Raw genomic sequence first — 56,103 nt, 5'->3', positions numbered from 1 at the left:
TGATGCTCTCGGCGAGGCCGATGGTCACGCCGGTCCAGTTGAAGACGAGCTTCAGCGGCGTCGAGATCAGGCCGAGCGATTGCAGCGTGGTGTTGACCAGTCCGCGATCGCCGAGAATGGCGAGCCAGCCGAAGACGCGCACCACGCCGGAGACCAGCATCGGCATGATCGCGACCACCGCGAGCAGTCCGCGGAAACGGGACTCGGTGCGGAACAGGAACAGCGAGACGGGATAGGCCATGCACAGGGCGATCAACGTCGAAACCGTCGAGAGCCAGAGCGAATTCAGCGTCAGCTCGAAGGTGAAGCTGTCATGGAAAGTCGCGCGCCAGGTCTCCAGCGACAAGGCTTCGACCATCGCACCGGTCGGCCCGACCTCGTTGAAGGCATTGCGGAACAGCCCGAGCGACGGCCAGATATAGATGACGAGCAGGAACAGCGTCGCCGGGATGAGCAGCAATGGCAGGCGGCGCGAGGCGGTCATGCGGCCTCGCGCGCGAAGACGCGGCTCTCGGCCCGCGGCCAGACGACCGCGACGTCGCTCCCCTCGGCCGGCGCGGCGGAGCCGGAGGGCATCTCGACCGTAAGCTGGCCGCCCGCGCCCTCGACCAGCACCTCCACATGGTCGCCGACGAAGACGCTGCGCAGCACACGGCCCGTCAAACGCGCCGTATCGCCGCCGGCCGGCTCGGACATCGGCACGATCCGCATGCGCTGCGGCCGCACGAACAGATCGGCATCGTCAGCCGCATCAACCGGCACTGCTTGCCCCCAGACGGTGGCGCCGCCCTGCGCGCCGCGGGCGAGCGGCAGCACATTGGCGCGCCCGACGAACTCGGCCACGAACCGCGTCGCCGGCCGGTCGTAGATATCCTCGGCACTGCCGATCTGGGCGATGCGGCCGCGATGCATCACCGCGATCCGGTCGCACATCGTCAGCGCCTCGACCTGGTCATGCGTGACGAAAAGCGTGGTGATGCCGAGCGAGCGCTGGATCGAGCGGATCTCGTGGCGCATCGCATCACGCAGCTTGGCGTCGAGATTGGACAGGGATTCGTCGAGCAGGAGTACCGAGGGCTGGATCACCAGCGCGCGGGCGAGCGCGACGCGCTGCTGCTGGCCGCCGGACAATTCCCGGGGCCGCCGCTGCTCCAGGCCGCCGAGCCGGACCAGCGTAAGCCCCTCCTGAACGCGCTTGTCGATCTCGGCGCGGGAAACGCCCCGCTCCTCCAGACCGAAGGCGATGTTGCGGCCGACCGAAAGATGCGGGAACAGCGCATAGGACTGGAAGACGTAGCCCATGTTGCGCTTATGGGCCGGCAACCGGGTGATCTCGCGGCCGTCGAGCGTCATCGTGCCGCGATTCGGCTCGATCAGCCCCGCGAGCATGCGAAGTGTCGTGGTCTTGCCGCAGCCGGAGGGGCCGAGCAGGGCGACGGATTCGCCCTGCTCCACCGACAGCGAGACGTCGTCGACCGCGGTCGCATTGCCGTAACGCTTCTGCAGCCCGGCGAGTTCGAGATAGCTCATCGCTTGTCGCTCAGCGTGCCGCCGCGATGACCTCGCGCCGCCAGCGGTTGTTCCACTGGTCGCGCACCTTCAGGATCTCGGTCCAATTGACACCGATCATGCGCGCACGGTTCTCGGGCGAGGCCGCCGTGCGTGACAGCGCCTTGTCGTCGATCTGCGCCTTGCCGTTGGTCGGGGCGTAGAACATCCGCTCGGTAAAGGCCTTCTGTGCCCCCTGCGACAGCGCATGGGCGACGAAGGCCGCGGCGGCGGCGCGGTTCTTCGAGCCGGCGGTGAGGTTGATCGTGTTGATCTGGAAGACCGAGCCCTCCGGCGGCAGCAGCGCATTGATCTTGCCGCCGGTCTGGTCGGAATAGAGCTGGGCGCGCGCGTTCCAGCCGGTCGCGACCTTCGCCACCCCGTTCAGGATTAGAGAGTAGCCGTCGGGGTTCGGCTCGAAAGTGGTCACGCCGGGCGCGAGCTCCTTCAGCTTCTTCATCGCGGCGTCGATCGACTTGCGATAGTCGCCGCCTTCCATCTTCTCGGTCATGGCGGTCAGCGCCAGGCCCTGGATATTGGGCGGCGCGGAGAGCGCGATATGGCCCTTGAGATCCGGCCGCCAGAGATCGGCGAGCTTGGCCAGTTGGGGCTTGAGCGTGGCATCCTGCACGAGGACGAGATGATCGAAGGTCACGGCCGGGCCGAACTCGCCGCCGGCAGCGCGCGCCTCGGGCAGAAGCTCGTTCAGCACCGGGAAGTCGGAGGGGCTGAGCTTTTCGAACAGGCCTTCGAGATTGCCGATGCTGGACGTGGTGACGTCCATGATCACCACGTCGGTCTGCGGATCGGCCTTCTGCGCCCGGACGCTGCCGACCATCTGGGCCGAGGAGCCCCCCGGCACGTAGTTCACCTTCACGCCGGGATGAGCCTGGAGAAACGGCTCGACCACCGCCTTGGTATAGTTGTCCTGGAAGATGCCGGAATAGGCCATCAGGGTGATCTGCCCCGAGAGCGACTGTGCCCGCAGGACGGCCGGCATCGCGATGGTCGCGAGGCCGGACTGGATGACGAGGCGGCGGGTAAGCATGGGAACCTCCTGCTGTGGCGCCGCCTCGGGCGGCTCGGTTGAAGAAAGATCGGCTCAGGCCGGGACCTTGGACGCGAAATGAGCGATGAAGCGGGCGCAGACATCGGTCAGCTTCTCCGCCAGCTTCACGCCCGTCTCGGCCGAGCAGAGCGTCGGATCGCCCTTGCCGACACCGGCATGGTAGACCTCGTCATATTCGTTGGGCATCCCGACCTCGGCGCCGTCGAAGCTCGCGGTGCCGAGGCCCGTGAAGGGCAGGTCGAGCAACGGATCGCGCTTCATCGGCTTGCCGGCCGGGATGAAGTCCTTGCGGATCAGCTCGGGGAAGAGATGCAGGCCGAGGCTGGTCAGCGGATCGGCGCCATGACCGGAGACCTTCGCCGAGGTTTCGGCGCCGACGATGCCCGGCAGCATGCCATAGGCGATGCGCCAGAGATAAAGGCTCGGCAGCACGATGCGCTCGCGCTGGTAGAGCTCGCGCGCCACCTCCGAGATCGGCCCGACATTGCCGCCATGGCCGTTGATCACGATGATCCGGGTCAGGCCGTTGCGATGCAGCGAGTCGACCATCTCGGCGATCACCGCGGTCAGCGTGCTCTGCGAGATCGCGATGCCGCCGACCATCGGGCCGAACCAGTCGGCGCCGCCATAGGGCAGGACCGGCGCGACCAGCGTGCGCGTGCCGGCCTTGCTCGCCTGCAGCGCGGCGAGCTCGGCGATCTTCTCGGCCAGCAGGTAATCGCCCATCGGCGCATGGGGACCCTGGTCCTCATGGCTGCCCATCGGCAGCAGGATGACGGGGTTGGACTTCAGCAGCTCGCGCGCCTCGCCCCCCGTGATGGTGCCCATATGGACGAGCGGGTCGGTCTTGGTGGCCATGGCGTGGTCCTTCCTTGGATAGGCTTGTTGGTCAACGCTCGCTGGTGCGCGGGTCGAGAACGTCGCGCAACGCGTCGCAGAGCAGGTTCATGGCGAGGATGGTGAGCGTCAGCACGGCGCAGGGCCAGAGCAGCAGCAGGGGGGCCTGCTCCATGGTCGAGCGCGCGCCGCGGATCATCAGCCCCCAGGACGGGGCCGGCGGCACGACGCCCAGTCCCAGGAAGGACAGGCCGCTCTCGATCACCACGGCGGCGGCGACGGCGAGCGAGAACTGCACCAGCAGCGGGCCCGCGATATTGGGCAGGACGGTGCGGAAGAGCAGATGCGACGGCGTCGCGCCGAGCGCCCGCGTCGCCTCGACATAGTCGCGCCCCTTCACCGCCAGCACCTCGGCATAGGTCACGCGCGCGAAACCGGGCAGGTAAAGCACCGAAAGCACGAGGATCAGCGTTCCGGCGCCGGGGCCGAGCAGCGTCACCACCAGCAGCGCCAGCAGCACCGGCGGGAAGCACATGATGATCTCGACGCTGCGCACCGTGAGAAAGGCGCCCCAGCTCCTGGCCCAGCCGCCGATCAGGCCGAGCGTGATGCCGACGAGCCCTGCGAAGCTTGCCGAGACGAAGGCGACCGAAAGGCTGGTGCGGGCGCCCCAGACCAGACGCGAGAGCACGTCGCGGCCGAATTCGTCGCGCCCGAGCCAGGAGCCCGACATCGGCCCGGCGAGCCGCCGCGCCACGTCCTGCCGGATCGGATCGGGCAGCGGCAGCAGCGGCGCCGCGATCGCAAGGAGCAGGATCGCAGCCACGATGCCGCCGGGCAGGAAGAGCCGATGGACGCCGCGCCGCTTCATCCGTGCTGCACCCTTGGATCGATCGCCGCGTGCAGCAGCTCGACGAGCAGATTGATGAGCAGGAACAGCACCGAGATCGTCAGGATGATGCCGACCACCATCGGATAATCGCGCCCCTCGACGGCGCGCAGCAGCGGCGTCGACATCCCCGGCCAGTTGAAGACGTATTCGACGAGGACCGTACCGCCGAGCAGCGTGCCCATCTGCAGGCCGAGCACGGTGACGACCGGGTTCAGCGCATTGCGCAGAACGTGGACGATCAGCACCCGCTTGGGCGCCAGCCCCTTGGCGCGCGCCGTGCGGACATAGTCATGGGCGAGCGCGTCCAGCGTCGCCGCCCGCGTCATGCGGAACAGCACGGCGGCGAGGCCCTTGGCGATCGCGACGGCCGGCAGGGCCAGGAGCTTGAGATGCTGGCCCGGATCCTGGCTGAAGGGCACGAAGCCGCCGGCCGGCATCAGGCGCAGCGTCTGCGCCAGCAGCAGGATCAGGAGTGTCCCGACGACGAAGACCGGCACCGCGAGAAGCAGCGCGGTAATCCAGGAGGCGGCACGGTCGAAGGCGCCGCCGCGATGGACCGCCGCATAGACGCCGGCGGGCACGCCGATCACAACCGCGATCACAGTCCCCGCCAGGATCAACTCCAGCGTGCGCGGCAGCCTGAGCGCGATTTCCTTCACGACCGGATAATCGTCGACCAGCGAGGCGCCGAGATCGCCGCGTGCCAGTCCCGCCAGGAACTGGCCGTACTGGACCAGGATCGGCCGGTCGAGCCCGAGCTTCTCGCGCAGTTCCTGCACCGTCGCCGGGTCGGGCATCGCACCGGAGGTGGACAGCAGGAGCTCGGCCGGATCTCCCGGCACCATGTGCAGCGCCAGGAACACGATCGTCGCGACGACCCAGGCCATCACCAGGGTCAGGAACAGCCGCCGTCCGAGCCAGGCCGCGCTCATCCGAAATACGTCTCCTCGAGCATGTTGCCGGAGGAGGTCGAGAGTGCGCCGGGCAGGTTGGTGAAACCCTGTATGCCCTTGTCCATGCCGTAGCCCTGCTGGCGCCAGGCCAGGCCGACCAGCGGCACCTCCTCGAGCGCCGCACGCTGCATCTCCTTGTAGATCTCGACGCGCTTGGCCTGGTCGAACTCCGCCCGCCCCTTCGCCAGCGCCGCGATCGTGCGCGGCGCCTCGACCTTGAAGGAGCGGCCATGCGTCGGCGAAAGCGAGGTGTCGAGCACCACGGTCAGGCCGTCGGGGTCGTTATTGTCCGAGGACACGCCGTGGATCGCCATGTCGTACTGGCCACGCGATCCGCGGCTGACGCGGGTCGACCAGTCCGGCAGCTGCAATTCCGCCTGGATGCCGATCGCAGCGAGATATTGCTGGACGATCTCGGCTGTATCCTTGTGCATGCCGAACTGCGCGGTCGCGAGCAGCGTGGTCTGGAAACCGTCGGCGAAGCCGGCTTCCGCGAGCAGCGCCTTCGAACGGGCGGGATCGTAGTTCCAGCCATGCGCGAGCTCCTTGTCGTACCAGGGCGTGCCCTCGACGATCGGCACGCCTTCGAGCGGCTTGCCGCGCCCGAAGAAAGCGACCTTGACGATATCCTCGCGCTTGACCGCATGCGCCACGGCCCGGCGCACGCGCGGATCGTTGAAGGGCGGCTTGGTGCCGTTGAAGAGCACGTCCATGAACGGCCCCTCCTGCGTGTCGAGCTTGAGGCGCGGATCGGCCTGCACCGCCGCCATCGACTGCCACGGCACATATTCGATCATGTCGACATCGCCCGACATCAGCGCCGCGTTGCGCAGGTTCTCGTCGGCATAGACGACGAACTTGATGCCCTTGGCCTTGGGAATGCCCGGCTTGTAGAACTTATCGAAGGCGGCAAGCTCCAGCGAGGTGCCGCGCTCCTGCCCGACGAGGCGGAAGGGACCGGCGCCGATCGGCTCGCTCGGGCTCGACTTCCGCCAGATGACGAAGGTGTTGTAATTGGCGAACCAGGTCGGCAGCGTCGCCTGCGCCCCCTTGGTGACGAGGCGCACCGTCTGCTGGTCGGGGATTTCGATCCGCTCGATCTGCTGGAACTGCGTGCGCATATAGGCGGTCGATTTCTCGCCGGCGATCTGCTCGATCGACCATTTCACATCATCGGCCGTGACCGGCTCGCCATTGTGGAAGACACAGCCCTTCCGCAACTTGAAGACCCAGGCGCCCTCGGCATCGCGCGACCAGGATTCCGCCAGCTCGCCGCGCAGCTCGCCCTTGGAATCGTAGGAGACGAGGCTGCGGTTGATCAGCATCTTCACCGTGCCGGCCGAGGCCCCCGTGGAGACCCAGGGCTGCAGGTTCGGCGGAAAGGCCGAGAGGCCGTAGCGGATGATCCCGGCGGCGCGTTGCGCTCGCGCGGGACTGAGCAGGAAGGGCGAGGCCAGCAGCGGACCGGCAAGACCGGCACCAAGGACGGAACGGCGAGAGATGGTCATCGGCTGATCCTCTGCTGCTGGGTCCGGCTGTCCGCTGGCCCTAGGGCCTGTCGCGTCCCGATGGCGGGAAGGGCGGAGCCGGGCGGATGCGAGCAATAACCGCGCCAGCATGCCGACAAGACCGGTCATGCCCGGCCGAACGGCCCGGATTCCGGCTCTCTGTCGCAGTGGCGGCGTGCACGGTCATGCGGTTCCCCGGCACGGCTTCACTGTAGACGAACAGATGAGCCGCGCTCTTGATGCGTCATGTATACGTGGCGGATTTTTTGTTGTCTACTCTCGAAAGCCCTATGGAAGAGCGAAAGGGGCGCGATGTCGATGGCCATGATCGAACAGGACGAGATGGCTGCCTTGCGCGGGAAGCCGACCCGGGAACGGGTCTATCTCTATGTGCGCGAGCAGATCCTGCGCGGCCGCTTCCTCGGCGGCTGCTTCATCGAGGAGGAGGAGATCTCCTCGGCGCTGGGCGTTTCGCGCACGCCGGTCCGCGAGGCCTTTCATCGCCTTGAGGCCGAGCGCTTCATCGACCTGCTGCCGCGCCGCGGCGCGCTCGTCCGGCAGGTCACGGCGCAGGAACTGCTCGACCTCTACGAGGCCCGGCGCATGATCGAGGGCCATGCCATCCGCCGCATCTGCCGCGAGGAACTGCCGCTCCCTGCCGACATGCACGCGATTCTGGCTGAGCTGGAGCGACTGCCGCAGGGCGACTATTTCAACCGCGTCGAGCTCAACCGCGAGTTCCATTTCGTGATGATCGCCGCGGTCGGCAATGTCGTGCTGTCCGAGCTCTACCAGTCGCTCGGCGCTCGCCAGCAGCGCGTGGCGATGACCGCGATCAACACCGATCCGAGCCGCGTCACCCGCATCAGCAAGGAGCATCACGCCCTGATCGCCGCCCTCTCCGAATGGGACGAGGAGAAGGCGCTGGCGATTCTCGAGCAGCACCTGCGCCCGATCGTCGGCGTGACCTCGCGCCTGCCGGAGCAGGCAGGCGAACTCTGACACCTGGATCGAGGGAGAATACGGCCTTGGCGACATGGCGGCGCTCGCCTGGGCACACGGCATCGCATCAAGCGAGCATGCGGTGGCCCACGACGACGGCAAACGTGCGCGCGTAGCCCCTTGTGCTCCCGCGAAGCCGAACATGCTCGGATCGCCCACCATCGGTTCGCATGCCGACGCAGGTCACGAGCATAGCGGCTGGGGCGCCAAGACGCTGCAATCAAACAGTTTTTCGGGAGATCAACGACTTACGTCGGGCCTGGTGGAGCTGACCCTCAACCCGCTTGCCTTGCTATTTCAAGCGACCGGCATCAAGCCCAAACAGCCTCCGAAATTTGAACTCTGATCTTCGATCAGGGCGCGGGAAGCTATTTGCCTGGTGCCTGTCCGGAAACGGCAGGACATGGACCTCGGAGAGCGGGGAAATGGGAAGCAGATACCGCGCAAAGAACCGACACGACCCGTCTCCATCCGGCTTACGGAAGAGGAGCGGAGCCGTCTCGTCGCGGAAGCGGGGAAGCGGACGCTGGGCGAGCACATTCGCACGCGTCTTCTCAATGGCGAGAACCGCCCTCGCCGCTGGCAGGAACCGAAAGCGGATTCCCGTCAGCTTGCCCATGTCCTGGCGATGCTCGGTCAATCCGATCTCGGCCCCATGCTCCGCGAAATGCTTCATGCCGCGCGTGTCGGAGCGCTGCCGATAACTCCGGATACGGAAGCCGCTCTTCAATCTGACAGCAGCGCCATCCTCGATATTCGCCGGAAGCTCATGGTTGCACTCGGCCTGATCGAGAGAGGCGCTGATGATCATTAAGGCGTCGCAGCGTGCCGGCGGAAAAGCTCTGGCCGTGCATCTCATGCGCGATGACGAGAACGATCATGTGCATGTCCACGAAGTACGTGGCTTCATCGGCGAAGATGTCGAGAGTGCTTTTCGGGAAGCCTACGCCATCAGCAAGGGGACGCGCTGCCCTCAATTCCTTTTCTCGTGCAGCTTCAATCCACCGGAAGGCGAAACCGCGGCGGTTCGGGATTTCGAGCGTGCGATTGCTGCGACGGAAGAAAAACTTGGCCTGTCGGGTCAGCCTCGCGTCATCGTCTTTCATGAGAAGAACGGCCGTCGTCATGCCCATTGCGTGTGGTCGCGCATCAAGGCTAACGAGATGCGCGCGGTGAACATGCCGCACTTCAAGATGAAGCTGCGTGATCTGACGCGGGAACTGTTCATCGAGCACGGCTGGAAGATGCCGCGAGGCCTCGTGAACAGCGAGGAGCGCAACCCGCTGAATTTCTCACGCGAGGAATGGCAGCAGGCCAAGCGCATCAGCCGCGACCCAAAGACCATCAAGGCGATTTTTCAGGATTGCTGGGCAATTTCAGATTCAGGCAAAGCGTTCGTGCAGGCCTTGGAGGCGCGCGGGTACTACGTCGCGCGCGGTGATCGACGGGCCTTCGTAGCGGTCGACCATCTGGGCGAGGTTTACGCGATCGCGCGATGGGCGGACGTCAAAACCAAAGAAGTGAATGCGCGCATCGGCGATCCTGCGGCATTTTCCGGCGTTGGCGAGGTAAAGGCGACACTGGCCGAGAAGGTGGGTGCAAAGTTCAGGCGCTTTGCCTTCGAAGCGAAGGCCGAGTTCGACGAGGCGCGCCTCGGCCTTCTGGAGCAAAAGCGGAAGCTGGTCGGCTGGCAGCGCCATGAACGCAAGTTTCAAATGGAGCTGCTGGCTGCGCGGCAGGTACAGGAAGCCCGTGCGCGGTACGAGCGTTTCAGCAAAAGCCTGTTGAAGAGCATCTGGGATCGGATCACCGGTCGCCATGCTCAGATCCGTCGTCAGAATGAAGTGGAGGCAGCGGCCCGTGCCGAGCGGGATGCTGCTGAGCGGCAAGCCCTTATTGATCGCCACCTGGAAGAGCGTCGTACGCTTCATCGCCAGGTTCGCGCACACGAACAGCGGTTGGATGGCCAACTTGCGGAGTTTCAATGCACGCCGCAGCGACATGCGCAGAGAGCTCAACGCACAGATCCCTACGAGCAGGTATCGATGAAACAACGTCCACGCCGTGCCCGTCACTTGGCTCCCTGATAGTCAGCCATACGCGTTTCAAGATGATTTTCACTTGTAAAACAGGTAGATAAGCACCGAGATGCGGAGCCGTTTCAGCGCGAATGCTGCATTGCCCGAAGGGAGGGCAGGCTTCTGGCCTCAGCCTCAGCGTGTCCTTTCGATTCTTCTTGAACCATAGCGGGCAAAACTGCATCCTACTTTACAAAAAGGGGACCGGCCGAGACGTAGATGCAGACAGCCTCAAAATTCCAATCGAAGATCCTCAGTCGTCAGACGAAAGATCAAGATTACGATATATATCGCGCCGGCCTTGAATGGGATTTGACCGACCCCATCGTCATTGAAAGCGCCGATGACTTTAAGTCGACACAGCGCTGGAAAGAGCGCCTCGATCCATATCACCACCAAGTCAGCAATCTCATCACCTTCTGCCGACGATTGCCGGTAACGCTTCTGGCCGATGATGTTGGTCTTGGTAAAACGATCAGCGCCGGGCTTGTCATCAGTGAATTAATCGCACGGTCCCGCCTATCGAAAATCCTGATCGTTTGTCCCAAAGTGCTGTGTCCGCAGTGGAAAGAGGAGCTGGAGACGAAATTCGACGTCCCGTGTGTCGTCGCCACCGGCAGGGAACTGTTATCTGCTGATCCTGGCGATACCGGCGCGGTCATCACGACATATAATTCTGCGCGGCTTTATCTGGACCGGCTCCCCGAAGACCGTTTCCAGATGCTCATTCTGGACGAGGCCCACAAGCTCCGGAACCTGTTTGGCACGGAGAAGGCACCTCAGGTCGCTGTAACCTTTCAAAAAGCGCTTCAAGCTCGGCGCTTCCGCTTCGTGCTGATGCTGACGGCAACACCGATCCAGAACCGGCTTTGGGATCTCTACTCCTTGATCGACCTCCTGACGGTCGCGCGCGGTCACGAAAATCCGTTTGGAACGCCCGGCATGTTCGCCCGCCGGTTTATCGCCGACGACAAGGAGAAAGCGCGCCAGCTCAAAGAGTCTGCGCGCGATGAATTCCGCTCCATCGTCTACGGCTATATGTCACGCGTTCGGCGTGGTGATGCGCAGCTCTCATTTCCAGAGCGCTTTGTACAGATGCATCGCGTTCAACCGACGCCGATGGAAATCGATTTGATCAATGCGATCGCTAAGCCGATCCAAAAGATGAATCGCTTGGCGCAGATCAGCATTCTACAGGCACTGTCGAGCAGCCCGGACGCACTCCCTGCGCAGCTGATCAACATGGCGCGCAAGGGAACGGTGCCGCAGGAACTGTCACAGATCGTCAGTGGCATCGTGAAGCGTATGCCGCCGAGCGCAAAGCTGGCTGGGCTTGGCGTGCTGATCGATCAGCTGAAAAAGAACAATCCCGGCGATTGGCGGCTTGTCGTTTTCACCACTCGTCGTGAAACGCAAACGACCATCCAAAATTTCCTGGAGAGCAACGGTCTGACTGTCGGCCTGATCAATGGCGATTCGGGCTTGCGCAATCAGGAAACCATCGCGCGCTTCAAGCAGGAACCGCCAGCATGCCGGGTTATCGTGTCAACGGAAGCCGGTTCGGAAGGTGTGAACCTTCAGATCGCCAACGTGCTCGTCAATTACGACCTCCCGTGGAACCCGATGATCGTGGAGCAGCGTATCGGGCGCGTGCAGCGTCTTGGTTCGAAATTTGAGCATGTCAGCATTTTCAACATCACGCTCAAAGGCACGTTCGAGGAGTACATCGTCGGGCGCTTGATGGAGAAATTGCAGATGGCTTCACATGCCATCGGCGATATTGAATCACTGTTGCAGGGCTCGGATGTGGGCGACCGCGATGACGACGCAGCCTCGACATTTGAGGATCGCATCCTCGATCTCGTGCTGGCAGCGCTCGCTGGGAAGGATGTCGACGAGGATGTCCGCCTGAAGGAGCAGAGCATCGAGAACGCCAAGCAGGAGCTTGCGCGCGAAGAAGCCAATATCAATTCGATTCTGGGGGGCATGGATGGCGCCGGCTATGTTGGCCCGCGCGCTCCAACCTTGCCCCCGCTTGAGCGCACGATGAATCTTCGAGAATTCACGCTCTCGGCACTCCGCATGCTGGGCGCCACCGTATCGCAGCAACGCCCTGGTCTGTTTTTGGCGGAAGAGAAAGGCCGGCAGGAGTTCATCGTCTTCGAAGAGGGCATCTCGCAAGACAGGCGCGTTAGCCTTTATGCGCCGCAATCTCCGGCGCTTCAGCGCTTGATCAAGCGTATTTCAGAATCGGGGGTGCATGATGTTCGGGACGGCGACCTAGATCCTGGCCCGACCTCTGAGTCCATTGTGAGGAATTGGGCGGACGGTCTGGGGGCGCAGCTTGCTGGTGCCCGTGTCGCGAGAGTGACCCGATCGTTCAGCGGGGAAGCCCTTTTGCGGGTTCGCGCGACCACGGCACATGACAGCTACGAACGGTTGGTCTCATGCAACTGTATTGAGAGCGATCACACTGCCGATCCTGCCGATGCGAGCGGCCTGTCTGCACCGGAGCATTTGATCCAAGACGTCAAAACGCTTGGGATCGATACGGACAAGCTTCGCGCAGCCGGCGCCCAGGATGACGGTATTGCCGAATTCTCGCGCTTCTATCTCGAACGCGGCGCTGTCGAAGTGAAGGCGGCCGGTACGGACGAGCGCAAGCGCAAGAAGCTCGAAGATGATTTCACGCCGCGTTTGGACATGACACTCGTCGGTCTGAAAGGCGCAGTCAAACGGGATGTAGCGCTGCGTGGTCGTTATACATTTCCGTCAGGCGGATTGTATGAGTCTGAATTCGTTGTCCGTCCGAGCACGGGGCAAATCCTCAATGCGCCACAGACGGGAAAATGCGCGAAAACCGGCCAAACAGCGCCGATTGCTTGCCTGGCCGAATGCGATAGCTCGAAGATGCAGGTGCTGAAGCACCTGTTGGTGTCTTCCGAGGTAAGCGGGCGTAAGGCGCTGAGCGATCTTACGGGCATCTGCTCTCTGAGCGGGAAGCGCGCGCTGCTCGACGAATTGGAACAATCGCACATTTCCGGTCAGCAAGTTGCCAAGAAGCTGCTCAAGACATCCGCGTTCAGCGGAAAGCGCGCGGAGCCGGAGCATTTTGGCAGGTGTCTGTTCAGCCAGGCCGACCTGCTGAAGACTGAATTGTCGGTCAGCGAGATTTCCGGAAAAGCCTATCGCACCGATCAAGAGGCGCGTTCCGGTGTTTCAGGAAAGGTCGGCCATCGAAACGAGTTCACGACCTGCCACGAGACGCGGCAGCTTATTGCTCTTGTCGAAGCGGAAACGTGCGCGAGCACAGGCAAGAAGGTTCGGCCCGGTATCCTCGTGAGCTGTGACGCGACGGGCAAACGTGTCTTGCCTTCGGAACTCGGTACATGCGCCGCGTCAGGCAAGCGCGCCTTGAAGGATCAGCTCGCGATGAGCAGCATCTCGCAGGCGCGCGTGTTGCGGTCAGAGGCAGTTCAGTCCTCCTCCGGTCAATTCTGCCTGCCATCCGAGGTCGAAACATGCCTATGGAGCGGAAAGCGGGTTCATCCGCTCGACATTCGCGCCTGCGCCCTGACAGGTCTTCCGGTCCACACTGAATTTGTCACGAAGGAGGGACCGCCGCGTTTGAAGCCGCTTGTCGAGATGCTCGACGGCACGCGGCGTACCGCCGATGAAGAAGGGCTGTGGGCTCGCATCGGCGATCGTATGGCCATTGCGTTGAAAGGCGGAAAGCCACGCATCGAAGCCGCCCTGCTTTCGCCTTCAAAGAAGCATCTAGCGATCTGCTCGGAATCCAAAACGATGCTCGGGCTGCGTATACGCCAGATGGGGGCGATTTATGATCTCTCGGATCAGTCGATCGTCGGCAAAATCGCGGAAGGTAAACGCAATGGGACGGGATGGGCCGCCAGCGCCTAACGCTAATCTTCCGGTGGAAACAGCCCCGGCATCCACCGGTCCGCATATCTTGCCGGAAACGCAAGAAGCAACGGACTGCGCGTTGTTTCGGAACTGATCACGCCGGCTTCAAGCAGCGCAGACGTAGTGCGCCGTGCCGTTCGATCGCTCGCATTCAAAAGCTCCGCAACCTCGCCGCGCTCAAGCGAACCCTGATAGAGCAGCGCTTTCAGAACAACATCGGACTTCGGCGGCAGGAGGTCTGCGCGCATCTGCTCTTCGGTCCAGATCATGATGCGGTCGCGCTGGCGCTCGGGCTTCATCAGCCCTTCCATAAAGTCCACCTGATCGATGCAGCATTCAAGGAAGAAGTGCGTGAACTTCGCGAGCTCTTCCTCGCTGAGACTGCCGCGCCCGTCGAGATCGTTGCGGCGCTTCAGGTCGCAGGCGGCGAGATGGCTTTTGTAAGCGGACTCTTTGCGCGCCAGTCCCCGCGCAATTGACCAAAGCCCCCTCGTGTCGAGCGCCTTCAAAAGGATGGCATAAGACATCAATCTCGCGACGTGGCCTGCTGCCGGTTTCGTGGACACCGAGATTGGGTGTTTCATGAACCGGGAGGTGGGGTATGCGGCGAAGACAGTTTGGGCGTGAGTTCAAGATCGAGGCGGTCCGCCTGATCAAGGAGCGCGGAGTGAGCGTGGCGCAGGCGTCTCGGGATCTGGATGTCCACGAGAACCAGTTGCGCAAATGGGTGAAGCTCTTTTCGGCCGATCCTGCGCAGGCCTTTCCCGGCCACGGTCAGATGAAGCCGGAGCAGCTTGAGATCGAGAAGCTGCGGCGGGAGGTGGCCAAGCTCAAGGCGGAGCGCGCCATCCTAAAAAAGGCCGCAGCCTACTTCGCGAAGGACGTGACATGAGGTTCACGTTCATTGCGAAGCACCGGGGGATCTGGCCGGTGGCTTGGCTTTGCGAAGCGCTGGATGTGTCGCGCTCGGGCTTTCATGCCTGGCTCAACCGGTCGCCGAGCCGGCGGGCACGCGACGACGAGAAGATTGGCTCCCGGGTCCGGGCCAGCTTCCTTGGTTCGGATCGGACCTATGGTGCCAGGCGTGTCTGGCGGGACGTGCTGGCGGAAGGGATCGATTGCGGCCTGCATCGCATCGAGCGGCTGATGCGTGCCCAGGCTTTGCGTGCCAGGCCGCGTCGGCGCAGCCTGCCCAGGGATGAGAGCCAGCGATCGGCCATCGCGCCGAATACGCTCGGCCGGGAGTTCCATGCCGAACGGCCGAACCAGCGCTGGATCGCCGACTTTACCTACATCTGGACCGCCGAAGGTTGGCTTTACGTTGCAGCCGTCATCGACCTGTTCTCGCGCCGGGTGGTGGGCTGGTCGATGAAGGCCGAAATGACCGCCGGGCTCGTGACCGATGCGCTGATGATGGCGATCTGGCGTCGGGGAAAGCCGGATGCCCTGCTGCACCATTCGGACCAGGGCAGCCAGTATGCCAGCGAGCAGTTCCAGAAGCTCATGACCGACAACGGCGTCACCTGCTCGATGAGCCGCTCGGGCAACGTCTGGGACAATGCCGCGATGGAGAGCTTCTTCTCCTCGCTCAAAACCGAGCGGATCAGAGGCAGGGTATACCGGACACGCGACGATGCTCGTGCCGACGTGTTCGATTACATCGAGCGCTTCTACAATGCCGTTCGAAGGCACTCGACCATCGGCGACATCAGCCCGGTCGAGTTCGAAAAGAGGGCCGGATTAGCTTAACTGAGCGTCCACACAACCGGCAGCAGGCCAAGTGTTAGGGTAATTTTTGGGGTATTCCCACCAAGGCCTCGCAAAACGTGACTTAAATCAATCACTTAGCGAAAAGCCTTGGTGGAGCTGAGGGGATTCGAACCCCTGACCTCTGCAGTGCGATTGCAGCGCTCTCCCATCTGAGCTACAGCCCCAAGGCGCTGGCCTTCTAGGCTGTGCGTCGCGTGGATGTCAATCACTTCCGCCATGAGATTTTGGCGCGAGCAGGGGATATTCCGCGTCACCTTTCCGGACAGGCCTAAGAGGAACATCGATGCGTGCCGTTCTCGACGTGGTTCTGCTCGCCCTGCAGATCTATGTGTGGATCCTGATCGCTTCGGCGGTGCTGAGCTGGCTGATCGCCTTCAACGTCATCAATACGCGCAACCAGTTCGTCTCGACCGTCTGGGACGCACTCTATCGCGTCACCGAACCCGTGCTGCGGCCGATCCGCGAGCGTCTGCCCAATCTGGGTGGCCTCGACATCTCGCCGATCATCCTGCTGCTGATCATCTATTTCATCCAGAGCGTGATCATCCGCTACATCTATCCGAACGTGTTCTGACCGAGCCGCGCCAGGACCGTCGCCGTGTCCCGAGGGAGCCTCGAAGATCCTCTGCCTGCCCTGCGCCGGGCGCGACCCATGATCCGCCACGACGCATTCGACGCCGTGGCGGGCGCCATGCAGTATGGCGGCCTCGCCAACGCCTAGAGGTTTCCGCATGGCCGCTGCCGCCCTCCCCTATCGCAGCCAGAACTGGGCTTTGACCAAACCCGCCGCGCGCGGCCGGCACGGCATCGTCGTCTCGCAGAGCCGCAAGGCGGCAGAAGCGGGCACCGCGATCCTCGAGCAGGGCGGCAATGCCGCCGATGCCGCCGTCGCCGCCTGCTTCGCGTTGGCCGCGGTCGAGCCCTGGAACAGCGGGCTTGGCGGCATCGGCTTCGCGGTCGTGCTCAAGGCCGGCGAAGCCCGCGCGCAGGTCGTCGATTTCGGGCCGGTCGCGCCGCGCCGCGCCGATCCCGCCGACTACCCCCTCACCGGCGCGATGAAGAAGGATCTCTTCACCTGGCCCGAGGTGGTCGACGACCGCAACATCCACGGCCCCCTCTCCTTCGTCACCCCCTCCTCCGTCGCCGGTTATGCCAAGCTCAAGGAGGCCTTCGGCTCCAAGCTGCCGCTCGCCGACATCCTCGCGCCGGCCATCGCGCTGGCGAAGCGCGGCCTGCCGGCCGACTGGTACACGACGCTGAAGATCGCCTCCTCGGCCTCGGTGCTGCGGCTCTATGCGGAAAGCGCGCGCATCTACCTGCCGGGCGGCCTGCCGCCGGTGCCGCCCTATCAGGGCATTCCGGGCTTCATGAAGCTCGGCCAGCTCGGCGACACGATCGAGCGGCTGGCCCAGGCCGGGCTCGACGATTTCTATCGCGGCGATATCGCGAGCCGCCTCGTGGCGGATATCGCCGCGGCGGGCGGCGTGGTCGATGCGCAGGACCTGGCCAATTGCAAGGCCGCGCTCCGCGACGCCCCGACCATCGACTGGCGCGGCAGCCACCTCGTCCATACGGCCGGTGGACTGACGGCAGCGCCGACCCTGGAGCGCGTGGTCGCCGGCATGGCCGATGCCCCGCTCGACGGCACAGGCCCCTCGGCCGCCTGGTTCGCGCAGCTCTCGCGCGTGATGCGCGAAGCCTACAGGGAAAGGCTCGACGGCCTCGGCGCCGCCGTCACGGCCAAGGAGCCGGGCGATACCTGCACGACCCATCTCACCGTGGTCGATGGCGCGGGCAATCTCGTCACCGTCACCACCACGCTGCTCTCCTCGATGGGCAGCCGCGTCGTGCTGCCCTCGACCGGCGTGCTGATGAACAACGGCATGATGTGGTTCGATCCGCGTCCCGGCAGCGCCAATGCGATCGCGCCCGGCGCCCGCCCGCTGTGCAACATGTGCCCGGTCGTGGTCACGCCGAAGGATGGTGGCTGGCCACGCCAGGCGATGGGCTCCTCCGGCGGACGCCGCATCCTCGCCAGCATCTACCAGACGCTGGCCTGGCAGCTCGATTTCGGCATGGGCACCGAGGCGACGGCGCATCAGCCGCGCATCGACGTCTCCGGTCCCGATTCCGCCAGCGCTGACCTGCGCCTGCCGGCCGAGACCCTCGCCGCTCTGGAAGCGGCGGGGCCGACCGCGATCGTCGAGCACAGCGTGCTGCCGATCAACTTCGCCTGCCCGAACTTCGTCCGTGTCGACAGGAACGGCGCGGAAGGGTCGAGCGACGCCGCCTCGCCCTGGTCGGCCGCCGTGGCCGCGGCACGTTGAAACAAAAAAGGGCGGCCAGTACGGCCGCCCTCTCACATTAAGTCCGGGGCCTGCTGATTCTACGCGGAAACACACCGTCATTCCGGGCGACCGCAGGGAGACCCGGAATCCATGCCGGAGCGCTTCCCGTCGAGGTTCAGGCATGGATCCCGGCTCTTCGCTGCGCTCCGGCCGGGATGACACGCGTTTCCGTCAAACGCAGCATGCGTCAGAATCAGCCGCGCTTGATGCCCCATGGATAGGGAGCCGAGCCGGGCAGCATGCCGGTGATGTCCCTGCGATAGGCGGTACGGCTGAGGAACTGGCCGAGCGGGATGGTCGCGACTTCCTCGAGAGCCAGTCGCGCCAGCGCCTTGGCGCTCTTCTTCTGCGCCGCTTCGTCCGGCGCATAGAGCCATTCCTCGGCCAAGGCCTCGGCCTTGTCGTTCTTCCACCAGCCGAACCAGCCCTTCTCGCCTTGCCCGCGAACCAGCGAGGATTGCGCCGGATTTCCCCATCCGGTGGCCGATCCCGTGGTGTGGAAAATGCTCCAGCCGCCCTTGTCGGTCGATTCACGGCTGCCGCGGCGCTGCACGACGGTGCCCCAGTCGCTCGCCGCCATCTCGACATTCATGCCGAGCTGCTTGAGCAGTTCGAAGGTAACCTCGCCGAGCGGACCGATATCGGGGAAATCGGTCGGGTTGATGATAACGACCTTCTCGCCGTTATAGCCGGATTCCTTGAGGGCCGCCTTCGCCTTCTCCAGGCTCTGCGGCATCAGGTCTTCCTGTTCGCCGTCGTAATAGGCCGTGCCGCGCCACCACAGGCTGCGGCAGGTCTGCCAGAGCGACGTGTCGTCGCCCTGGGCGGCGCGCATATAATCTTCCTGCTTCACCGCCATGCGCACGGCCGCGCGTATCTTCGGATTGTTGAAGGGCGCCTGCAGATGGTTGAGGCGGATGATCGCGCCGCGCCCGGCCTTGTCGATGACCTCCTGCTTGATCTCCTTGTTGCCGGCCAGCATCGGCTGCAGGTCGGTGAGGGGGCGTTCCCACCAGTCGACCTCGCCGGTGGTCAGGGCCGCCGCCGCGGTCGCCGGATCGGGCAGGACGTTCCATTCGATCCGCTGGAAATGCGCGACCTTGCCGCCGGCATTGCGGCTGGGCGGTTCGGCTCTCGGCTTGTAGCCCTCGAATTTCTCGTAGACGACCTTGCTGCCGGAAACATAGCCCGAGGCCACGAACTTGTAGGGGCCCGAGCCGATCACCTCGGTGACCTGCGTGTTCGCATCGGTCCTGGCCAGGCGCTCCGGCATGATGACCGGCGGCTGGTCGGACTTCGCCAGGCAGTCCAGCATCATCGGGAAGGGGCGCTTGAGCTTGATTTCCACGGTGCGCTCGTCCGGCGCGTCCCAGTCCTCCACCGCCCGGCCGAGCAACTGGCCATAGGGGTCGCGCTGCGTCCAGCGCTTCAGGCTCGCAGCGCAGTCGGCCGCCTTGACCGGCGTGCCGTCATGGAAGCTCAGCCCCTCGCGCAGCTTGATGCGCCAGGTCTTGCCGTCGGCCGAGACCTCGTGCCCCTCCGCCATCTGCGGCTGCGGCTTCAGGTTCTCGTCCGCCCCGTAGAGCATGTCGAAGACGTAATAGCCGTGGTTGTTGGTGACGGTTGCGGTGGTCCAGACCGGGTCCAGCGCGGACAGGTTGGCCTGGGGCACGAACTTCATCAGCGTCGCGCTGGCTTGCGCCGCGGCCGGCCCCGGCAGGGCCGGTCCGGCAAGGCCCAGCGCGGCCGTCCCCATCAGAAAATCACGACGTTTCATCCGTATCTCCCCATTGTGATCGGTCTGGAATGCAGGTCTGTGCTCAGGCGAAACCCATGAAGTTCGGGCTCTCGCTGAGCGGCCTCGCCCTGGCGAGCTTGGCCAGGTCCGGGACCGGGCGCGCCGTCAGCGGATCGCCCGCGAGCGCCGCTTCAAGAGCGGCCGCCACCGCCAGCACCTTGGCGTCGCCGCCGCGCGGACCGACGATCTGGAGGCCGAAAGGCATGCCGTTGCGGTCGAGCCCGACCGGCAGCGAGATTGCGGGATGGCCGACGATGGTGACGGCATAGGCCGCCGCCAGCCAGTGGAAATAGGTCCGCGTCGGCTTGCCGTCGATCTCCGACGGGAACAGCTCGGTCCAGGGCCGCGGGCTCAGCGTCACCGCCGGCGACAGGATGACGTCATGATCGTCGAAGAAGCGCTGCCAGCGCTGGTAGATCACCGTCTGCTGCTTCATCGCGCGCGTGACGTCCAGCGCCGAATAGCCCAAGCCCTCCTCGACATTGGCGCGGACGTTGGGTCCGACCATGTCCGGCGTGTCGCGCACCTTGTCGAGATGCGCGGCGAGGAAATTGCTCGCGCGCAGGATCTCGAAGACCTCGTCCGTACCCTCGCAATCCGGCGTCGCCTCCTCGGCGGCGCGGAAGAGATGGCTGAAGGCCTTCGTCTTGTCGAAGAACGTGTCGCGGATCAGGCGCTCGGTCGGGGCGAAGCCGAAATCGGGAGTGAGGGCCACTTTGAGCGAGGCGAGATCGATCGCGTCGGGTCGGGCGAAATCCCCCGGCCGCCGCACGGTCCGGCCGGGGATGGTGGTCGCCAGCGGGTCGGCCCGGTCGTCGGAGACCATGGTCGAGAGCAGCAGGCAGAGATCGGGCAGGTTGCGCGCCATCGGGCCCAGCACCGGCAGCGGCGACCAGCCGAGCTGGCGCTTCTCGCTCGGCACGAGGCCGGGCGTCGGGCGGAACCCGACGATGCCGTTGAAGGCGGCCGGGTTGCGCAGAGAACCGCCGGTATCGGAGCCGGTCGCGAGCGGCACCATGTTGGTCGCCAGCACGACGCCCGAGCCGCCCGACGAGCCGGCCGCGCTCTTCGAAGGATCGAACGGGTTTCCGGTCGCGCCATAGACGGCGTTGCGGGTATTGGCACCGGCACCCCATTCCGGCGTGTTGGTCTTGCCAGCGATGATCGCGCCCGCCTTGCGCACCGAGGCGACGATGAGCTGGTCTTCCTTCGGCACGAAATCGCGATAGAGCGCGCTGCCATAGGTCGTGCGCAGGCCGGCCGTGTTCTCGAGGTCCTTGATGCCGATCGGCAGGCCGTGCAGGGGCCCGAGCGCATCGCCGCGCGCCGTCGCCTCGTCGGCCGCAAGCGCATCCTTGCGCGCCTTGTCGTCGTCGCGCGCAACCATCGCGTTCACCGCCGGATCGATCGCGTCCATGCGACGGATGCAGCTGTCGAGCAGTTCGCGGGCGGAAAGCTTCTTGGCACCGATGAGGGCGCGCGCGGCAACGGCGCTGAGGTCGCAGGGTTCGGTCAAGGCAGGTCACTCCGTTGCGCTCAGTCCCACGCAAGCGCCATGCCGCGCGGGGCAATCCTCGCAGACTAGGCGACGGGTTCGAGATGTCCATGACCCGGCGGCGCATGCGCCCCCCGCCCGCTGCGCGGGTTCGTGAGCGCTCCGCTGGCCTTCCCGAAGGCACCCCGGGCAAAGGCAGGCGGACGGGTCGAGCGATGTCGCACCGCAACATCGACTTGACGAAACCGTCGGATTCCTGTTCGAGAGAGGCCATGGACAAGCCTGCAGAGCCATTCCCGCAGCGCCTGACGGAAGGCTACCGCGCCTTCCTCGACGATCGTTTCATCCGAGAGCAGAGCCGCTACGAAGAGCTCGGCGAGAACGGCCAGACGCCGCAGATCATGCTGATCGGCTGTTGCGACTCGCGCGTTTCGCCGGAGGTCATCTTCGATGCGAGGCCGGGCGAGATGTTCGTCGCGCGCAACATCGCCAATCTCGTGCCGCCCTTCCAGCCGGACGACCAGCTTCACGGCACTTCGGCGGCGCTCGAATACGCCGTTCAGGCACTCAAGGTGAAGCACATCGTCGTGCTCGGCCATGGCCGCTGCGGCGGCATTCGCGCCTTCGCCGACGACAGCCAGCAGGCGCTCTCGCCGGGTGACTTCATCGGCAAATGGATCACGCTGATCTCGCCCGCCGCCGAACGCACTGGTGGACGCGGGCGCAACGAGAGCTTCGAGGACTATCTGCAGCGGCTGGAGCTGGCCTCCATCCAGCAGTCGCTCGCGAACCTGCGCAGCTTCCCTTGCGTGCAGATCCTCGAAAGCAAGGGCAAGCTGCACCTGCACGGCGCCTATTTCGCCGTCGCCACCGGCGTTTTGATGATCCTCGACAACGCGACCGGCCAGTTCATTCCCGCCGTCGGCGAGATGCCCAAGCGCGTCCAGCAGATCCGCTGCTCCGAGGCCTGAACTCAGCGCGTCATCCCGTGCGCGCTGCGGCATGGCATGCCGCTGCGCAGACACGGGACCGCATGGCGCGAGGGGCCCTTTCAAGCGGGGCACCCTGCCCGAGGGCGCTTTTTCCGGGTGACGGTCCCGCGTCCGCGCAGCGGCACTGCGTGCCGCGGCGCATGCGGGATGACATCCTGCCTCACTCCCCATCCGCGAGGGGATGGAGATCGCGCACCATGCTCTTCAGGCGCTCGTCGAGGACATGGGTGTAGATCTGGGTCGTCGCGATATCGGCATGGCCCAGAAGCTCCTGCACGACCCTGAGATCGGCGCCGTTCTGCAAGAGATGGCTGGCGAAGGCATGACGCAGGACGTGCGGGCTCAGGGCCGCGACTGAGAGCCCCGCCGCACCGGCCAGTGACTTGAGATCCCTGGCGAAGACCTGCCGGGTCAGGTGTCCGCTCTCGCCCTCCGACGGGAACAGCCAGCGGCCGTCCGCCGCACCGGCCTCTCTCAGGGCCTCCAGCCATTCACGCGCTGCCTGCCGCGCCGCATCGTTCAGCGGCACCAATCGTTCCTTGTCGCCCTTGCCGCGCACGATCAGGAAGCGCTCCCGCGTCGTCGCAGCCGACAAGGGCAAGGCGATCAGCTCGGAAACGCGCAGGCCCGTGGCATAGAGCATCTCGACCAGGCAGCGCATGCGAAGCGCCTTGAGCCTTGTCGCCGTCGATATCCCCTCCTGGACGCAAGCCGTCCGCGCAGCCTCCATCAGGCGGTCGACATCCCCGACCGTCACGACTTTGGGCAGAGGTCGGCCCAGCCTCGGCCCCGAGATCGCGGCGGAAGGGTCGGTGCCTGCGAGCCCCTCCGTATAGAGGAAGCGGTGGAACTGGCGCACGGCCGAAAGCCGCCGCGCCGCCGAGGAGGCCTTGAGCCCGCGCGCCGCGATATCCGCAAGCCAGCCGCGAATATCCTCCGACGTGGCATCGCCAGGCGCCTTGCTGCCGAGATATTCGAGGTAATCCGCGATATCGCGCTCGTAGGCGTCGAGCGTGTTGCGCGCCGCGCCGCGCTCGGCGGCGAGCATGTCGAGGAAAGCGTTCAAGCGCTGGCGCGCCAGCCGGCTCATAAAGCCCCCGTCCTCTTATGGCATCGGACCGAAACGTGGAATCCGCTCTTCGGACAAATCCGATGCGATAACAATGATCTAGAAGCCCTTCGGCTGCAGCTTGGAAGGCGGAACGATCTCGATCATCTCGCGCTTCACCGGTTCGACGAAGGTCACGAGCGCGATCATGCCCCCGAAGATCAACCCGGCGATGACCGCGATGAAGGCCAGAAAACGGAACAGCGTCGGCACGTCTGGCGGACTCTCGCAATCGTTTGTGGAACGCGCGATCCTGGCACGCGACCGCCCTTATCCCCGATCGCCACGGGGTGGCGCAAGGGCAGTCGGGCCACAGACCGGAGCATTTTCCCACCGAGACGGTGCCGGTTCGCCTTGGGGAACCGAAGCTGCGAGCGGGAAAAAGGTGCGATCAGAGCAAGGGCGAGAGACATTCCGCGTTTGGAAGAAGCACGGACCGGCTCTCGTGCAAACCGCATGACAAGGGCATGACGCAGCGGTCGCCCGGTGCTACAGCCGTGCCGAGGACTGAAGATCGCCATGACAGCCGCCGTTTCCATCGCCGCTTCCGACACGACCGATCTGCGCAGCATCATCGGCCAGCGTGCGGTCGTGCTCGTCGGCATGATGGGCTCCGGCAAGAGTTCGGTCGGCCGCCGGCTGGCCGCGCGGCTGGGCCTGCCTTTCGTCGATGCCGATACCGAGATCGAGATGGCCGCGCATATGACGATCCCGGAGATATTCGCGCAGCGCGGCGAGACCGAGTTCCGCGAGGGCGAGCGTCGCGTCATCGCCCGCGTGCTCGCGACCCGCGCCCCGCTCGTGCTGGCGACCGGCGGCGGCGCTTTCATGAATGCCGAAACCCGCGCCCGGGTGAAGGAGCTCGGCATTTCGGTCTGGCTCAAGGCCGAGCCCGACGTGCTGATGCGCCGCGTCCGCAAGCGCTCGAACCGGCCGCTGCTCCAGACCGCCGATCCCGAGGCGACGCTGCGCCGGATGCTGGCCGAGCGCGAGCCGGTCTACGCGCTGGCCGACATCACCATCCAGTCGAACGACGAGCCTCACGAAGTCGTGGTCGGCGAAACCATCGCCGCATTGGGGGACTATCTCGGGCCGGCAGCCGGAGCGACGACGCCATGAACGCCCCCTCCCCCGAGAAGACCGGCGCCCGCATCGTCGTCCCCGTCGCGCTCGAAGGCCGCGGCTACGACATCCATATCGGCCGCCACCAGCTCTGCGAGGCCGCGGCCCTGATCGCGGCCTTCGCGCCAAGCGCCAAGGCGGCGCTTGTCACCGACGAGAGCGTCGCCAGCCTGCATGGCGCCGCCTTCGAGACCTGCCTTCAGCAGGAAGGCATCGCCGCGACCCGCATCACCATCCCGCCGGGCGAAGCTTCGAAGTCCTATGTCCAGTTCGTCGCGCTCTGCGACGCGCTGCTCGCGGCGAAGATCGAACGCAACGACCTCGTCATCGCCTTCGGCGGCGGCGTCGTCGGCGATCTCACCGGCTTCGCGGCGGCCGTCCTGCGCCGCGGCGTGCGTTTCGTGCAGGTGCCGACCACGCTCCTCGCCCAGGTCGATTCCTCGGTCGGCGGCAAGACCGGCATCAACTCGCCGCACGGCAAGAACCTGATCGGGGCTTTCCACCAGCCCGCGCTCGTCATCGCCGACACCGCACTTTTGGACACCCTGAGCGAGCGCGAGTTCAAGGCCGGCTATGCCGAGGTGGTGAAATACGGGCTGATCGACGATCCCGGCTTCTTCGACTGGTGCGAGGCGAACTGGAGCCGCGTCATCGCCGGCGGCCCGGAGCGCGACCATGCCGTCGCCGTCTCCTGCCGCGCCAAGGCGGCGATCGTCGCCCGCGACGAGCGTGAGGAGGGCGACCGCGCCCTGCTCAATCTCGGCCATACCTTCGCCCATGCGCTGGAGCGGTTGACAAATTACGATTCCGCTCGCCTCGTCCATGGCGAGGCCGTCGCGATCGGCCTGGCGCTGGCTTTCCGCTTCTCGCAGCGGCTGGGGCTCTGTTCGGGTCAGGACGCCATCCGCGTATCGCGCCATCTCGACCATGTCGGCCTGCCCGGCCGCCTGCAGCAGGTGCCGGGCGGGGCCGGCAGCGCCGAGGAAATCGTCAACGCCATGGCGCAGGACAAGAAGGTCAAACGCGGCGTCCTGACCTTCATCCTCGCCCGCGGCATCGGCAAGAGCTTCATTGCGCCCGGCGTGGCGGCCGACGAGGTGCGCGCTTTCATCGAGGCCGAATTGGCGGCCTGAGCAAGATCAGGCCAGCCCGGCTTTCTGCAGAAAATCGGTCGCGCGATAGCCGGGTTCGACGCCCTTCACGAGCATCGTGACACCGCGCGAATTCTCGGTCCTGAGCGGCAGGATCGCACGATAGGCCGGCGAATCGTACCAGTTTCGCGCCCGCTCCATATCCGGAAAGGCGATGACCACGAGATCGCCCGGCCACGGCCCCTCGACGATCTCTGGCGTCACGCCATGGATCAGGAACCGGCCGTCATAGGGCGCGAGCGTGTCGTCAATGCGCGCGATGTAATCGACGATCTCCGGGCCGAGCCGGACATCCTGCAGATGGGCGATTGCATAGGCGGTCATGAGTCTCTCCTGCGATCGGCGGCCGGTCGGCCGTTCGTTGCGCAGGACCATGACAGCAGGAGCGCATGAGGTCGATTACCACCGGGGTAATCACGGAACCATCACGGGCTAAAGACCAGCACGAGGAAAACGAAGAACACGGCGAGATGCACCGCGCCCTCCAGCATCGTCGTGCGCGTGCCGGTGAAGGTCAGCGTCGAGAGCAGCAGCGTCATCGCGGCGATCACCATGTTCGTCGCCGACAGGCCGAGAACCACCGGCTGGCCGGTGAAGACGCCGATCAGCAGGACCGCCGGCACGGTCATGCCGAGCGTCGAGGCGGCGGCGCCGAGACAGAGATTGATCGCACGCTGAAGCTGGTTAGAGGTGATCGCCCGAAGCGCCGTGATGCATTCCGGCGTGAACACGACCATCGCGATCAGGATGCCGCCGAGCGCCGCCGGCGCGCCGAGCTTGGCGATGCCGAAATCCAGCACGGCCGCGAGACCCTTCGACAGGATCACGATCGGCAGGATGTTCGCGAGCAGCAGCCCGACATGCGGTAGCACCTCGCGCATCGAAGACGGGGACGCTTCCGTCTGGTCGGCAGCGGAAGCCACCGCGGACGCCGCATCCTCCGGCTCCGGCTCGTGGAAGAAGGTGCGGTGACGGCCGGTCTGCAGCACGAGGAAGGCCCCGTAGAGCAGCACGGTGAAGATCGAGAAGGCGACCGCCTGGAACGGCGTCAGGGTGCCGTCCGGCGTCGAGGTCGTGAAATTCGGCAGGAAGAGCGGGATCACGGTCAGCGGGATGATGACCGCCAGATAGGACGAGGCGCCCTTCAGGTTGTAGCGCTGCGAGAAATGTCTCAGGCCCCCGATCAGGAGCCCGATGCCGACGACGCCGTTCAGCACGATCATCAGCACCGCGAACATCGTGTCGCGGCCGAGCGTCGGCGCGCCCTTGGCGCCGAGCATGACGGCACCGACCAGCGCCACCTCGATGATCACGATCGAGAGCGTCAGGATCAGCGTGCCATAGGGCTCGCCCAGGCGATGCGCGATGTCCTCGGCCTCATGCACCACGCCGAAAGCCGCCCAGATGATGACGCCGAGCAGCCAGACGAAGACCAGCAGCGAGGGCAACGGCGCGCCGAGCTGGCCGAGCAGGGTGTCGCCGAACAGCAGGAAAGCGGCGACCGAGGCCCAGGCACAGGCGAGGCGGAGCATCATCATCGTTCGTCGTCACTCGAAATCGCGGGCGGAGAAGCGTCCGCCCAATAAGCTGAAAAGGCGCCATCGACGCAACGCCAGATCTCGCTCGCAATCCCCGAAACACATCCGAAAGAGGACGCGTCAGTCCGGGAGCATCTTCTGCGCGAGCGGGCTCGGCGTTTCCTCGGCTGCAGCCAGCGGCTTGTCGCTGACGAGATACTGCGCCCGCGCCAGCGCCGCGAAGCGACCGCCCTTGGCGACGAGTTCGTCGAAGGTGCCCATCTCCTCGACCTGCCCCTGTTCGAAGACGAGGATGCGGTCGGCATTGCGGATCGTCGCGAGCCGGTGCGCGATGACGAAGGTGGTGCGGCCCTTCATCACCTCCTCCAGCGCTTTCTGCAGCTTGACCTCGGTCGCGGCATCGAGTGCGGAGGTCGCTTCGTCGAGGATGAGCACCGGCGGATTCTTGAGCAGCGCGCGGGCGATCGAGAAGCGCTGGCGCTCGCCGCCCGAGAGCGTGCGGCCGCGCTCGCCGACCGGCGTGTCGAGCCCGTCCGCCTGGCGCGCCATCACCTCGGCGGCCTGGGCCCGCTCCAGCGCCTGCATCATCTCGGCATCGGTCGCGTCCGGCTTGCCGACGAGCAGATTCTCGCGGATCGAACGGGCGAACAGCATCGGCTCCTGGAAGACGACGCCGATATTGCGCCTGAGCGAGAGCAGCGAAATCTCGCGGATATCGGTGCCGTCGACCGTGATCCGGCCCGATTGCGGATCGAAGGCACGGTGCAGCAGGCCGAGCGTCGTCGACTTGCCGGAGCCGGTCGAGCCGACGACGGCGATGGTCTCGCCGGGATTCACGGTGAAGGATACGTCGCGCACCGCAGCGCGCTTGCCGTCATAGGAGAAGGAGACGTCCTCGAAAGCGACTGCTCCCTCAAGCCGGCCGGGGTCCCCGGCGTTCGGCAGGTCGCGCACGCTCGGCAGCGTGTCGAGCACCTCGAAGAACTCCCGCATCTTCGGCGCCTGCATGAAGATGAAGTTCACGAAGCCGACGATCTGCTCGAGACGCCCGACCAGCATGGTGGCGAAGCCCATGAAGGTGACGATCTCGCCGACCGTGGTCTGGCCATGCATCAGGAGCCAGGTGCCGACGATGAAGATCAGCAGCACGGTCAGCGTCGCGGAGGCCCGCGTCGCGACATTGGCGACCGCCCACCAGGACAGAACCGGCAATTGCGCCGCCAGCACATTGGCGATGGTGGTGCGCAGGCCGCGCACCTCGGCCTCGATGCGGGTGAAGCTCTGGATCACCGGCACGTTGCCGAGCGCGTCCGAGGCGCGCTCGGCCAGGTTGGAATGATAGGCCTCGACATTGCTCTGCAGGCGATCGGTCTTGCGCAGCACATAGGCTGTCAGCGAGCCGAACAGCACGACGAGCCCGACCAGCAGCAGCCCGAGCTGCCAGTTCTTCCAGATCGTGAAGGGCAGCAGCACGAACAGCGCGACGGCCGAGGCGCAATGCTCGCGGAAGAAGGAGAGCCAGAGCGCCCACATCGCGTTGGTGCCGTCGAGCATCACCTTGAGCACGCGGCCGGAATGGGTCTGCGTGTGATAGGCGAGCGGCAAGGTAAGCGCATGCTCGAAATAGCGAGCCATCACCATCAGGCGGGCGCGATGGGCGAGCCGGTCGGCATGCAGCGCGACGAAGACGCCCATGGCGATATTGGTCAGGCCGAAGCCGACCCAGGCGACGATCAAGAGGTTGATGCTGGCCCAGGTCAGCGCCCCGCCAGAGGACTGGATCGTGGTCAGGCGGTCGATCAGCGCGCCGAACAGCATCGGCTCGGCGAAGGCGACCGCCGCCAGCACGATATTGGCCAGCGCCAGGATGACGCCCAAACGCCTTTCCGGGCCGAGTTCGCCGAGGACGCGGGCATAGAGCGAGAACAGAGACATCGCGTGGAGCTTTAGATCATCGGACCGGAAGGTGGGCACTACTTTTCGGACAAATCCGGCGTCCGGACAAGGAGCCGCGGGCTTGTCATTCCGGGGCTTCGCGTAGCGAAGAACCCGGAATGACAGTGGTGGTGCCGGCCGCAAGCGATCAGTGCGCCCATGCAGCCTAGGAGCGAAGCACCTCCGCCAGCGCCTCCGGCGTCACCTCGGCCATCGCCATCTGTAGCTTGTAGGCACGGGTCTTCTTGCCCGGCTTCATCACCAGGATCACCGTCTCGCTGCCCGGGCAGGCAGGATCGGCGCAAATGATCTCGTTGACGGCAACCGCTGCCGTCTCGGGCAGGCCGAGCAGTTCCCTGACCTGTGCCTTCAATCGTTCGGCCAGAGCCCTGGCTTCGGCCTTCGCATCGCCGCCCTTGCGGGTCTCAGGCTTGCCGAAGAGACCGAAGCGCATGGCTCTCAGCTCGGCAGGACGAGCACGCCGGCGGCGCCATCCTCGGCGCCGAAGGCGAGCCGCTTGCCGGCCTTGTCCCAGGCGAAGGCGCTGATCCCGCTGCCGCGCAAAGCCGGCCGCACCAGCAGTTCGGAGCCGTCGGTCAGGCGGACCATCAGGATGCAGCCGTCATCGTAGCCGATCGCCAGCACCAGCGCGCCCGGATGGAAGGCGACGCGGGTGACACGGGCATGGCGCACGCCGCATTCGCGCGGCGCCTTGCCCTGCGGCCCGTCGCCCTGGAACGGCCAGACGATCGCGCCGTCGGCACCGCTCGACGCGAGCCAGAGCCCGTCATGCGACCAGGACAGCGAGCGCGGCTTGGCGGGGTAGCCGGTCATCCGCATATGGCCGGGCTTGTCGCCGAGCTTCCAGCCATGCAGCGCGTTCTCCTGCATCGAGGAAACGACGAAGCGCCCGTCCGGCGACCAGGCGACATCGAGATGCGAGCCCTTCCATTCGAGGAATTCCGGCTTCGCCTCGGTGTTCGGATACCAGAGGCAGACGCCGTTCATCTGCGCGATGGCGAGGCGATAGCCCTTCGGCGCGAAGACGAGGCCCTGCGGCGTGCTCGCGGCTTCCAGCGTGCGGACGCGGCCCTTCTCGTCGCGGGCCTGCACGGTCTTGCCGGTGTTCCAGGCGAGATTGCCCGAGGGCGACAGCGTGATCGCGTCGATCCAGCGGCGCTTCTGGTCCTTGGCCAGCTCCTCCGGCTCGCCCTCCAAGCGGGTCGCGACGACGCGCCCGTCATCGCCGCCGGAGATCAGTCGCTCGCCGTCGCCGGTCGCGCAGAGAATGCCGCCGGCATGGGCCTCGACGCCGTCGACGAGGGCGCCGTCGCGCCAGCGCAGCACGCGCCCGTCGGCCAGCGCGAGCACGAGCCCCTGCTTCAGCCAGTGGACCGCGACGACATGCGTCTCCGCGGCGATCGGGGTGACATGCTCGCGCAGCGAGACGGGTGGGGTCATCGTCGTCATGCGGCCGGTCTAGCGCAGCTTCTCTATTGGGGGAACCACGCGCCGTCATTCTCGGGCGGAGCGAAGCGCAGACCCGGAAATCTCTTCCCGGAAGAGGTTCTCGGCGCCTCAACGTCATGAGATGCTCGGGTCGAGCCCGAGCATGACGAGCCTTTTCACGCCGCGCAGGCTTCAAACCCCCGACGCAATTCGTTCTCGTTGAGATCGCGCCCGATGAAGACGAGGCGGCTCTCGCGGGTCTCGCCATCCTTCCAGTCGCGCTGCAGGTCGCCGTCCAGGATCATGTGCACGCCCTGGAAGACGAAGCGGCGCGGCTCGTTCTTGAAGGCCAGTATACCTTTGGAACGCAGGATGTTCGGCCCCTGGATCTGGGTGAGGTCGTTGATCCACGGCATGAACTTCTCGGGATCGACATCGCCCGGCACGGTCAGCGAGATCGAGCGTACGTCCTCGGCATGGTGATGATGGTGCCCGGCCTCGAGGAAATCCGGCTCGATATCGAGGATGCGATCGAGATCGAAGGCGTTGCGGTCGAGCAGGGCCGCGATATCGACATTGGCGCGCTCGGCCTTGTGCAGCTTGGCATAGGGGTTGATCGCGCGGATCGCGGCCTCGACATCGGCGAGCTCGTCCGCCGTCACGAGATCGGTCTTGTTGAGCACGATGACATCGGCGAAGGCGATCTGGTTCTTGGCTTCCGGCGCATCCTTCAGCCGGTCCTTCAGCCACTTGGCGTCGGTCACGGTCACGACCGCGTCGAGACGGGTGGCATCGCCGACATCCTGGTCGACGAAGAAGGTCTGGGCGACCGGCGCGGGGTCGGCGAGGCCGGTGGTCTCGACGATGATCGCATCGAACTTGCCCTTGCGCTTCATCAGGCCGTCGAGAATGCGGATCAGGTCGCCGCGCACGGTGCAGCAGATGCAGCCGTTGTTCATCTCGAAGATTTCCTCGTCGGCCCCGACGATGAGGTCGCCATCGATGCCGGCCTCGCCGAACTCGTTGACGATCACGGCGAATTTCTTGCCGTGGTCCTCGGTCAGGATGCGGTTGAGGAGCGTGGTCTTGCCGGCGCCCAGATAGCCGGTGAGCACCGTGACGGGGATTTTCTCGGACATGGCTTGACCTGAATGACTGCGACGCAAGGAGGACACCGCCCGGTCAGGCCGGGCCGGCGGTCAGCGCCTTTTCGATCTCGCTTATATTGTGCTTCATCATCCGGATGTAAGTCCCCGCCGGGCCGGCATCGGCCGAGAGCGCATCCGAATAAAGCCGGCCGCCGACCTTGGCCCCGCTTTCCCGCGCGATCTGCTCGATGAGGCGCGGATTGGTGACGTTTTCAAGGAAGACGGCCGGAATCTTCTGCGCCTTCACCTGCCTGATGATGCGGGCGACGTCCCTGGCGGAGGCCTCGGCCTCGGTCGAGACGCCCTGCGGCGCGACGAATGCGATGCCATAGGCCTTCACGAAATAGCCGAAGGCGTCATGGGTGGTGATCGCCTTGCGCCGCTCGGCCGGGATGCGCGCGATGGCGGCCTTCACCTCGCCTTCCAGTTTGTCGAGCTCGGCCAGATAGGCCGTGGCATTGGCCTCGTAGCTCGCCTTGCCGGCCGGATCGGCGGCGCTCAGCGCATCGCGGATATTCGCGACATAGATCTTCGCATTGGCGACGCTCTGCCAGGCATGCGGATCGTCATGGCCATGGGCATGCGCATGGCCGCCCTTGCCCTTGTCGTCATGGTCGTCATCGGCTTCGAGCGGCGTGATGCCCTTCGTCGCCGTGGCCATCGTGGCCTTGGTGCCCGAGGCTTTCACCAGGCGCGGCAGCCAGCCCTCGAAATGCAGGCCGTTGACGAGCACGAGCCTGGCCGCGGCCATCGCCTTCGCATCGGCCGGCGTCGGCGAATAGACATGCGCGTCGCCGTCCGGGCCGACCAGCGTGGTCACGCTGACGCGATCCCCACCGACCTGCCGGACGAAATCGCCGAGGATCGAGAAGCTCGCCACCACCGGCAGCTTCTCCTGGGCAAAGGCGCCGAGCGGCGCGGCAACTGCGGCAAGCCCGAGAACGAGGCCGGCGACGAGGGCGCGACGGTTGGGCATAGGCGACTCCAAGAAATGAAACGATATAACGTTTCTATCTCTGGAGATGGGCGCGAGGCAAGAGCCGACGCGCAAGCCCGTCCTGCGAGCCGAACAGGAGCGAGCCGATATAGATCGCCCCCGCCGCCAGGATGATCGACGGCCCGGCCGGCAGGCTCGACCCCGCCGCATAGGACAGAACAAGCCCGGCATAGCCGGAGACCATGCCGAAACCCGCCGCGAGCAGCAGCAGGCGGGTGATGTCGGCCGTCCAGAAGCGCGCGGCGGCAGCCGGCAGCATCATCATGCCGACGGCGAGCAGCGTCCCCAGCGCGTGGAAGCCGGCGACGAGATTGAGCACGACCAGTGCCAGGAAGGTCAGGTGAACGAACCCACCGGAGCGGCTGACCGAGCGCAGGAAGCCGGGATCGACGCATTCCAGCACCAATGGCCGATAGAGCGCCGCCAGCGACAGCAGCGACACGGTCGCGACACCGGCGAGCAGGATCAGAACCTGATCGTCGAGCGCCAGCACATTGCCGAACAGCACATGCAGCAGGTCGATCGCCGAGCCCCTGAGCGAGACGATGGTAACGCCAAGGGCCAGCGAGATCAGGTAGAAGGCGGCGAGCGAAGCATCCTCCTTCAGCACCGTCGCGCGCGCCACGGCGCCGGCCGCCAGCGCCACCGCGAAACCGGCGGCAAGCCCACCGATCGTCATCGCCGGCAGCGAGAAGCCGGCGACGAGATAGCCGAGTGCCGCGCCGGGCAGGATCGCATGCGCCATGGCGTCGCCGGTCAGGCTCATCCGCCGGAGCATCAGGAAGACGCCGATCGGCGCGCCCGAAACGGAGAGCGCCACCACGCCGACGAGGGCGCGGCGCATGAAATCGAATTCGGCGAAGGGGCCGATGAGGAGGTCGTAGAGCACGTGCGCGTCTATTCCGTCGGTTTTCTCAGCCCTCATCCTGAGGAGCCGCGAAGCGGCGTCTCGAAGGATGTTTCAGAGTGCACTGGAGCATCCTTTGAGACGCAGCCTGAAGGCTGCTCCTCAGGATGAGGGCTTCATGTTTTACGCCGCGTCGCGCTGGCAGGGAGCGGCGTGGCTGTCGAAGGCCTCGACCATGCGCCGCGCCTTCAGTAGGTTCTCGGGCGTCAGCACAGTCGTGGTTTCGCCCCAGGCCACGGCCTCGCGTGCCAGCAGCAGCGTCTGGGGGAAAGCCTGCCGGACCGTCTCGATATCATGCAGCACCGCGACGACGGTGCGGCTCTCGCCATGCCAGCGCCGCACCAGCTCGAGCAGATCGGCGGTCGTGCGCGCATCGATCGCGGTGAAGGGCTCGTCGAGCAGGATCACGTCGGCATCCTGCAGCAGGAGCCGCGCGAACAAAGCCCGCTGCATCTGCCCGCCGGAGAGCGTGCCGATCGGCCGACGCTCGAAGCCGGTGAGACCGACCGCCGCGATGGCGTGCTCGATCTTGTGGGCCGCGCCCTGACCGATCCGGCCGAAGATGCCGGCGCGGTTCCATAGGCCCATGGCGACGAGATCATAGACATGGATTGGGAAGGAGCGATCGAGATCGGCCGATTGCGGGAGATAGGCGAGCCGCTTGCCCTTGGCGAGGGAAACACCGCCGGAGAGCGGCACAAGCGCCCCGGCAATGCCCTTGAGCAGGGTCGACTTGCCGGCGCCGTTCGGCCCGACGATAGCGGTCAGGCTCCCGGTTACGATCTCGCCGGAGAGGTGATGAACCGCGGGGTGGCGATCATAGCCCAGCGTCAGATCGGTCAGGCGGATGGCGGACATCAACGCAAACTCACAGGATCACGGCCAGCGTCGCCAGCCAGAGCAGCGCGACGATGGTTGCGGCCAATCCCACCCGCGCCCCAGCCGAAAGGCGCAACAGCGACCACCCCGGAGCTTCCGAGGCGGCGCGATGCGTGTGATGGGCGTGCGCGTGAACCATGGAAACGATATAATATTACGCCCACGCCGGAGCAAGCGCGATTCCACGCCCGTCCCCGACTCAGAACGGCAGGTACTGATAAAGCCAGGTCTCGGTCAGCACCGTGTCGCCGGCCTTCAGATAGCAGCGCATCTCGACAGGCTCGCTGCCGCCGACAGTGAGATCGAACTGGGCGCGCCAGTGGCCGGGCACGTCGTCGGGCATGGCTTCCGCGAAGATATAGGAAAAGCTGCCGCGCGAGGTCGAAAGCACCACCTCGGGCTTCACGCCGAAGGGAACCGCCTCCAGCGCCGGCCCCAGGAACTCGACCATGAACTTGCGCACGCCGCGCGGCCGCGCCGTTCCGGGCTGGCCGCCATTGCCCAGCCGCGTCGCGACGACCCGCCCGAGCCGGGTCGGGAACGGCTCGTCGGCGAGCCAGTGCAGCTTATAGCGGAAATTGTAGGCGCCGCCGGCCTTCGCAGGGCCTTCGGGCACCCACATCGCGACGATATTGTCGTGGATCTCGTCATCCGTGGGGATCTCGACGAGCTGGACCGAACCGCGGCCCCATTGCCCGTCGGTCTCGACCCAGAGGCTCGGGCGGCGCTCGTAATGCACCCCGTCGAGATAATGCCCGGTCTCGCGGTCGCGCTGCATCAGCCCGAAGCCGCGCGGGTCATTGTCGACGAAGGCCGAGGCCATGGTGTGCGGGGGATTGTTGAGGGGGCGCCAGGCACGTTCGCCCGGGCCCGTCCAGAGCGCGAGCCCGTCGGAATCATGCACCTCGGGACGCCAGTCGATCGCTGTCTGCTTCGCGGTCTCGGAATACCAGAACATCGAGGTCAGCGGCGCGATGCCGAGCCGCGCGACGTCCTTGCGCAGATGCAGAGCGGTCTCGATCTCCATGGTCACGCCCTTGCCGCGATGCATGCGGAAGCGGTAGGCGCCGGCAAGACTCGGCCCGGAAAGCAAGGCGTGGACGACGACATGCTCGGCGCCCGCCTGCGGCGTCTCGAGCCAGATATGGGTGAAATCGGGAAACTCCTCCAGCTTGCCCGAGACCGCCGGATCGATCGCGACACCACGCGCCGACAGGCCGTACTGGTAGAGCTCGCCGATCGCCCGGAAATAGGAGGCGCCGAGGAAGGCGACCCAATCGTTCGTCTTCCAGTCCAGCGCCTCGCCATTGCGGCCGGGATGGCCGCTGCGGCTCTCCTGCAGGCGGAAACCGGCGAAGCCCGCTCCGGCCGGCAGGTCGCGCCCCGGGGAATCCGCCGGCATCTCGAAATAGCTGGGATCGTAGACGATCTCGCGCGCCTTGCCCTCCTCGACGACATGCATCCTGACCGGCTTCTGGAAGAAGCGGCCGAGATGAAAGAACGTCACCGGCCAGGGCGAGGGCCCGTCCGCCCAGAGCGCCGCCTCCGGCTTGAACCGGATCTTGCCATGGGCATCGTAGTCGATCCGCTGCATCGCCTCGGGCCGCGGGCTTGGCGGCGCCTCATAGGGCTTGGCCGCCATGTCCTTCGCCCGCGCCTTCAATGCCTCGAAGGTAAAATCCCTGGCATCGCCGAGCCTGAGCCCCTGCTGCGCCAGCGCATCCGGTGCGAAGCCGAGCGCCGCCAGCGTGGCTGTCGCACCCGCGCCTGCGAGAAGAGTCCGTCGGTCGAGGCGAAGCCCCTGGCTGCCACCCTGCTCGGCGCGGTCGTGCATGTCGTTCCTGGTCGCTCGTTGCTCGGATGCCCGGCCGACCCGCCCATGACGAGACGACCGTGCGAAACCGGAGATAGGCAGCCAATCATGGCGAAACCAGCCCGGCCTTTCGGCTAAAGGCGAAGGAGCGACTTTCGTCGAACGCTTTCCCTTTCGGGTCCGGCATGCTCTAAAAACCCGATCAACCGGCCGCGTGAGCCGGAGCGACCCTCAGGGAGACGTCATGAAAGCACTGTTCCGCAACCGTCGCCTCGCCGGCCTTGCCGCCGCCGTCCTCATCGCCGCCGCCCCCGCCGCCGCACGCGCCGAGGAGTTCGTCAACGTCCTGACCGGCGGCACCTCCGGCGTCTATTATCCGATGGGCGTCGCACTCTCGAAAATCTACGGGGAGAAGATCGCCGGCACCCGGCCGACCGTTCAGGCGACGAAGGCCTCGGTCGAAAACCTCGTCCTGCTGCAGCAGGGCAAGGGCGAGATCGCCTTCACCCTCGGCGACTCGCTTGCCGCCGCCTGGAAGGGCGACGAGGAGGCGGGCTTCAAGGCGCCGCTGAAGAAACTGCGCGGCGTGACCGCGATCTATCCGAACTACGTCCAGATCGTCGCCTCCAAGGATAGCGGCATCAAGACGCTGGCCGATCTCAAGGGCAAGCGCCTCTCCGTCGGCGCGCCGAAATCCGGCACCGAGCTCAATGCCCGCGCCATCCTCGCCGCCGCCGGCATGTCCTACAAGGATCTCGGCAAGATCGAGTACCTGCCCTTCGCCGAATCGGTCGAGCTGATGAAGAACCGCCAGCTCGACGCCACCCTGCAATCGGCCGGCCTCGGCGTCGCCTCGCTGCGCGACCTCGCGACCTCGGTCGAGATCACCGTCGTCGAGGTGCCGGCCGCGACCGTCGACAAGGCCGGCTCCCCCTTCGTCAAGGCGACGATCCCGGCCAATACCTATACCGGCCAGAGCGCGCCCGTTCACACCGCCGCCGTGGTGAACTACCTCGTCACCCACGAGGGCGTGAAGGAAGACCTCGTCTATAAGATGACCAAGGCGATGTACGAGAATCTCGGCGATCTCGCCGCCGCCCATGCCGCCGGCAAGGCGATCAAGCTGGAAAGCGCGCTGGAAGGCATGCCCATCCCGCTGCATCCCGGCGCCGCCAAGTACTTCAAGGAAAAGGGCCTCAAGGTCGGTTCCTGAACCGTCCGGAGAGCCGTGATCGCGGGCGAGGCCTCGGGGCCTCGCCTTTTTGTCTGGCGGGTGGACCCAGCGCATGAGCGAAGACAAGCATAAGCCCCTGGCCGTGCCGGATACCGGCGGCGTGCCCGTCGAGACGCAGCAGCCGATCGTCGATCCCGAGCATGGGCTGCCGCCCGGCTTCGGCCCCGGCTGGCCCGGGCGCCTGCTGTTCTGGATCGCGGTGGCCTTCTCGCTCTTCCAGATCGCCACCGCCTTCAACATTCCGCTCGATCACCGTTTCGCCGGCATCGACATCATCGACCTGCTGCGCGCCACGATCGCGCTCTGGCTGGTCGCGATCGTCGTCCAGGCCGCGCGCGGCAAGCCCTGGGCGGAGATGCTGCTCGCCTGGATCCCGATGGCGGTCGTCGTCGAACTGCTGGCGCGGTTCGGCGGCTCGGTGCCCAACCAGATCCTGCGCACCCTCCATGTCGGCCTGCTCTGCCTCGTCGCGGGCGGGCTCCTGGCCCAGCACAAGAGCCAATCGCGCGCCAGTGCGGCCCTCGCCTGGACGCTCGCCATCGCCGGCTTCGCCATCGGCCTTTACCACTGGTTCTTCTACGAGGACCTGGTCGCGCGCGCCGGCGAGGTCACGCAGGCCGATCTCGTCGTCGGCATCGCGGCGATCGCCATCCTCTTCCTGATCTGCTGGCGCTTCATGGGCCCGGCACTGCCGATCGTCGCCGGCCTGTTCCTGGCCTATTGCCTCTTCGGCAACTACCTGCCCTCGCCGATGAACCATCGCGGCTATTCGCTGGAGCAGGTGATCGAGCACATGTCCTTCGGCACCGAGGGCATCTATGCGACGCCGACCGGCGTCTCGGCCACGTTCATCTTCCTGTTCATCCTGTTCGGCTCCTTCCTGGAGCGGGCCGGCATGATCCAGCTCTTCACCGATGTCGCGATGGGCCTGTTCGGCAGCGCCCGCGGCGGCCCGGCCAAGGTCGCGGTCTTCTCCTCGGCGCTGATGGGCACGATCTCGGGCTCCGGCGTCGCCAATGTCGTCTCGACCGGCCAGTTCACGATTCCGCTGATGAAGCGCTTCGGCTATCGCGCAGCCTTCGCCGGCGGCGTCGAGGCGACCGCCTCGATGGGCGGCCAGATCATGCCGCCGGTGATGGGCGCCGTTGCCTTCATCATGGCCGAGACTATCGACGTGCCCTATGCCGCCGTCGTCCAGGCGGCGATCGTGCCGGCCGTGCTCTACTACACCGCCGCCTTCCTGGCCGTGCATCTCGAGGCCGGCAAGCGCGGGCTCGTCGGCATGCCGCGCTCGGCCCTGCCGAGCGCCGGCAAGGCGCTTTCCGAGAAATGGTTCCTGATCCTGCCGCTGGCGGTGCTGGTCTACCTGCTCTTCGCGGGCTACACACCGCTCTTCTCGGGCTCGGTCGGCCTCGCGCTCACCGTGGTCCTGATCCTCGGTGGGTCCTTCGCGCTCGGCATCGGCCCGATCGCGGTGCGCGTGCTGTTCTGGGTCGGGCTCGGCCTGCTCTGCGGGCTGTTCTTCTGGTACGGCATCCTCGTCATCGTCGCGATGGTGGCGGCGCTGATCCTCGTGAACCTGTTCAGCAAGGGCGGCGCCGAGACCGTCGCAGCCTGCCGGGAAGCCCTCGCGGACGGCGCGCGCCAGGCGATCCCGGTCGGCGTCGCCTGCGCCGTGGTCGGCATCGTCATCGGCACGATGACGCTCACCGGCGTCGGCACGATCTTCGGCAATGCCGTGGTCGCCGTCGGACGGGATTCGCTGTTCCTCGCGCTGATCCTGACGATGATCGTCAGCCTGATCCTCGGCATGGGCATCCCGACCATCCCGAACTACATCATCACCTCCTCGCTGGCGGCGCCGATCCTGCTGAAGCTCGGGGTGCCGCTGATCGTCAGCCACATGTTCGTCTTCTATTTCGGCATCATGGCGGACCTGACGCCGCCGGTGGCTCTGGCCGCCTTCGCGGCGGCGCCGATCGCCAAGGAATCCGGCTTCAAGATCGGCTTCCAGGCCTTGAAGATCGCGATGGCCGGTTTCGTGATCCCCTTCATGGCGATCTACGACCCCGCCCTGATGCTGCAGCCGGTCCAGGGGCTGAGCGGCTTCGCCTATACCAGCGCGGCCGCCTACATCATCGCCAAGGCGCTGCTGGCGATCTTCCTCTGGGGTACGGCCACGATCGGCTTCATGAAGCGCGACATGGCCGTCTGGGAGCGCGTGCTGGCAGCGGCAGCCGCGGGCTCGCTCGTCATGGCCCTGCCCGCCACCGACGAGATCGGCTTTGCCCTGGCGGCACTGGTCATCGGCCAGCATCTGTGGCGCGCGCGCGGCGCCGCGGCGCCGGCATGAGCCTGTGCCTGGCGGCCGGCGCGCTCGTGGTGGCGCTCGGCCAGGGCGAGATCACGCTGGGCTGGCGCCATTCGGTGCAGAAGACGCTGTGGGAAGAGGTCTGGCGGGAAACGCCCGCCGGGCTCGAAATCGTCGAGGCGCGGATCGAGGGCTCGGGCGCCGGCATGGACCCGCCGGACGGCGCGAAGCTCGTCGACGGCTTCTGGCGCTGGCACCCGGCGCTTCCCCCGCTGCAGGAAGTGGTGATGCGCCGCTCGGGCGCGACCGCCGACTGGCGTATCTGCACGGGATCGGGCTGCCGCCAAATGGGAGATTATCTCCCCGCGGATGCCGACCCGGTCAGGCTGAAGATTTGCGATAAGTAGCGTCGTCACTCCCGGGCGGAGCGCAGCGTAGACCCGAGAAGCTCTTGAAAGCGAGGCGCGGGGGCCTCTTTCGGCAGGAGATGTTCGGGTCAAGCCCGACCATGAGGCTTGATCAATCGACCTCGGTCAGGTGCTCGATCTTGAGCATGCGGCGCATCAGGTTGACGAGGCCGTAGCCGGCGAAGACCGAGAAGATCGCCATCATCACGTACTCGAAGATGGTGCCGAGTTCGAACAGGCCGGCCAGGGCCCAGCCGGCCGCCAGCGCCACGCCGAAGAGTTCGACGGCGATCAGGATCCCGAACGAGGAGACCATGATCAGGTTGCGCCAGTTGGTATGCCGTCCGGCCATGCTGTCCTTCCCGAGATCATCGCGCATCCGAACGGACGCGGCCACGATGATCCATCACGATATCATCGCATCGGATTGATCCGATGCGATCGCGCCTGCCGCCTCACGCGGCCATGCGCCCCACGCACCTAGCGGAGCTTGCCGCCCCATGCAACAAATTCGCACCCTTCGTGCAGATGGGCACGATCTCCGCGCTTGAAAAGTCCCGATGCTGGATACGCCTGTCTTCACCTCCGCCGCCGTGGCTGCCCCCCATCACCTCGCCTCGGAAGCGGGCCGTGCCGTTCTGGCCGAAGGCGGCAACGCCATCGAGGCCATGGTCGCGATGGCCGCGACGATCGCGGTTGTCTATCCGCACATGAACGGGCTCGGCGGGGACGGTTTCTGGCTCGTCCATGAACCGGGCGGACGCCTGCACGGCATCGAAGCCTGCGGCCCGGCGGGCTCGCTCGCGACGATCGAGCGCTATCGCGGCAAGGGGTATGACGCCCTTCCCGCGCGCGGACCGGAAGCAGCCCTGACCGTCGCCGGCGCCGTCGGCGGCTGGCGACTCGCGCTGGACCTCGCCCGCTCCCTCGGCGGCCGCATGCCGCTCGACGAACTGCTGGCCGATGCCCTCCGGCATTGCCGCGAGGGCTACCCGATCTCGGGATCCGAGCTCGGCAACAAGCCCAACGAGCTGGAGGCGCTGAAGGCCGCGCCGGGCTTCCTCCCGGCCTTCTGGATCGACGGCGCCCCGCCCAAGCCCGGTGCCCGCCGCCGACCCGAGGCGCTTGGTGCAACCCTGGAGCAGCTCGGTCATGCCGGGCTCGACGACTTCTACCGCGGCGATATCGGCCGCGAGATCGCCTCCGACCTCGAACGCATCGGCGCCCCGGTCACCCGCACCGATCTCGCCGGCTATCGCGCACGATCCGTGGTGCCGCTGACGCTGAAGCTCCCCGGCCTCAGCGTCGCCAACCTGCCGCCGCCGACGCAGGGACTGGCCTCGCTCATGATCCTCGGCATCTTCGAACGGCTGGGCGAGGCGAGGCTCGATTCGTTCGAGCATCATCACGGGCTGATCGAGGCGACGAAACGCGCCTTCGCCATCCGCGACCGCTATGTCACCGACCCGGCCGAGCTCGACCACCCGCCTGCGGATTTCCTGACCGATACCGCTCTGATGCGCGAGGCGACGGCCGTGGACATGCAGCGGGCGGCGAAGCTGCCGCTGCGCCATGCCGACGGCGACACGGTCTGGATGGGCGCGATCGACGGCAAGGGTCTTGCCGTGTCCTATATCCAGTCGATCTACTGGGAATACGGCTCCGGCTGCGTGCTGCCCGCCACCGGCATCCACTGGCAGAACCGCGGCGTCTCCTTCTCGCTCGACGGGAACGCCGCCAACCCGCTGCGGCCCGGCCGCAAGCCCTTCCACACGCTGAACCCGGCTCTAGCCAGTTTCGACGACGGGCGCGTCATGCCCTATGGCTCGATGGGCGGCGACGGCCAGCCGCAGTTCCAGGCGCAGATTCTGTCGCGCTACCGCGCCGGCCAGAATCTCGCGACGGCGGTCGACGCGCCGCGCTGGCTCTTCGGCAAGACCTGGGGCGCGGGCTCGACCAGCCTCAAATTCGAGAGCCGCTTCGATCCCTCGCTGCTGGAGCGGCTCGATGCCGCCGGCCACCCGGTGGAAGAAAGCGGTCTGGCCTATTCCGAGGGTTTCGGCCATGCCGGCATGCTGGTGAAACACGCCAAGGGTCAGGTCGAAGCCGTGCATGACCCGCGTTCCGACGGCGATTCCAGGGGGGTCTGACGCCAGATGACTTTCGACGATCCGTTCCGCTGCTTCGTTCCCTATCCCGACGCGCCCGTGAAACATGCCGTCGCCGGCCCGCTCGCCGGTTTGACGCTGGCGGTGAAGGACCTCTTCGACATCAAGGGCTATCCGACCGGGGCGGGCTCGCCGCTGGTGCTGGCACAGTCCGGCATCAAGGCCAAGACCGCGCCGATCGTGAAGGACCTGCTCCAGGCCGGCGCCCGCTTCGTCGGCAAGACCCATACCGACGAGCTCGCCTTCTCGCTCAACGGCCAGAACGCGCATTTCGGCTCGCCGATCAATCCGGCCGCGCCCGAGCGCATCACCGGCGGCTCCTCCTGCGGCTCGATGGCGGCCGTGGCCGGGCGCCTCGCCGATATCGCCTTGGGCTCGGACACCGGCGGCTCTGTACGGGCTCCCGCGAGCTATGGCGGCCTCTTCGGCATCCGCCCGAGCCATGGCCGGCTCTCGCTGAAGCGCGCCTGGCCGCTGGCGGAAAGCCTCGACACGCCCGGCTGGTTCGCTCGCGACGGCGACATCTTCGCCCGCGTCGCCAATGTCCTGTTCGGCCTGGACAAAACCGAATTGCCGGAGACGCCGCGCCTGCTGATGGCCGACGACCTATTCGCCCAGGCCGTGCCCGAGGCGGAGACGGTCCTGCGCAATGTCGCGCAGCGCGCGGTTCCGGCGCTTGGCCAGCCCGAGGGCGTCAAGCTCGTTCGCGATCTCGACGCGCTCTACTGGGCCTTCCGCTGGATTCAGGGCCGCGAGGCCTGGATCTCGGACGGGCCGATGATCGAGCGCTTCGCTCCGCCGCTCGGCCCGGGCGTGAAGGAGCGCTTCGCCTTCTCGAAAGCGGTGACCGACGCCGAATACGCCAAGGGCGAGGCGACCCGGAAATCCTTCCGTACCAAGCTCGCCCGCCTGCTCGGCCAGGATGGGGTGCTGATCCTCCCGACCATGCCGGACGTCGCCCCGTTGATTGCGGCGAAGGAATCCGAGCTCGAGGATTTCCGCAACCGGGCGCTGCGCCTGCTCTGCCTTGCGGGCTTGTCCGGCTTCCCGCAGATCACGATTCCCGTGGCGCAGCGCGAAGGTGCCCCGCTGGGCCTGTCGCTGATCGGCCCAAAGGGCTCCGACCGCTCGCTCGTCGCCTTCGCGGTGCGCTACGAACGCGCCGCCCGCATCCGGATCGCCTGAGAGGAGACCGCCATGAGCGGACATCACCACCACGATCACGACCATCATCACGACAACCACTTCACTGCCATCGAGGCGCGGGTGAAGGCGCTGGAAACGCTGATGGTGCAGAAGGGCTATGTCGACCCGGCCGCGCTCGACGCGATCATCGACACCTATGAGACGAAGATCGGCCCACGCGACGGCGCCCGCATCGTCGCGAAAGCCTGGACCGACCCGGCCTTCGCCGAGCGCCTGAAGGCGGACGGCACGGCTGCGGCAGCCGAGCTCGGCTATGGCGGGCGCGGCGGCGAGCATATCGTCGCCTGCTTCAACACGCCCGAGCAGCACAACCTGATCGTCTGCACGCTCTGCTCCTGTTATCCGTGGCCGGTACTCGGGCTGCCCCCGGTCTGGTACAAATCCCCGCCCTATCGCGCCAAAGCGGTGATCGACCCGCGCGGCACCATCGCCGATTTCGGCGTGACGCTGCCGGAGAGCCAGCGCGTCCGCGTCTGGGATTCGACGGCCGAAACACGCTTCATCGTCATCCCGATGCGGCCCGCCGGCACCGAGGGCTGGAGCGAGGAGAAGCTCGCCGGCATCGTCTCGCGCGATTCGATGATCGGCACCGGCTTGCCTCGCATGGAGGACGCCGCATGAACAGCGCCCATGATCTCGGCGGGCAGATGGCCTTCGGCCCGGTCGTCCCCGAGCCGAACGAACCGGTCTTCCATGGCGACTGGGAAAAGCGCGTGCTCGCCATCAATGTCGCGGCCGGCGCCATGGGCGCCTGGACCATCGACGAGATCCGCCATGCCCGAGAGAGCCTGCCGCCGGCGCAATATCTCTCCTCGACCTATTACGAGATTTGGCTCGCCGCCCTCGACAAGGTGCTGGTCAAGCACGGCTTCCTGAGCGCGGACGAACTCGCGAGCGGCAAGCCGGCGCCCGAACGTCGCGAACCCAAGCGCGTGCTCAAGGGCGAGGAGGTCGCGGGCGTCTTGCGGCGCGGCTTCCCTTATGAACGCGAGGCCAAAGCCCCCGCCCGGTTCGCTGTCGGCGACAAGATCCGCACCATCGTGATGCACCCACAGCACCACACCCGCCTGCCGCGCTATGCCCGCGGCAAGACGGGCACGGTCGAGCGCATCACCGGCTGCCATGTCTTCCCGGATACGGGTGCGCAGGGGCAGCCGGAGACGGCGCAATGGCTCTACACGGTCGTCTTCGACGGCCGCGAACTCTGGGGCCGCGATGCCGACCCAACCTCCACCGTCAGCATAGAGGCCTGGGAGAGCTATCTTGAGCCGGCCTGAGACCGATCTGGCGGCGGCCTTGGCCGCCGACACGCCGATGCCGCGCGACGCCGAGGGCCCGATCTTCGCCGAGCCCTGGCAGGCCCAGGCTTTCGCGCTGGTCGTGGAACTCCAGAACAAGGGCGTCTTCACCGCCGATGAATGGGCGCAGGCGCTCGGCGCCGAAATCCGCGAGGCGCTCGCCGCAGGCGGCTGCAAGGATGGCTCGGATTACTACGAGCGCTGGTGCGAGGCGCTGGAACACCTGCTGATCGCGAAGGGGCTGACCTCCCATGACGGCGTCGACGCGCTCGCCGCCTCCTGGGCCCGCGCCGCCGAGGCGACACCGCATGGCAAACCGATCCTGCTGGAGAACGATCCGCTACGGTAAATCACAGATTATTATAATAAATAGGGGAATTAAATGAAATTGAGTCGCATTCAAATCCAAGAAATTGGCCTAAAATTACTTAGCGAATCGCCGGGTGGAATCAGGTGGGTTGAGATTCTTACTGCCATAAAACAACAAAGCCCTGAAACGCCTCACAATTCAATACAGGGCGCAATTCATAATATGCTTACTAGCAACCCAGACATTATTAAGGTCGCAAGAGGAACTTATCAACTATCTGTGAAAAACGATGCGGAATCACAGGATGCCATATTGGCAGAGAAAGTTGAAGCCGAAAAGATAGTATCTATATTAGCCGCAGGAAATAAGATTGTAAATTTCGTTGAGGCAGATTTTTATCAATCTTTTGCGGATTGGCTGAAAGACACCGCAGAAGAAGTCAGTGAAGCGGTAGTTATTGGAGGAAATATCTTGAAAGGGAAGTGGGGAACCCCGGATGTCATCGGAATATTGAAACCAGATTTTTCCTATTTTCTTAAATTTGAACCACAGATAGTGACAGCCGAAATAAAAATTGACCCTAGCCAACCTGTAGTGGCTTTCGGACAAGCGATTGCCTATAGATTATTCTCTCACAAAAGCTACATTGTCATGCCCGAAACGATAGGTGAAGATGATTTAAGTCGGCTGAAAGCTCTATGCTCAATACATGGAGTTGGATTAGTTTTATATAAACTAGATAAAGATAACCCTGAGTATCGCACAGTAATAACTCCGGCCCTCGCATCGCCAGATATGTTTTATGCAAACCAAGCAATTACTCGCCTTCACGCCGCCGATCCCGCTGCCTTCAAACGGCTATTCGGTTAAGCAAAGCATAAGCTTGGATCGACTGTTAGCTCCCCATCCCGCCGATCCACAGCCCGGTGAACAGCGCCGCGCCGAGCACCGCGACGAAGGCTGCGGCCAGCAATTCGAGGCCGGCGATCCATCGCGCCGAGCGCAGGCTGCCGCCCCCGGCGAATTTCAGCGCCGCGAACTTGAAGAACACGGCGAAGGCGGCGAGCGCCCCGGTGGTGAGCGCCGTGCCCAGCGCCATGGCGAAGGTCGCGGCGATGCCGGCCCAGAACAGCCCTTGCGCATTCGCGAAGACCAGGATGATCAGCGCCCCCGCGCAGGGCCGCGCGCCGGCCGCGACGACGACGCCGGCCATGTCGCGCCAGCCGGCGAGCCGCGAAACCTGCTCGGCATCGGGCATATGGACATGGTCGCAAGCCGCCGGATCATGCGCGCCGCCGGCTTCGAGCCTGACCAGCGCGCCCGCCTTGCGCCAGAGCATCAACAATCCGACCAGCGCGACCAGCAGGAAACTGCCCTGCTCGATCACGGTCGTCGCGGCGTTCATCTGCATCGCCGTGACTCGCAGCAGCAAGGTCGCCACCGTCACGATCGCGATCGCGACCAGCGCCTGCAGGAGCGCCGCCGCGAAGCTCAAGGCCAGGCCCCGCTTCAGGCTGCGATTATCGGCGACGATATAGCCGGATATCACCGCCTTGCCATGACCCGGCCCGGCCGCATGGAAGACGCCATAGCCGAAGGAGAGCCCGAGCAGGCCCCAGAGCGCAGCCGGAGCGGTCGCGATCGCCTTCAGCGTCGCCGTCAGTTCGCGATAGAAGCTCGATTGCCAGGCCAGCAAAACCGCCCCGAAGCCGGTCGTGGATGGCAATGCCTCGCGCGGCAGCGCGGTGCCGAAAGGATTGCGCGGTGGCGGCGGAGGCGGTGGGCTGATGCTTGCGATCAGCATGGCCAGCAACGTGACCACGCCGCCGACCAGCAGCAGCGCCAGCCCAGCAACGACGATGCGTGCCAGCAGTGGCTTTCCTGCCTTAGAGCCCTCATCCTGAGGGGCGCTCGGAGAGCGCGTCTCGAAGGACGGTCCGGAGCGCGCTGGAGCATCCTTCGAGACGCCGCTTCGCGGCTCCTCAGGATGAGGGCTGAGGCTGGTGATCACGGACATGCCACCAGCGCCCGCGTCACGATCTCGAGCCCGCTGACATCAGGCGTCGCGGTGATATCGGCTTCGGCGAGGCGCTTCTGCGTGGCGTCGTCGAGCCTTGGCGGACGGTTGACCCGCACGACGCAGCCCTGCGGCGCGCCCTTGGTCACGACCGCATCGGGCTCGTCGACGATGGAAAAGGCGACGAAATAGGTGGGGTCGCCGATCTCGATGCCGAAGGAGCGCACCTTAGCGGGAGTCTTCAGGGGCAGCGTGAAGACCAGCGTCAGCACTTTGTTGTCGAAGCTCATGACCTGCTCGCCCGGCGTGCCGAATTCCTGCTTGCGGCCGTTGAGCTTGGCAGCGGTGAAGAACTCGACATCGGGCAGCGATTCGACATTGATCTTGGCAAGTTCGGCCAATTCGTCCGAGGTCAGCTTGCCGTCGCCGTTCTTGTCGAGGCCCTGCGTGATATAGGCCGAATAGGCCTCGTCGAAGCTCCAGCGGTTGCGGATCGCCTGCACCGAACCGTCGGCCGCGAAGACGATCTCGGCCTTGGCGTTGACGAAGACATGCGGATGCGCAGCCGCCGGCCTGGCCGCAAGAGCGGCCAGCAGGAGCCCCGACAGGGCCGAAAGATGCGCGCGTCGCGTCAAAGGCGAACCCTCCGTGATCCCCGTGGCTTTGCGTGGATCATGGTTAAGCGATCGTCAACAAGCGCTTCGTCGCGCCGGTCACCCCGACAGCCTTCCCCGCCAAACGGGGCCAAATCGCGGCGTCTCCCGCGTGACGCGCACCGCCCGCGCCCGTAAATCTCTGGACCCGGCCTCGAAAACTGGAATGATACCAGATCAATTGACCGCCCTCGGACGATATGTCAGCCTTACTGACATATTCGCCGCAGAGACGGCGAAACACGAGGCCGGGACCACCGGCCCGTCGGCGGGAAACGACGATCCGGGAGGCCGAACATGGCCGAGACACCACGGAAATCCGGCACCGAGGCGGGAGCGCTGCACCAGAATGCGCTTCGCGAAGTCGCGCTCGACGACAAATACGATCTCGACAAACGCGAGGTTTTCCTCACCGGCACGCAGGCTGTCGCCCGCATGCTGCTGATGCAGCGCGAGCGCGATCGGCAGGCCGGGCTCGACACAGCCGGCTTCGTCTCCGGCTATCGCGGCTCCCCGCTCGGCGGGCTCGACCAGCAATTGATGCGGGCCGCGAAGCCCCTCAAGGCCGCCAACATCGTCTTCCAGCCGGGCTTGAACGAGGATCTTGCCGCGACCGCGATCTGGGGTACGCAGCAGGCGGGGCTCAGCGGCGAAGGCAAGCACGATGGCGTCTTCGCCCTCTGGTACGGCAAAGGGCCGGGCGTCGACCGCTCCGGCGACGTCTTCCGCCACGGCAACATGGCCGGCACCGACCCCAGGGGCGGCGTGATCTGCCTGATGGGCGACGACCACACGGCGGAATCCTCGACCAACGCGCACCAGACCGAATTCGTGCTGGTCGACCGGATGATGCCGATCCTCAACCCGGCCGGCGTACAGGAGATCATCGATTACGGGCTGCACGGCATCGCGCTCTCACGCTTCGCCTCGGTCTGGGTCGGCATCAAATGCGTCAAGGACAACATCGAATCGACGGCCTCCGTCGACGGCTCGCTCGATCGCGTCAACATCGTCACGCCGACGGATTATATCCCGCCGCCCGGCGGCCTCGCCATCCGCCGCGAGCTCGATTTCGTCGAGCAGGAACGCCGGATGCATCTCTACAAGCGCGATGCGATGCTGGCCTATCTGCGCGCCAACAAATTGAACCGCATCGTCACCCATGGCGGCAGGACGCCGCGCATCGGCATCGCGACCGTCGGCAAGTCCTATCTCGACGTGCAGCAGGCGCTGGCCGATCTCGGCATCGACGAGGTCCGCGCCAATGATCTCGGCATCCGCCTGTTCAAGCTCGCCTGCCCCTGGCCAATCGATCCAGCCGAGCTGAAAGCCTTCGCCGAAGGCCTCGACCTGATCATGGTTGTCGAGGAGAAGCGCTCGCTGATCGAGGTCCAGGTTCGCGAGGAGCTTTACGGCGCTCGACACCAGCCGATGGTGATCGGCAAGAAGGACGAGAGCGGCGACTGGCTCTTCCCCGTCCATGGCGCGCTCGACCCCAACGATATCGCGATCGCGCTGGGCTCGCGCCTGCTGCAATACCGAGACGAGCCTGAGCTCCGCACCCGGCTGGAGGAGATCGCCGCGGCGCAAGGGCGGCTGGCCGAGGCGCAGGAGATCGCCAGGCGCACGCCCTATTTCTGTTCGGGCTGCCCGCATAATTCCTCGACCGTGGTGCCCGAGGGCTCGCTCGCCTATGCCGGCATCGGCTGCCATTACATGGTGCAGTGGATGGACCGCGATACCGCCGGCTTCACCCAGATGGGCGGCGAAGGCGCGAACTGGGTCGGCGAGGCACCCTTTTCGAAGCGCGGCCATGTCTTCCAGAATCTTGGCGACGGCACCTATACCCATTCCGGCTCGCTCGCGATCCGCTGGGCCGTCGCGAGCGGCGTCACCCTCACCTACAAGCTGCTCTACAACGACGCCGTCGCGATGACCGGCGGCCAGCAGGCCGAGGGCCATCTTTCGCCCGACCAGATGGCAAGGCAGGTCGCGGCCGAGGGCGTGCAGCGCATCGCCGTGGTCAGCGACGACCCCGGCAAATATCCGCCGGGCACGCAATGGCCGGCCGGCACGACGCTGCACCATCGCGACGAGCTTGACGCCGTCCAGCGCGAATTGGCCGGGACGTCCGGCGTCTCGCTCCTTCTCTACGACCAGACCTGCGCCACCGAGAAGCGTCGCCGACGCAAGCGCGGCGCCTATCCCGATCCCGACAAGCGCGTCATCGTCAACGAACTGGTCTGCGAGGGATGCGGCGATTGCGGCGTGCAGTCGAACTGCGTCTCGGTGCAGCCGCTGGAAACCGAATTCGGCCGCAAGCGCCAGATCGACCAGTCGAACTGCAACAAGGACTTTTCCTGCGTGAAGGGCTTCTGCCCGTCCTTCGTCACGGTTCACGGCGCGAAGCCGAAGAAGGCCGATCCGCTCCGGCTCGACGCCTCGGCACTCGGCGAAGGTGACTTGCCCGAGCCGGCCGTGCCGGCGCTCGACCGCAGCTTCGCGGTGATCGTCACCGGCGTCGGCGGTACCGGCGTCGTCACCATCGGCGCCATTCTCGGCATGGCCGCGCACCTCGAAGGCAAGGGCTGCGGCATGATCGACATGGCCGGCCTCGCCCAGAAGGGCGGCGCCGTCTTCAGCCATGTGAAGCTCGCGCCGCATCCCGACGACATCCACGCCATCCGCGTCACCGCCGGACAGGCCGATCTCGTGCTCGGCTGCGACTTGACCGTCACCGGCTCGAAGAAGGTGCTCGGCGCGATCCGGCCCGAACGCGCCGCCGTCATCGTCAACACGGCCGAGAGCCTGCCAGGCGATTTCACCCGCAATGCCGACTTCTCGCTGCCGACCGAGCGGCTGAAGCGCGCGATCCTCTCGGCGGCTGGCCGCGAGCAGACGCATTTCATCGATGCCACCGCGGCCGCCGTCGCCTTCCTCGGCAATGCCATCGCCGCCAACATGTTCATGCTCGGCCATGCCTGGCAGCTCGGCACCGTCCCGTTGTCCCGCGAGGCGCTGCTCAAGGCGATCGAGCTGAATGGCGAGGCCGTCGCCATGAACAGGCAGGCCTTCGAGCTCGGCCGCCGCGCTGCGCATGACCCTCAGGCGCTCGTCGGCCTGCTCTCGCAAAGCAAGGCGGCGACCCCGGCCCGCCAGCTCTCGCAGACGCTCGAAGAAATCATCGAGCGTCGCGTCGCCTTCCTCACCACCTATCAGAATGCGGCCTATGGCGCGCGCTATCGCCATCTCGTCGCCCGCGTGCAGACGCGCGAGGCGGCGGTGATGCCGAGTCAGACCTCGCTGAGCGAGGCCGTCGCGCGCAATCTCTTCAAGCTGATGGCCTACAAGGACGAGTACGAGGTCGCCCGGCTCTACAGTGACGGCGCCTTCCGCAGGCAGGTCGCCGCGACCTTCGAGGCGGAAAGCGAAGGCAAGCCGTTGCGTTACGAGTTCCACCTCGCCCCGCCGCTGTTGGCGCGGCGCGATCCCAATACCGGCCTGCCGCGCAAGATGAGTTTCGGCCCTTGGATGATGGGTGCCTTCTCGGTGCTGGCGAAGCTCAAGGGCCTGCGCGGCACCGCCTTCGACCTTTTCGGCTATACGCAGGAGCGCCGGACCGAGCGCCGGCTGATTGCCGATTACGAGGCTCTGTTGAACGAGTTGCTGACCCGTCTTACGCCGGAGAACCACGCGCTCTGCGTGGCGCTGACTGCGATGCCTGAAAAGATCCGCGGCTTCGGCCATGTGAAGGAACGGCATCTCAAGGCGGCGAAGGCCGAGGAGGCGACGCTGCTGGCGCAATTGCGTGAGGGTGGCTCGGCCGCTGCCTTGCCGCAGGCTGCGGAATAGCCGGCAGCGCTCCGGGTCGTCATGCTCGGGCTTGACCCGAGCATCTCGTGACAAGAAGGCTCCGGAGCCTCTTCCTGAAGGAGATTCTCGGGTCTACGCTCCGCTTCGCCCGAGAATGACGCCACGCCCCCGAAGCTTGCCCCGCCAACCCGGATAACCGCCATCTTGATCACCTCCGAGGAACTGCGCGCCATCGCCTCCTGGTCCCGTGATCTGTCGGAGGCCGAGTTCGAGGAGGCGCGGCGCGGCATCTCGTTCAAGAGCTACGGCAAGGGCGCCTCGATCTGCCATGTCGGCGACCGGCTGGAATCCTGGACCGGCGTCGCCGACGGGCTGGTCAAGATGGCGACGACCTCGAAGACCGGCAAATCCGCGACGCTCGCCGGCATGCGCTCCGGCGCCTGGTTCGGCGAGGGTACCGTCATCAAGGCCGAGCCGCGGCGCTACGAGCTGGTGGCTTTGCGCGAGACCCGGCTCGCCCTGATGCGGCGCTCGACCTTCCTCTGGCTGTTCGAGCATTCGGCCGCGTTCAACCGCTTCCTCGTCCATCAGTTCAACGAGCGCCTCGCCCAGTTCATCTCGCTGGCCGAGACCGAGCGCACGCTCGATTCCACCGGGCGGCTGGCCCGCAACCTCGCCTGGCTGTTTAACCCGATCCTCTATCCCGATCTCGGCCGCACGCTGGCGATCTCGCAGGAGGAGCTCGGCATGCTCGCCGGCATCTCGCGGCAGATGGCCAACCAGGGGCTGGCGAAGCTCGCCGATCTCGGCCTGATCGAGCTCGGCCATGGCAGCGTCACCATCCGCGACCTCGACCGGCTCGCCCGCTACGAAGGGTGAAGAGCCGGCGGCGGCACCAAATCGCGTTTCGGGCGTTCCTTCTCCCGAACAGCCCTGGCTGAGAAAGGAACCGCCGCCATGCTTGGCCTCCTCGACCTCGTCACGAAACGGGTCAACGACCAGATGATCGAATACGCCGCCGCGCAGTCCGATATTGCCCGGCGCCTGTGGGGCAACTGGCTCGATCCCTTCCATGCCTGCCAGCCTGCGAAGATTCGCGGCGACAGGCACAGACGGCCGGAGATCGATCCTCGCACGGGACGACGACGCCAGCTCTAAGCGTTCCTGCGCTTCGAACATATCATGAGTGTCCCGCCATCTTCCGAGGATTGCGGGCTGTTTGTTGAACCTCAGTCCAGGAACATCCACGTTTCACAAAAGCGCGGGTCATGCCGGACGCAGCGAAGCGAAGATCAGGGATCCATGCCTGAACGTTTGTCGGCAGCGCTCCGGCATGGATCCCGGGTCATGCCGGGATGACCCTCGTGGTTCCCGAGCACTTCCGAAGAACCGCTAAACCGGCGCGTTGAACACCGCGTCGATCGCATGGCCATCGGGATCGATCACGAAGGCCGCGTAGTAATGCGGCCCGTAATGCGCACGCAGGCCCGGCGCGCCATTGTCGCGCCCGCCGTGCCGGAGCGCCGCTTCATGGAAGCGATCGACCGCCGTCCGATCCGGCGCGGCGAACGCAAGATGGAAGCCTGGCCCCGGCGGCCTCTGCCCCTGCGGCCTGTGCTTCAGCGCGAGCTTGTCGCCTCCACCCGGCACACCATAGCCGACCGCCTGCCCTGCTTCGCCCGGCCGCAGATCCTGCCAGGCCCTGACATAGCCCAGCGGCGCCAGAACCGCGTCGTAGAAGGCGCAGGCCCGCTCGATATCGGCAACGCCGAAAGACAGATGATGAAGCATGAGTCGGTCCGTCACCGCCGCGGGCACGGTTCCGCCCGCCGATTCGATCTGCCGAATTCGTGAGGAAAATCAGGGTCGAAGCAGCGAAGACGCGCAACACAACTGCGTGATAAGCAAACCTCGGCGGGACAATAGTCACCAAAAGGCGAATTGTCTGTCAAGCGGGTCCTTGCAAGGATGATGGCCGCCTGCAAGTCTTGCATGAGAACGAGGCCGGAAACCGGCCCGCGGAAGTCGCCACGACGCATGGCGGCTCGACAGGGAGAACGCAATCGTGGCAAGCGGCACCGCCGGCCAGGCGGATACCTTTCCGAAATTGCTGTTGCGCAATGCACGGGAGCGCGCCTCGCGCGTCGCCTTCCGCCACAAGGATCTCGGCATCTGGCAGTCCTGGAACTGGGCCGAGGTCGCGGAGCACGTCCGCAACTTCGCCAAGGGCCTGTCGGATCTCGGCCTGAAGCGCGGCGAGAAAGTCGCGATCATCGGCCAGAATCGGCCGCGGCTCTATTGGTCGATGTGCGCGGCGCAATGGATCGGCGCGATTCCGGTCCCGGTCTATGCCGATGGCGTCGCCGAGGAGATGGCCTATGTCCTCGACCATGCCGAGGCGGTCTTTGCCGTGGTGCAGGACCAGGAGCAGGTCGACAAGCTGCTCTCGATCGCCGATCGCCTGCCCCATCTCCGGCACATGCTCTATGACGAGCCCCGCGGCCTGCGCGACTACGACCACAGCAAGCTCCACGCCATCGAGACGGTGATCGCTGACGGCGCCAAGGCGCTGAAGGACCCGCAGGCAGAAGCGGCGCTCGCCCGCGAGATGGAGCAGGGCCAGGGCTCCGATCTCGGCATCATCCTCTACACCTCCGGTACGACCGGGCGGCCCAAGGGCGTGATGCTCAGCCATTACAACGTGCTGATCGCTGCCGAGATCGGCTGCGGCTTCGATGGGCTCAACGAGACCGACGAGGTCATTGCCTATCTGCCGATCGCCTGGGTCGGCGACCACGTCTTCTCCTATGCGCAGGCGATGCTCGCCGGCTTCTGCGTCAACTGCCCGGAAAGCCCGGACACGGTGATCGACGACCGCCGCGAGGTCGGCACGACCTACGCCTTCGCCCCGCCGCGCGTCTTCGAGAACATGCTGACCGTGACCATGGTGCGCATGGAGGATGCCGGCGCGCTCAAGCGGAAGATGTTCCACTACTTCCTCGACGTCGCGAAGCGCTATGGCGAGCAGATCCTGAACGGCGAGAGCGTGCCGCTGAAGGGGCGCCTGCTCTACAAGCTCGGCGATTGGCTGGTCTACGGCCCCCTGCGCAACCGCTTCGGCCTGACCAATATCAAGGTCGGCTATACCGCGGGCGAGGCGATCGGCCCCGAGCTTTTCCGCTTCTACCGCTCGATCGGCGTCAACCTGAAGCAGCTCTACGGCCAGACCGAGGCCGGGGTCTACATCACCATGCAGCCGAACGGAGAGATCAAGGCCGACACGGTCGGCAAGCCGGCGCCGATGGTCGAGATCCGTATCGACGACAATGGCGAGGTGCTCTACCGCTCACCCTCGATCTTCGGCGGCTACTACAAGGACCCGGACAAGACCGCCGAGACGATGACGGCCGATGGCTATGTCCGCTCCGGCGATGCCGGCTTCTTCGACGATGGCGGCCATCTCAAGATCATCGACCGCGCCAAGGATGTCGGCAAGCTCGCCAATGGCGAGCTGTTCCCGCCGAAATACATCGAGAACAAGCTGAAATTCTATCCGAACATCAAGGAGGCCGTCGCCTTCGGCCAGGGCCGCGACTACGCGACCGTCGCGTTGAACATCGACCTGATCGCCGTCGGCAACTGGGCCGAGCGCAACAACGTGGTCTACGCCTCCTATCAGGAGCTCGCCGGCCACGACCTCGTCTATGACATGATCGCCAAGCATGTCGACGAGGTGAACCGCTCGCTGGCCTCCGAGCCGATGATGGGCGGCGCGCAGATCAAGCGCTTCCTGATCCTGCACAAGGAGCTCGACGCCGACGACGGTGAGCTCACCCGTACCCAGAAGGTCCGCCGCGGCTTCATCGCCGAGCGCTACGCCCCGCTGGTCGCGGCGCTCTATGACGGCTCGGACGCCGCCGATATCTCGACCGAAGTCACCTTCGAGGACGGCCGCAAGGGCGTGATCGCGGCCCGCGTCAAGGTGCGCGACGCCAAGCTCTATCCCGTCGCCGGCCAGGAGGCGCCGTCCGCGGCGAAGGCGGCATGAATGCGGAACCGATCACCGTGACCGGCACCCCGATCCGCGCCAAGGGCGAGGTCCTGCTCTCGGTCGAGAACATCTCGCTGCGCTTCGGCGGCGTGAAGGCGATCACCGATGTCTCCTTCGATATCCGCAAGGGCGAGATTCGCGCCATCATCGGGCCGAACGGCGCCGGCAAGACCTCGATGCTGAACTGCATCAACGGCTTCTACCAGCCGCAGGAAGGCCAGATTGTCTTCAAGGGCGAGCGCCGCGCCAAGATGCGTCCGCATCGCGCGGCGGCGGGCGGCATCGCCCGCACCTTCCAGAACGTCGCGCTGTTTAAGGGCATGTCGACGCTCGACAACATCATGACCGGCCGCACGCTCAAGATGAAGAAGGGC

The 56,103-nt window shown here is 65.7% G+C and carries 52 protein-coding genes and 1 tRNA gene (2 of these 53 cut by a window edge); 25 read left to right on the top strand and 28 right to left on the bottom strand.

Features of this window, described 5'->3' with window-relative positions:
- The 7 genes in view from OCUBac02_RS03020 to OCUBac02_RS02990 are tightly spaced (at most 54 nt apart) and all read right to left on the bottom strand, a layout consistent with a single transcriptional unit that may run on beyond the window.
- Nucleotides 1-484: the 5' portion of an ABC transporter permease gene (locus tag OCUBac02_RS03020; RefSeq protein WP_173043394.1), read on the bottom strand. The gene continues 359 nt to the left of window position 1, outside the view; 484 of the gene's 843 nt are visible here — the first part of the coding sequence; the start codon lies at nt 482-484; the stop codon falls past the left edge of the window.
- Nucleotides 481-1,530, bottom strand: a complete 1,050-nt coding sequence (locus OCUBac02_RS03015; RefSeq protein ID WP_173043393.1) for an ABC transporter ATP-binding protein — start codon at nt 1,528-1,530, stop codon at nt 481-483. The genes OCUBac02_RS03020 and OCUBac02_RS03015 overlap by 4 nt, the downstream gene beginning before the upstream one ends.
- Before the next feature lie 10 nt (nt 1,531-1,540).
- Nucleotides 1,541-2,596: an extracellular solute-binding protein gene (locus tag OCUBac02_RS03010; RefSeq protein WP_173043392.1), complete on the bottom strand. Its 1,056-nt coding sequence runs from the start codon at nt 2,594-2,596 to the stop codon at nt 1,541-1,543.
- A 54-nt stretch (nt 2,597-2,650) separates the two neighbouring features.
- Nucleotides 2,651-3,475: a creatininase family protein gene (locus OCUBac02_RS03005; RefSeq protein WP_173043391.1), complete on the bottom strand. Its 825-nt coding sequence runs from the start codon at nt 3,473-3,475 to the stop codon at nt 2,651-2,653.
- 31 nt (nt 3,476-3,506) lie between these two features.
- Complete coding sequence (locus OCUBac02_RS03000; RefSeq protein ID WP_047573514.1) at nt 3,507-4,325, bottom strand: ABC transporter permease; 819 nt, start codon at nt 4,323-4,325, stop codon at nt 3,507-3,509.
- Nucleotides 4,322-5,278, bottom strand: a complete 957-nt coding sequence (locus OCUBac02_RS02995) for an ABC transporter permease (RefSeq protein ID WP_173043390.1) — start codon at nt 5,276-5,278, stop codon at nt 4,322-4,324. The genes OCUBac02_RS03000 and OCUBac02_RS02995 overlap by 4 nt, the downstream gene beginning before the upstream one ends.
- Nucleotides 5,275-6,807: an ABC transporter substrate-binding protein gene (locus OCUBac02_RS02990; protein ID WP_173043389.1), complete on the bottom strand. Its 1,533-nt coding sequence runs from the start codon at nt 6,805-6,807 to the stop codon at nt 5,275-5,277. The genes OCUBac02_RS02995 and OCUBac02_RS02990 overlap by 4 nt, the downstream gene beginning before the upstream one ends.
- Nucleotides 6,808-7,125: 318 nt before the next feature.
- Between OCUBac02_RS02990 and OCUBac02_RS02985 the strand changes: the two genes are divergently transcribed.
- From OCUBac02_RS02985 to OCUBac02_RS02965, 5 genes are all read left to right on the top strand, one after another.
- Complete coding sequence (locus OCUBac02_RS02985) at nt 7,126-7,809, top strand: GntR family transcriptional regulator (RefSeq protein WP_197933305.1); 684 nt, start codon at nt 7,126-7,128, stop codon at nt 7,807-7,809.
- A 34-nt stretch (nt 7,810-7,843) separates the two neighbouring features.
- Nucleotides 7,844-8,155 carry a hypothetical protein gene (locus tag OCUBac02_RS02980; RefSeq protein WP_173043388.1) on the top strand — a complete coding sequence of 104 codons (312 nt, stop codon included), beginning with the start codon at nt 7,844-7,846 and terminating at the stop codon, nt 8,153-8,155.
- Between the two features lie 57 nt (nt 8,156-8,212).
- The gene (locus OCUBac02_RS02975; RefSeq protein ID WP_173043387.1) at nt 8,213-8,623 is read left to right on the top strand and encodes a hypothetical protein; all 411 of its coding nucleotides are present in this window, start codon (nt 8,213-8,215) and stop codon (nt 8,621-8,623) included.
- The gene (locus OCUBac02_RS02970; RefSeq protein ID WP_173043386.1) at nt 8,613-9,896 is read left to right on the top strand and encodes a relaxase/mobilization nuclease domain-containing protein; all 1,284 of its coding nucleotides are present in this window, start codon (nt 8,613-8,615) and stop codon (nt 9,894-9,896) included. The genes OCUBac02_RS02975 and OCUBac02_RS02970 overlap by 11 nt, the downstream gene beginning before the upstream one ends.
- A gap of 210 nt (nt 9,897-10,106) precedes the next feature.
- The gene (locus OCUBac02_RS02965) at nt 10,107-13,808 is read left to right on the top strand and encodes a DEAD/DEAH box helicase (protein ID WP_173043385.1); all 3,702 of its coding nucleotides are present in this window, start codon (nt 10,107-10,109) and stop codon (nt 13,806-13,808) included.
- Nucleotides 13,809-13,810: 2 nt separating this feature from the next.
- Here the strand turns inward: OCUBac02_RS02965 and OCUBac02_RS02960 are convergent, their stop codons facing one another.
- A complete protein-coding gene (locus OCUBac02_RS02960; RefSeq protein WP_173043384.1) occupies nt 13,811-14,338 on the bottom strand; it encodes a hypothetical protein in 528 nt (175 codons plus the stop codon).
- 74 nt (nt 14,339-14,412) lie between these two features.
- Between OCUBac02_RS02960 and OCUBac02_RS02955 the strand changes: the two genes are divergently transcribed.
- Nucleotides 14,413-15,560, top strand: a protein-coding gene (locus OCUBac02_RS02955) for an IS3 family transposase (protein ID WP_173043383.1) whose coding sequence is annotated in 2 segments (ribosomal slippage) — nt 14,413-14,662 and nt 14,662-15,560 — 1,149 coding nt in all. Because the reading frame shifts where the segments join, the coding sequence is not laid out codon by codon here.
- 109 nt (nt 15,561-15,669) lie between these two features.
- Here OCUBac02_RS02955 and OCUBac02_RS02950 read toward each other — a convergent pair.
- Nucleotides 15,670-15,745, bottom strand: a tRNA-Ala gene (locus OCUBac02_RS02950).
- A 119-nt stretch (nt 15,746-15,864) separates the two neighbouring features.
- Here OCUBac02_RS02950 and OCUBac02_RS02945 point away from each other — a divergent pair.
- Together OCUBac02_RS02945 and OCUBac02_RS02940 are read left to right on the top strand one after the other, a co-directional pair.
- Nucleotides 15,865-16,155 carry a YggT family protein gene (locus OCUBac02_RS02945; RefSeq protein ID WP_047573508.1) on the top strand — a complete coding sequence of 97 codons (291 nt, stop codon included), beginning with the start codon at nt 15,865-15,867 and terminating at the stop codon, nt 16,153-16,155.
- A 157-nt stretch (nt 16,156-16,312) separates the two neighbouring features.
- The gene (locus OCUBac02_RS02940) at nt 16,313-17,908 is read left to right on the top strand and encodes a gamma-glutamyltransferase (protein WP_173043382.1); all 1,596 of its coding nucleotides are present in this window, start codon (nt 16,313-16,315) and stop codon (nt 17,906-17,908) included.
- A 214-nt stretch (nt 17,909-18,122) separates the two neighbouring features.
- Here the strand turns inward: OCUBac02_RS02940 and OCUBac02_RS02935 are convergent, their stop codons facing one another.
- Together OCUBac02_RS02935 and OCUBac02_RS02930 are read right to left on the bottom strand one after the other, a co-directional pair.
- Entirely contained in the window at nt 18,123-19,706 is a 1,584-nt protein-coding gene (locus OCUBac02_RS02935; RefSeq protein ID WP_173043381.1) for an ABC transporter substrate-binding protein, read from the bottom strand.
- A 43-nt stretch (nt 19,707-19,749) separates the two neighbouring features.
- On the bottom strand, nt 19,750-21,243 hold the full coding sequence (locus tag OCUBac02_RS02930; RefSeq protein WP_173043380.1) for an amidase: 1,494 nt from the start codon (nt 21,241-21,243) through the stop codon (nt 19,750-19,752).
- 251 nt (nt 21,244-21,494) lie between these two features.
- On the opposite strand from OCUBac02_RS02930, the gene OCUBac02_RS02925 reads away from it, so the two are divergent.
- Nucleotides 21,495-22,193, top strand: a complete 699-nt coding sequence (locus tag OCUBac02_RS02925) for a carbonic anhydrase (RefSeq protein WP_047573060.1) — start codon at nt 21,495-21,497, stop codon at nt 22,191-22,193.
- Nucleotides 22,194-22,374: 181 nt separating this feature from the next.
- Here the strand turns inward: OCUBac02_RS02925 and OCUBac02_RS02920 are convergent, their stop codons facing one another.
- Nucleotides 22,375-23,304: a site-specific tyrosine recombinase XerD gene (locus OCUBac02_RS02920; protein WP_173043379.1), complete on the bottom strand. Its 930-nt coding sequence runs from the start codon at nt 23,302-23,304 to the stop codon at nt 22,375-22,377.
- 78 nt (nt 23,305-23,382) lie between these two features.
- Entirely contained in the window at nt 23,383-23,535 is a 153-nt protein-coding gene (locus tag OCUBac02_RS02915; RefSeq protein ID WP_047573054.1) for a hypothetical protein, read from the bottom strand.
- Nucleotides 23,536-23,841: 306 nt separating this feature from the next.
- Between OCUBac02_RS02915 and OCUBac02_RS02910 the strand changes: the two genes are divergently transcribed.
- Complete coding sequence (locus OCUBac02_RS02910) at nt 23,842-24,441, top strand: shikimate kinase (RefSeq protein ID WP_173043378.1); 600 nt, start codon at nt 23,842-23,844, stop codon at nt 24,439-24,441.
- Nucleotides 24,438-25,577, top strand: coding sequence for a 3-dehydroquinate synthase (gene aroB, locus OCUBac02_RS02905; protein WP_173043377.1), 1,140 nt, complete (start codon nt 24,438-24,440; stop codon nt 25,575-25,577). Before OCUBac02_RS02910 ends, aroB begins: the two co-directional genes overlap by 4 nt.
- A gap of 6 nt (nt 25,578-25,583) precedes the next feature.
- Here the strand turns inward: aroB and OCUBac02_RS02900 are convergent, their stop codons facing one another.
- From OCUBac02_RS02900 to OCUBac02_RS02850, 11 genes are all read right to left on the bottom strand, one after another.
- The gene (locus tag OCUBac02_RS02900) at nt 25,584-25,919 is read right to left on the bottom strand and encodes a DUF1330 domain-containing protein (protein ID WP_047573048.1); all 336 of its coding nucleotides are present in this window, start codon (nt 25,917-25,919) and stop codon (nt 25,584-25,586) included.
- Nucleotides 25,920-26,020: 101 nt separating this feature from the next.
- On the bottom strand, nt 26,021-27,133 hold the full coding sequence (locus OCUBac02_RS02895) for a calcium:cation antiporter (RefSeq protein ID WP_047573045.1): 1,113 nt from the start codon (nt 27,131-27,133) through the stop codon (nt 26,021-26,023).
- 120 nt (nt 27,134-27,253) lie between these two features.
- On the bottom strand, nt 27,254-29,068 hold the full coding sequence (locus OCUBac02_RS02890) for a glucan ABC transporter ATP-binding protein/ permease (RefSeq protein ID WP_173043376.1): 1,815 nt from the start codon (nt 29,066-29,068) through the stop codon (nt 27,254-27,256).
- Nucleotides 29,069-29,234: 166 nt separating this feature from the next.
- Complete coding sequence (locus tag OCUBac02_RS02885) at nt 29,235-29,522, bottom strand: hypothetical protein (protein ID WP_173043375.1); 288 nt, start codon at nt 29,520-29,522, stop codon at nt 29,235-29,237.
- Between the two features lie 5 nt (nt 29,523-29,527).
- Nucleotides 29,528-30,538 (bottom strand): WD40 repeat domain-containing protein, encoded by a 1,011-nt coding sequence (locus OCUBac02_RS02880; RefSeq protein WP_173043374.1) that lies wholly within the window; start codon nt 30,536-30,538, stop codon nt 29,528-29,530.
- Nucleotides 30,539-30,693: 155 nt separating this feature from the next.
- Complete coding sequence (locus OCUBac02_RS02875) at nt 30,694-31,656, bottom strand: CobW family GTP-binding protein (protein WP_173043373.1); 963 nt, start codon at nt 31,654-31,656, stop codon at nt 30,694-30,696.
- 43 nt (nt 31,657-31,699) lie between these two features.
- Nucleotides 31,700-32,641, bottom strand: coding sequence for a metal ABC transporter substrate-binding protein (locus OCUBac02_RS02870; protein ID WP_173043372.1), 942 nt, complete (start codon nt 32,639-32,641; stop codon nt 31,700-31,702).
- A 34-nt stretch (nt 32,642-32,675) separates the two neighbouring features.
- Entirely contained in the window at nt 32,676-33,506 is an 831-nt protein-coding gene (locus OCUBac02_RS02865) for a metal ABC transporter permease (protein WP_465247774.1), read from the bottom strand.
- A 186-nt stretch (nt 33,507-33,692) separates the two neighbouring features.
- The gene (gene aztA / locus OCUBac02_RS02860) at nt 33,693-34,427 is read right to left on the bottom strand and encodes a zinc ABC transporter ATP-binding protein AztA (protein WP_173043371.1); all 735 of its coding nucleotides are present in this window, start codon (nt 34,425-34,427) and stop codon (nt 33,693-33,695) included.
- 10 nt (nt 34,428-34,437) lie between these two features.
- Entirely contained in the window at nt 34,438-34,587 is a 150-nt protein-coding gene (locus OCUBac02_RS02855) for a hypothetical protein (protein WP_173043370.1), read from the bottom strand.
- Nucleotides 34,588-34,647: 60 nt separating this feature from the next.
- On the bottom strand, nt 34,648-36,282 hold the full coding sequence (locus OCUBac02_RS02850) for an OpgD/OpgG family glucan biosynthesis protein (RefSeq protein WP_173043369.1): 1,635 nt from the start codon (nt 36,280-36,282) through the stop codon (nt 34,648-34,650).
- Nucleotides 36,283-36,505: 223 nt separating this feature from the next.
- Between OCUBac02_RS02850 and OCUBac02_RS02845 the strand changes: the two genes are divergently transcribed.
- The 3 genes from OCUBac02_RS02845 to OCUBac02_RS02835 all read left to right on the top strand — a co-directional run bounded on the left by OCUBac02_RS02845 (nt 36,506) and on the right by OCUBac02_RS02835 (nt 40,213).
- On the top strand, nt 36,506-37,474 hold the full coding sequence (locus OCUBac02_RS02845) for a TAXI family TRAP transporter solute-binding subunit (RefSeq protein ID WP_173043368.1): 969 nt from the start codon (nt 36,506-36,508) through the stop codon (nt 37,472-37,474).
- A gap of 73 nt (nt 37,475-37,547) precedes the next feature.
- A complete protein-coding gene (locus OCUBac02_RS02840; protein ID WP_173043367.1) occupies nt 37,548-39,848 on the top strand; it encodes a TRAP transporter permease in 2,301 nt (766 codons plus the stop codon).
- Nucleotides 39,845-40,213 (top strand): DUF1850 domain-containing protein, encoded by a 369-nt coding sequence (locus OCUBac02_RS02835; protein WP_173043366.1) that lies wholly within the window; start codon nt 39,845-39,847, stop codon nt 40,211-40,213. The genes OCUBac02_RS02840 and OCUBac02_RS02835 overlap by 4 nt, the downstream gene beginning before the upstream one ends.
- Nucleotides 40,214-40,325: 112 nt before the next feature.
- Here OCUBac02_RS02835 and OCUBac02_RS02830 read toward each other — a convergent pair whose 3' ends face one another.
- Nucleotides 40,326-40,565, bottom strand: coding sequence for a hypothetical protein (locus tag OCUBac02_RS02830; protein ID WP_047581153.1), 240 nt, complete (start codon nt 40,563-40,565; stop codon nt 40,326-40,328).
- A 208-nt stretch (nt 40,566-40,773) separates the two neighbouring features.
- Here OCUBac02_RS02830 and OCUBac02_RS02825 point away from each other — a divergent pair, with 208 nt between their 5' ends.
- From OCUBac02_RS02825 to OCUBac02_RS02800, 6 genes are read left to right on the top strand one after another with little or no spacing between them, the layout of a single operon-like run.
- Complete coding sequence (locus OCUBac02_RS02825; RefSeq protein ID WP_173043365.1) at nt 40,774-42,363, top strand: gamma-glutamyltransferase family protein; 1,590 nt, start codon at nt 40,774-40,776, stop codon at nt 42,361-42,363.
- A gap of 6 nt (nt 42,364-42,369) precedes the next feature.
- Nucleotides 42,370-43,566, top strand: coding sequence for an amidase (locus OCUBac02_RS02820; RefSeq protein ID WP_173043364.1), 1,197 nt, complete (start codon nt 42,370-42,372; stop codon nt 43,564-43,566).
- Between the two features lie 12 nt (nt 43,567-43,578).
- Nucleotides 43,579-44,208: a nitrile hydratase subunit alpha gene (nthA, locus tag OCUBac02_RS02815; RefSeq protein ID WP_173043363.1), complete on the top strand. Its 630-nt coding sequence runs from the start codon at nt 43,579-43,581 to the stop codon at nt 44,206-44,208.
- Nucleotides 44,205-44,864, top strand: coding sequence for a nitrile hydratase subunit beta (gene nthB, locus OCUBac02_RS02810; RefSeq protein ID WP_173043362.1), 660 nt, complete (start codon nt 44,205-44,207; stop codon nt 44,862-44,864). The genes nthA and nthB overlap by 4 nt, the downstream gene beginning before the upstream one ends.
- A complete protein-coding gene (locus OCUBac02_RS02805) occupies nt 44,851-45,234 on the top strand; it encodes a nitrile hydratase accessory protein (RefSeq protein ID WP_465247752.1) in 384 nt (127 codons plus the stop codon). The genes nthB and OCUBac02_RS02805 overlap by 14 nt, the downstream gene beginning before the upstream one ends.
- Nucleotides 45,235-45,267: 33 nt before the next feature.
- A complete protein-coding gene (locus OCUBac02_RS02800; protein ID WP_173043361.1) occupies nt 45,268-46,065 on the top strand; it encodes a hypothetical protein in 798 nt (265 codons plus the stop codon).
- A gap of 25 nt (nt 46,066-46,090) precedes the next feature.
- On the opposite strand, the gene OCUBac02_RS02795 is transcribed toward OCUBac02_RS02800, so the two are convergent.
- Nucleotides 46,091-47,212, bottom strand: a complete 1,122-nt coding sequence (locus OCUBac02_RS02795) for a nickel/cobalt transporter (protein WP_244639078.1) — start codon at nt 47,210-47,212, stop codon at nt 46,091-46,093.
- Nucleotides 47,203-47,847, bottom strand: a complete 645-nt coding sequence (locus tag OCUBac02_RS02785) for a DUF1007 family protein (protein WP_052232592.1) — start codon at nt 47,845-47,847, stop codon at nt 47,203-47,205. Before OCUBac02_RS02785 ends, OCUBac02_RS02795 begins: the two co-directional genes overlap by 10 nt.
- A 315-nt stretch (nt 47,848-48,162) precedes the next feature.
- Here OCUBac02_RS02785 and OCUBac02_RS02780 point away from each other — a divergent pair, with 315 nt between their 5' ends.
- The 3 genes from OCUBac02_RS02780 to OCUBac02_RS02770 all read left to right on the top strand — a co-directional run bounded on the left by OCUBac02_RS02780 (nt 48,163) and on the right by OCUBac02_RS02770 (nt 52,836).
- Nucleotides 48,163-51,717: an indolepyruvate ferredoxin oxidoreductase family protein gene (locus OCUBac02_RS02780; RefSeq protein WP_173043360.1), complete on the top strand. Its 3,555-nt coding sequence runs from the start codon at nt 48,163-48,165 to the stop codon at nt 51,715-51,717.
- A 165-nt stretch (nt 51,718-51,882) separates the two neighbouring features.
- Nucleotides 51,883-52,557, top strand: coding sequence for a Crp/Fnr family transcriptional regulator (locus tag OCUBac02_RS02775; RefSeq protein WP_047581688.1), 675 nt, complete (start codon nt 51,883-51,885; stop codon nt 52,555-52,557).
- Between the two features lie 78 nt (nt 52,558-52,635).
- Nucleotides 52,636-52,836, top strand: coding sequence for a hypothetical protein (locus tag OCUBac02_RS02770; RefSeq protein WP_047581686.1), 201 nt, complete (start codon nt 52,636-52,638; stop codon nt 52,834-52,836).
- Nucleotides 52,837-53,070: 234 nt separating this feature from the next.
- On the opposite strand, the gene OCUBac02_RS02765 is transcribed toward OCUBac02_RS02770, so the two are convergent.
- Nucleotides 53,071-53,469, bottom strand: coding sequence for a VOC family protein (locus OCUBac02_RS02765; protein WP_173043359.1), 399 nt, complete (start codon nt 53,467-53,469; stop codon nt 53,071-53,073).
- Between the two features lie 271 nt (nt 53,470-53,740).
- On the opposite strand from OCUBac02_RS02765, the gene OCUBac02_RS02760 reads away from it, so the two are divergent.
- Together OCUBac02_RS02760 and OCUBac02_RS02755 are read left to right on the top strand one after the other, a co-directional pair.
- Complete coding sequence (locus OCUBac02_RS02760; RefSeq protein WP_211201004.1) at nt 53,741-55,726, top strand: AMP-dependent synthetase/ligase; 1,986 nt, start codon at nt 53,741-53,743, stop codon at nt 55,724-55,726.
- Nucleotides 55,723-56,103, top strand: partial view of an ABC transporter ATP-binding protein gene (locus tag OCUBac02_RS02755; protein WP_047581682.1) — the start only. It continues 435 nt past the right edge of the window; the window shows 381 of its 816 coding nt (coding positions 1-381); it begins with the start codon at nt 55,723-55,725; the stop codon falls past the right edge of the window. The genes OCUBac02_RS02760 and OCUBac02_RS02755 overlap by 4 nt, the downstream gene beginning before the upstream one ends.

The organism is Bosea sp. ANAM02 (assembly GCF_011764485.1).
GTDB lineage: Bacteria > Pseudomonadota > Alphaproteobacteria > Rhizobiales > Beijerinckiaceae > Allobosea.
This window is presented reverse-complemented; position numbering and strand designations above follow the sequence as displayed.

What these genes read in the sequence shown, in the direction of transcription:
- OCUBac02_RS02940 (WP_173043382.1), top strand. Translation starts at nt 16,313, where the DNA reads ATGGCCGCTGCCGCCCTCCCCTATCGCAGCCAGAACTGGGCTTTGACC.
- OCUBac02_RS02850 (WP_173043369.1), bottom strand. Translation starts at nt 36,282, where the DNA reads ATGCACGACCGCGCCGAGCAGGGTGGCAGCCAGGGGCTTCGCCTCGAC.
- OCUBac02_RS02900 (WP_047573048.1), bottom strand. Translation starts at nt 25,919, where the DNA reads ATGACCGCCTATGCAATCGCCCATCTGCAGGATGTCCGGCTCGGCCCG.
- OCUBac02_RS02780 (WP_173043360.1), top strand. Translation starts at nt 48,163, where the DNA reads ATGGCCGAGACACCACGGAAATCCGGCACCGAGGCGGGAGCGCTGCAC.
- OCUBac02_RS02855 (WP_173043370.1), bottom strand. Translation starts at nt 34,587, where the DNA reads ATGGTTCACGCGCACGCCCATCACACGCATCGCGCCGCCTCGGAAGCT.
- OCUBac02_RS02880 (WP_173043374.1), bottom strand. Translation starts at nt 30,538, where the DNA reads ATGACGACGATGACCCCACCCGTCTCGCTGCGCGAGCATGTCACCCCG.
- OCUBac02_RS02920 (WP_173043379.1), bottom strand. Translation starts at nt 23,304, where the DNA reads ATGAGCCGGCTGGCGCGCCAGCGCTTGAACGCTTTCCTCGACATGCTC.
- OCUBac02_RS02765 (WP_173043359.1), bottom strand. Translation starts at nt 53,469, where the DNA reads ATGCTTCATCATCTGTCTTTCGGCGTTGCCGATATCGAGCGGGCCTGC.
- OCUBac02_RS02995 (WP_173043390.1), bottom strand. Translation starts at nt 5,278, where the DNA reads ATGAGCGCGGCCTGGCTCGGACGGCGGCTGTTCCTGACCCTGGTGATG.
- OCUBac02_RS02925 (WP_047573060.1), top strand. Translation starts at nt 21,495, where the DNA reads ATGGACAAGCCTGCAGAGCCATTCCCGCAGCGCCTGACGGAAGGCTAC.
- nthB (WP_173043362.1), top strand. Translation starts at nt 44,205, where the DNA reads ATGAACAGCGCCCATGATCTCGGCGGGCAGATGGCCTTCGGCCCGGTC.
- OCUBac02_RS02800 (WP_173043361.1), top strand. Translation starts at nt 45,268, where the DNA reads ATGAAATTGAGTCGCATTCAAATCCAAGAAATTGGCCTAAAATTACTT.
- OCUBac02_RS03010 (WP_173043392.1), bottom strand. Translation starts at nt 2,596, where the DNA reads ATGCTTACCCGCCGCCTCGTCATCCAGTCCGGCCTCGCGACCATCGCG.
- nthA (WP_173043363.1), top strand. Translation starts at nt 43,579, where the DNA reads ATGAGCGGACATCACCACCACGATCACGACCATCATCACGACAACCAC.
- OCUBac02_RS02870 (WP_173043372.1), bottom strand. Translation starts at nt 32,641, where the DNA reads ATGCCCAACCGTCGCGCCCTCGTCGCCGGCCTCGTTCTCGGGCTTGCC.
- OCUBac02_RS02835 (WP_173043366.1), top strand. Translation starts at nt 39,845, where the DNA reads ATGAGCCTGTGCCTGGCGGCCGGCGCGCTCGTGGTGGCGCTCGGCCAG.
- OCUBac02_RS02985 (WP_197933305.1), top strand. Translation starts at nt 7,126, where the DNA reads ATGGCCATGATCGAACAGGACGAGATGGCTGCCTTGCGCGGGAAGCCG.
- OCUBac02_RS02885 (WP_173043375.1), bottom strand. Translation starts at nt 29,522, where the DNA reads ATGCGCTTCGGTCTCTTCGGCAAGCCTGAGACCCGCAAGGGCGGCGAT.
- OCUBac02_RS02865 (WP_465247774.1), bottom strand. Translation starts at nt 33,506, where the DNA reads ATGCGCCGCGCCCTCGTCGGCGTGGTGGCGCTCTCCGTTTCGGGCGCG.
- OCUBac02_RS02795 (WP_244639078.1), bottom strand. Translation starts at nt 47,212, where the DNA reads ATGTCCGTGATCACCAGCCTCAGCCCTCATCCTGAGGAGCCGCGAAGC.
- OCUBac02_RS03005 (WP_173043391.1), bottom strand. Translation starts at nt 3,475, where the DNA reads ATGGCCACCAAGACCGACCCGCTCGTCCATATGGGCACCATCACGGGG.
- OCUBac02_RS02820 (WP_173043364.1), top strand. Translation starts at nt 42,370, where the DNA reads ATGACTTTCGACGATCCGTTCCGCTGCTTCGTTCCCTATCCCGACGCG.
- OCUBac02_RS02845 (WP_173043368.1), top strand. Translation starts at nt 36,506, where the DNA reads ATGAAAGCACTGTTCCGCAACCGTCGCCTCGCCGGCCTTGCCGCCGCC.
- OCUBac02_RS02965 (WP_173043385.1), top strand. Translation starts at nt 10,107, where the DNA reads ATGCAGACAGCCTCAAAATTCCAATCGAAGATCCTCAGTCGTCAGACG.
- OCUBac02_RS02770 (WP_047581686.1), top strand. Translation starts at nt 52,636, where the DNA reads ATGCTTGGCCTCCTCGACCTCGTCACGAAACGGGTCAACGACCAGATG.
- OCUBac02_RS02875 (WP_173043373.1), bottom strand. Translation starts at nt 31,656, where the DNA reads ATGTCCGAGAAAATCCCCGTCACGGTGCTCACCGGCTATCTGGGCGCC.
- OCUBac02_RS02895 (WP_047573045.1), bottom strand. Translation starts at nt 27,133, where the DNA reads ATGATGATGCTCCGCCTCGCCTGTGCCTGGGCCTCGGTCGCCGCTTTC.
- OCUBac02_RS02945 (WP_047573508.1), top strand. Translation starts at nt 15,865, where the DNA reads ATGCGTGCCGTTCTCGACGTGGTTCTGCTCGCCCTGCAGATCTATGTG.
- OCUBac02_RS02840 (WP_173043367.1), top strand. Translation starts at nt 37,548, where the DNA reads ATGAGCGAAGACAAGCATAAGCCCCTGGCCGTGCCGGATACCGGCGGC.
- OCUBac02_RS02825 (WP_173043365.1), top strand. Translation starts at nt 40,774, where the DNA reads ATGCTGGATACGCCTGTCTTCACCTCCGCCGCCGTGGCTGCCCCCCAT.
- OCUBac02_RS02990 (WP_173043389.1), bottom strand. Translation starts at nt 6,807, where the DNA reads ATGACCATCTCTCGCCGTTCCGTCCTTGGTGCCGGTCTTGCCGGTCCG.
- OCUBac02_RS03015 (WP_173043393.1), bottom strand. Translation starts at nt 1,530, where the DNA reads ATGAGCTATCTCGAACTCGCCGGGCTGCAGAAGCGTTACGGCAATGCG.
- OCUBac02_RS02960 (WP_173043384.1), bottom strand. Translation starts at nt 14,338, where the DNA reads ATGTCTTATGCCATCCTTTTGAAGGCGCTCGACACGAGGGGGCTTTGG.
- aztA (WP_173043371.1), bottom strand. Translation starts at nt 34,427, where the DNA reads ATGTCCGCCATCCGCCTGACCGATCTGACGCTGGGCTATGATCGCCAC.
- OCUBac02_RS02935 (WP_173043381.1), bottom strand. Translation starts at nt 19,706, where the DNA reads ATGAAACGTCGTGATTTTCTGATGGGGACGGCCGCGCTGGGCCTTGCC.
- aroB (WP_173043377.1), top strand. Translation starts at nt 24,438, where the DNA reads ATGAACGCCCCCTCCCCCGAGAAGACCGGCGCCCGCATCGTCGTCCCC.
- OCUBac02_RS02975 (WP_173043387.1), top strand. Translation starts at nt 8,213, where the DNA reads ATGGACCTCGGAGAGCGGGGAAATGGGAAGCAGATACCGCGCAAAGAA.
- OCUBac02_RS02980 (WP_173043388.1), top strand. Translation starts at nt 7,844, where the DNA reads ATGGCGGCGCTCGCCTGGGCACACGGCATCGCATCAAGCGAGCATGCG.
- OCUBac02_RS03000 (WP_047573514.1), bottom strand. Translation starts at nt 4,325, where the DNA reads ATGAAGCGGCGCGGCGTCCATCGGCTCTTCCTGCCCGGCGGCATCGTG.
- OCUBac02_RS02890 (WP_173043376.1), bottom strand. Translation starts at nt 29,068, where the DNA reads ATGTCTCTGTTCTCGCTCTATGCCCGCGTCCTCGGCGAACTCGGCCCG.
- OCUBac02_RS02910 (WP_173043378.1), top strand. Translation starts at nt 23,842, where the DNA reads ATGACAGCCGCCGTTTCCATCGCCGCTTCCGACACGACCGATCTGCGC.
- OCUBac02_RS02830 (WP_047581153.1), bottom strand. Translation starts at nt 40,565, where the DNA reads ATGGCCGGACGGCATACCAACTGGCGCAACCTGATCATGGTCTCCTCG.
- OCUBac02_RS02970 (WP_173043386.1), top strand. Translation starts at nt 8,613, where the DNA reads ATGATCATTAAGGCGTCGCAGCGTGCCGGCGGAAAAGCTCTGGCCGTG.